Annotated in this window: 56 protein-coding genes (1 of these 56 cut by a window edge); 27 read left to right on the top strand and 29 right to left on the bottom strand. The window is 43.8% G+C overall.

The annotated features are described in order from the left end of the window. The 4 genes from ACP14V_RS00720 to ACP14V_RS00705 all read left to right on the top strand — a co-directional run. Positions 1-721, top strand: partial view of an enoyl-CoA hydratase/isomerase family protein gene (locus ACP14V_RS00720; RefSeq protein ID WP_272609173.1) — the 3' portion only. The gene continues 47 nt to the left of window position 1, outside the view; 721 of the gene's 768 nt are visible here — the last part of the coding sequence; the start codon falls outside the window, past its left edge; it ends in the stop codon at positions 719-721. Positions 722-880: 159 nt separating this feature from the next. Then, positions 881-1,144: a hypothetical protein gene (locus tag ACP14V_RS00715; RefSeq protein WP_272609172.1), complete on the top strand. Its 264-nt coding sequence runs from the start codon at positions 881-883 to the stop codon at positions 1,142-1,144. Continuing rightward, complete coding sequence (locus tag ACP14V_RS00710; protein WP_272609171.1) at positions 1,141-1,407, top strand: type II toxin-antitoxin system RelE family toxin; 267 nt, start codon at positions 1,141-1,143, stop codon at positions 1,405-1,407. The genes ACP14V_RS00715 and ACP14V_RS00710 overlap by 4 nt, the downstream gene beginning before the upstream one ends. 14 nt (positions 1,408-1,421) lie before the next feature. Next, on the top strand, positions 1,422-2,180 hold the full coding sequence (locus tag ACP14V_RS00705; protein ID WP_409557926.1) for a UDP-2,3-diacylglucosamine diphosphatase: 759 nt from the start codon (positions 1,422-1,424) through the stop codon (positions 2,178-2,180). Here the strand turns inward: ACP14V_RS00705 and ACP14V_RS00700 are convergent. The 4 genes from ACP14V_RS00700 to ACP14V_RS00685 all read right to left on the bottom strand — a co-directional run bounded on the left by ACP14V_RS00700 (position 2,177) and on the right by ACP14V_RS00685 (position 5,968). Then, on the bottom strand, positions 2,177-3,433 hold the full coding sequence (locus ACP14V_RS00700; RefSeq protein WP_116216559.1) for an MFS transporter: 1,257 nt from the start codon (positions 3,431-3,433) through the stop codon (positions 2,177-2,179). The genes ACP14V_RS00705 and ACP14V_RS00700 overlap by 4 nt on opposite strands. A gap of 6 nt (positions 3,434-3,439) precedes the next feature. After that, positions 3,440-5,128, bottom strand: a complete 1,689-nt coding sequence (gene recJ, locus ACP14V_RS00695) for a single-stranded-DNA-specific exonuclease RecJ (RefSeq protein WP_272609327.1) — start codon at positions 5,126-5,128, stop codon at positions 3,440-3,442. Between the two features lie 67 nt (positions 5,129-5,195). After that, positions 5,196-5,486, bottom strand: a complete 291-nt coding sequence (locus tag ACP14V_RS00690; protein WP_272609169.1) for a GIY-YIG nuclease family protein — start codon at positions 5,484-5,486, stop codon at positions 5,196-5,198. A 59-nt stretch (positions 5,487-5,545) separates the two neighbouring features. Beyond that, a complete protein-coding gene (locus tag ACP14V_RS00685; protein ID WP_116216562.1) occupies positions 5,546-5,968 on the bottom strand; it encodes an OsmC family protein in 423 nt (140 codons plus the stop codon). A 57-nt stretch (positions 5,969-6,025) separates the two neighbouring features. On the opposite strand from ACP14V_RS00685, the gene ACP14V_RS00680 reads away from it, so the two are divergent. From ACP14V_RS00680 to ACP14V_RS00665, 4 genes are all read left to right on the top strand, one after another. After that, positions 6,026-6,628 carry a carboxymuconolactone decarboxylase family protein gene (locus tag ACP14V_RS00680; RefSeq protein WP_272609168.1) on the top strand — a complete coding sequence of 201 codons (603 nt, stop codon included), beginning with the start codon at positions 6,026-6,028 and terminating at the stop codon, positions 6,626-6,628. A 163-nt stretch (positions 6,629-6,791) separates the two neighbouring features. Continuing rightward, a complete protein-coding gene (locus ACP14V_RS00675) occupies positions 6,792-6,986 on the top strand; it encodes a hypothetical protein (protein ID WP_272609167.1) in 195 nt (64 codons plus the stop codon). Positions 6,987-7,066: 80 nt separating this feature from the next. Further along, positions 7,067-7,660 (top strand): hypothetical protein, encoded by a 594-nt coding sequence (locus ACP14V_RS00670; protein WP_272609166.1) that lies wholly within the window; start codon positions 7,067-7,069, stop codon positions 7,658-7,660. Positions 7,661-7,720: 60 nt separating this feature from the next. Then, entirely contained in the window at positions 7,721-8,305 is a 585-nt protein-coding gene (locus ACP14V_RS00665; protein WP_272609165.1) for a Crp/Fnr family transcriptional regulator, read from the top strand. Here the strand turns inward: ACP14V_RS00665 and ACP14V_RS00660 are convergent. The 9 genes from ACP14V_RS00660 to ACP14V_RS00620 form a co-directional block, all read right to left on the bottom strand. Next, the gene (locus ACP14V_RS00660) at positions 8,299-8,877 is read right to left on the bottom strand and encodes a uracil-DNA glycosylase family protein (RefSeq protein ID WP_272609326.1); all 579 of its coding nucleotides are present in this window, start codon (positions 8,875-8,877) and stop codon (positions 8,299-8,301) included. The two genes, ACP14V_RS00665 and ACP14V_RS00660, sit on opposite strands and share 7 nt — an antisense overlap. 92 nt (positions 8,878-8,969) lie before the next feature. Continuing rightward, a complete protein-coding gene (locus ACP14V_RS00655; RefSeq protein WP_272609164.1) occupies positions 8,970-9,443 on the bottom strand; it encodes a YHS domain-containing (seleno)protein in 474 nt (157 codons plus the stop codon). Positions 9,444-9,469: 26 nt separating this feature from the next. Beyond that, positions 9,470-9,820 (bottom strand): SPW repeat domain-containing protein, encoded by a 351-nt coding sequence (locus ACP14V_RS00650; RefSeq protein WP_272609163.1) that lies wholly within the window; start codon positions 9,818-9,820, stop codon positions 9,470-9,472. Positions 9,821-9,829: 9 nt separating this feature from the next. After that, positions 9,830-10,180 carry a SnoaL-like domain-containing protein gene (locus tag ACP14V_RS00645; protein WP_136565142.1) on the bottom strand — a complete coding sequence of 117 codons (351 nt, stop codon included), beginning with the start codon at positions 10,178-10,180 and terminating at the stop codon, positions 9,830-9,832. A gap of 75 nt (positions 10,181-10,255) precedes the next feature. Next, complete coding sequence (locus ACP14V_RS00640) at positions 10,256-11,323, bottom strand: helix-turn-helix domain-containing protein (protein WP_272609162.1); 1,068 nt, start codon at positions 11,321-11,323, stop codon at positions 10,256-10,258. 52 nt (positions 11,324-11,375) lie between these two features. After that, positions 11,376-12,506, bottom strand: a complete 1,131-nt coding sequence (locus ACP14V_RS00635; protein WP_272609161.1) for a DUF819 family protein — start codon at positions 12,504-12,506, stop codon at positions 11,376-11,378. Further along, positions 12,503-13,549 (bottom strand): succinylglutamate desuccinylase/aspartoacylase family protein, encoded by a 1,047-nt coding sequence (locus ACP14V_RS00630; RefSeq protein WP_272609160.1) that lies wholly within the window; start codon positions 13,547-13,549, stop codon positions 12,503-12,505. The genes ACP14V_RS00635 and ACP14V_RS00630 overlap by 4 nt, the downstream gene beginning before the upstream one ends. 32 nt (positions 13,550-13,581) lie before the next feature. Next, entirely contained in the window at positions 13,582-14,253 is a 672-nt protein-coding gene (rsmI, locus tag ACP14V_RS00625; RefSeq protein WP_272609159.1) for a 16S rRNA (cytidine(1402)-2'-O)-methyltransferase, read from the bottom strand. A gap of 47 nt (positions 14,254-14,300) precedes the next feature. Beyond that, the gene (locus ACP14V_RS00620; protein ID WP_136565137.1) at positions 14,301-14,990 is read right to left on the bottom strand and encodes a hypothetical protein; all 690 of its coding nucleotides are present in this window, start codon (positions 14,988-14,990) and stop codon (positions 14,301-14,303) included. 159 nt (positions 14,991-15,149) lie between these two features. On the opposite strand from ACP14V_RS00620, the gene ACP14V_RS00615 reads away from it, so the two are divergent. The 7 genes from ACP14V_RS00615 to arfB all read left to right on the top strand — a co-directional run bounded on the left by ACP14V_RS00615 (position 15,150) and on the right by arfB (position 22,481). Next, on the top strand, positions 15,150-15,794 hold the full coding sequence (locus ACP14V_RS00615; RefSeq protein WP_272609158.1) for a thymidine kinase: 645 nt from the start codon (positions 15,150-15,152) through the stop codon (positions 15,792-15,794). Continuing rightward, the gene (gene alr, locus ACP14V_RS00610; protein ID WP_272609325.1) at positions 15,787-16,896 is read left to right on the top strand and encodes an alanine racemase; all 1,110 of its coding nucleotides are present in this window, start codon (positions 15,787-15,789) and stop codon (positions 16,894-16,896) included. The genes ACP14V_RS00615 and alr overlap by 8 nt, the downstream gene beginning before the upstream one ends. A 77-nt stretch (positions 16,897-16,973) precedes the next feature. Continuing rightward, the gene (gene mscL, locus ACP14V_RS00605; protein ID WP_129653805.1) at positions 16,974-17,381 is read left to right on the top strand and encodes a large-conductance mechanosensitive channel protein MscL; all 408 of its coding nucleotides are present in this window, start codon (positions 16,974-16,976) and stop codon (positions 17,379-17,381) included. Between the two features lie 338 nt (positions 17,382-17,719). Then, the gene (locus tag ACP14V_RS00600) at positions 17,720-18,733 is read left to right on the top strand and encodes an aspartate-semialdehyde dehydrogenase (protein WP_272609157.1); all 1,014 of its coding nucleotides are present in this window, start codon (positions 17,720-17,722) and stop codon (positions 18,731-18,733) included. Between the two features lie 74 nt (positions 18,734-18,807). Then, positions 18,808-20,961, top strand: a complete 2,154-nt coding sequence (locus ACP14V_RS00595) for a prolyl oligopeptidase family serine peptidase (RefSeq protein ID WP_272609156.1) — start codon at positions 18,808-18,810, stop codon at positions 20,959-20,961. Between the two features lie 142 nt (positions 20,962-21,103). Further along, positions 21,104-22,099: an ABC transporter ATP-binding protein gene (locus ACP14V_RS00590; RefSeq protein WP_272609155.1), complete on the top strand. Its 996-nt coding sequence runs from the start codon at positions 21,104-21,106 to the stop codon at positions 22,097-22,099. Further along, the gene (gene arfB, locus ACP14V_RS00585) at positions 22,077-22,481 is read left to right on the top strand and encodes an alternative ribosome rescue aminoacyl-tRNA hydrolase ArfB (RefSeq protein WP_272609154.1); all 405 of its coding nucleotides are present in this window, start codon (positions 22,077-22,079) and stop codon (positions 22,479-22,481) included. Before ACP14V_RS00590 ends, arfB begins: the two co-directional genes overlap by 23 nt. Here arfB and ACP14V_RS00580 read toward each other — a convergent pair whose 3' ends face one another. The 6 genes from ACP14V_RS00580 to ACP14V_RS00555 all read right to left on the bottom strand — a co-directional run bounded on the left by ACP14V_RS00580 (position 22,482) and on the right by ACP14V_RS00555 (position 27,535). Continuing rightward, on the bottom strand, positions 22,482-22,811 hold the full coding sequence (locus ACP14V_RS00580; protein ID WP_272609153.1) for a hypothetical protein: 330 nt from the start codon (positions 22,809-22,811) through the stop codon (positions 22,482-22,484). It abuts the gene before it with no gap. A 353-nt stretch (positions 22,812-23,164) separates the two neighbouring features. Further along, positions 23,165-23,377 carry a hypothetical protein gene (locus tag ACP14V_RS00575; RefSeq protein WP_272609152.1) on the bottom strand — a complete coding sequence of 71 codons (213 nt, stop codon included), beginning with the start codon at positions 23,375-23,377 and terminating at the stop codon, positions 23,165-23,167. Further along, positions 23,377-24,252 (bottom strand): SDH family Clp fold serine proteinase, encoded by an 876-nt coding sequence (locus tag ACP14V_RS00570; protein ID WP_272609151.1) that lies wholly within the window; start codon positions 24,250-24,252, stop codon positions 23,377-23,379. The genes ACP14V_RS00575 and ACP14V_RS00570 overlap by 1 nt, the downstream gene beginning before the upstream one ends. 103 nt (positions 24,253-24,355) lie before the next feature. Beyond that, positions 24,356-24,805, bottom strand: a complete 450-nt coding sequence (locus ACP14V_RS00565; RefSeq protein WP_272609150.1) for a 3-oxoacyl-ACP synthase — start codon at positions 24,803-24,805, stop codon at positions 24,356-24,358. Between the two features lie 13 nt (positions 24,806-24,818). After that, positions 24,819-26,171 (bottom strand): sensor histidine kinase, encoded by a 1,353-nt coding sequence (locus ACP14V_RS00560; protein ID WP_272609149.1) that lies wholly within the window; start codon positions 26,169-26,171, stop codon positions 24,819-24,821. Next, positions 26,171-27,535, bottom strand: coding sequence for a sigma-54-dependent transcriptional regulator (locus ACP14V_RS00555; protein ID WP_152131923.1), 1,365 nt, complete (start codon positions 27,533-27,535; stop codon positions 26,171-26,173). The genes ACP14V_RS00560 and ACP14V_RS00555 overlap by 1 nt, the downstream gene beginning before the upstream one ends. A gap of 172 nt (positions 27,536-27,707) precedes the next feature. Here ACP14V_RS00555 and ACP14V_RS00550 point away from each other — a divergent pair, with 172 nt between their 5' ends. The 10 genes from ACP14V_RS00550 to ACP14V_RS00505 all read left to right on the top strand — a co-directional run bounded on the left by ACP14V_RS00550 (position 27,708) and on the right by ACP14V_RS00505 (position 46,330). Continuing rightward, positions 27,708-29,075 (top strand): TolC family protein, encoded by a 1,368-nt coding sequence (locus ACP14V_RS00550; RefSeq protein ID WP_272609148.1) that lies wholly within the window; start codon positions 27,708-27,710, stop codon positions 29,073-29,075. Between the two features lie 8 nt (positions 29,076-29,083). Next, positions 29,084-30,334, top strand: a complete 1,251-nt coding sequence (locus tag ACP14V_RS00545) for an efflux RND transporter periplasmic adaptor subunit (protein WP_136565125.1) — start codon at positions 29,084-29,086, stop codon at positions 30,332-30,334. A gap of 66 nt (positions 30,335-30,400) precedes the next feature. Beyond that, positions 30,401-31,096, top strand: coding sequence for an ABC transporter ATP-binding protein (locus ACP14V_RS00540; protein ID WP_272609147.1), 696 nt, complete (start codon positions 30,401-30,403; stop codon positions 31,094-31,096). Positions 31,097-31,132: 36 nt separating this feature from the next. Further along, on the top strand, positions 31,133-33,511 hold the full coding sequence (locus tag ACP14V_RS00535; RefSeq protein ID WP_272609146.1) for an ABC transporter permease: 2,379 nt from the start codon (positions 31,133-31,135) through the stop codon (positions 33,509-33,511). Positions 33,512-33,534: 23 nt separating this feature from the next. Further along, complete coding sequence (locus ACP14V_RS00530; RefSeq protein WP_272609145.1) at positions 33,535-35,970, top strand: ABC transporter permease; 2,436 nt, start codon at positions 33,535-33,537, stop codon at positions 35,968-35,970. 22 nt (positions 35,971-35,992) lie between these two features. Beyond that, the gene (locus ACP14V_RS00525; protein ID WP_272609144.1) at positions 35,993-38,365 is read left to right on the top strand and encodes an FtsX-like permease family protein; all 2,373 of its coding nucleotides are present in this window, start codon (positions 35,993-35,995) and stop codon (positions 38,363-38,365) included. 22 nt (positions 38,366-38,387) lie between these two features. Next, entirely contained in the window at positions 38,388-40,802 is a 2,415-nt protein-coding gene (locus ACP14V_RS00520) for an ABC transporter permease (protein WP_272609143.1), read from the top strand. Positions 40,803-40,826: 24 nt separating this feature from the next. After that, a complete protein-coding gene (locus ACP14V_RS00515; RefSeq protein WP_272609142.1) occupies positions 40,827-43,226 on the top strand; it encodes an ABC transporter permease in 2,400 nt (799 codons plus the stop codon). Positions 43,227-43,249: 23 nt separating this feature from the next. Then, complete coding sequence (locus ACP14V_RS00510) at positions 43,250-45,658, top strand: ABC transporter permease (protein ID WP_272609141.1); 2,409 nt, start codon at positions 43,250-43,252, stop codon at positions 45,656-45,658. 9 nt (positions 45,659-45,667) lie between these two features. Then, positions 45,668-46,330 (top strand): ABC transporter ATP-binding protein, encoded by a 663-nt coding sequence (locus ACP14V_RS00505; protein WP_136565118.1) that lies wholly within the window; start codon positions 45,668-45,670, stop codon positions 46,328-46,330. 85 nt (positions 46,331-46,415) lie between these two features. Here the strand turns inward: ACP14V_RS00505 and ACP14V_RS00500 are convergent, their stop codons facing one another. The 7 genes from ACP14V_RS00500 to pdxA all read right to left on the bottom strand — a co-directional run bounded on the left by ACP14V_RS00500 (position 46,416) and on the right by pdxA (position 52,597). Continuing rightward, positions 46,416-47,531 (bottom strand): NAD(P)/FAD-dependent oxidoreductase, encoded by a 1,116-nt coding sequence (locus ACP14V_RS00500; protein ID WP_272609140.1) that lies wholly within the window; start codon positions 47,529-47,531, stop codon positions 46,416-46,418. Positions 47,532-47,565: 34 nt separating this feature from the next. Continuing rightward, complete coding sequence (gene accC / locus ACP14V_RS00495) at positions 47,566-48,918, bottom strand: acetyl-CoA carboxylase biotin carboxylase subunit (protein WP_272609139.1); 1,353 nt, start codon at positions 48,916-48,918, stop codon at positions 47,566-47,568. A gap of 87 nt (positions 48,919-49,005) precedes the next feature. After that, complete coding sequence (accB, locus tag ACP14V_RS00490) at positions 49,006-49,497, bottom strand: acetyl-CoA carboxylase biotin carboxyl carrier protein (RefSeq protein WP_272609138.1); 492 nt, start codon at positions 49,495-49,497, stop codon at positions 49,006-49,008. A gap of 27 nt (positions 49,498-49,524) precedes the next feature. Beyond that, positions 49,525-50,520, bottom strand: coding sequence for a beta-ketoacyl-ACP synthase III (locus tag ACP14V_RS00485; protein WP_272609137.1), 996 nt, complete (start codon positions 50,518-50,520; stop codon positions 49,525-49,527). A gap of 172 nt (positions 50,521-50,692) precedes the next feature. Continuing rightward, positions 50,693-50,893, bottom strand: coding sequence for a 50S ribosomal protein L32 (gene rpmF, locus ACP14V_RS00480; protein WP_072876398.1), 201 nt, complete (start codon positions 50,891-50,893; stop codon positions 50,693-50,695). 7 nt (positions 50,894-50,900) lie between these two features. Continuing rightward, positions 50,901-51,431, bottom strand: coding sequence for a YceD family protein (locus ACP14V_RS00475; protein ID WP_136565114.1), 531 nt, complete (start codon positions 51,429-51,431; stop codon positions 50,901-50,903). 113 nt (positions 51,432-51,544) lie between these two features. Next, the gene (pdxA, locus tag ACP14V_RS00470) at positions 51,545-52,597 is read right to left on the bottom strand and encodes a 4-hydroxythreonine-4-phosphate dehydrogenase PdxA (RefSeq protein ID WP_272609136.1); all 1,053 of its coding nucleotides are present in this window, start codon (positions 52,595-52,597) and stop codon (positions 51,545-51,547) included. Positions 52,598-52,655: 58 nt separating this feature from the next. Between pdxA and ACP14V_RS00465 the strand changes: the two genes are divergently transcribed. After that, positions 52,656-53,246: a riboflavin synthase gene (locus ACP14V_RS00465; protein WP_272609135.1), complete on the top strand. Its 591-nt coding sequence runs from the start codon at positions 52,656-52,658 to the stop codon at positions 53,244-53,246. Positions 53,247-53,264: 18 nt separating this feature from the next. Here ACP14V_RS00465 and ACP14V_RS00460 read toward each other — a convergent pair whose 3' ends face one another. Beyond that, on the bottom strand, positions 53,265-54,353 hold the full coding sequence (locus ACP14V_RS00460) for an acyltransferase family protein (protein ID WP_272609134.1): 1,089 nt from the start codon (positions 54,351-54,353) through the stop codon (positions 53,265-53,267). 10 nt (positions 54,354-54,363) lie between these two features. Continuing rightward, positions 54,364-56,175 carry a sodium:solute symporter family protein gene (locus ACP14V_RS00455; protein ID WP_272609133.1) on the bottom strand — a complete coding sequence of 604 codons (1,812 nt, stop codon included), beginning with the start codon at positions 56,173-56,175 and terminating at the stop codon, positions 54,364-54,366. A 69-nt stretch (positions 56,176-56,244) separates the two neighbouring features. Here ACP14V_RS00455 and ACP14V_RS00450 point away from each other — a divergent pair, with 69 nt between their 5' ends. Next, positions 56,245-57,000 (top strand): sulfite exporter TauE/SafE family protein, encoded by a 756-nt coding sequence (locus ACP14V_RS00450; RefSeq protein WP_116217604.1) that lies wholly within the window; start codon positions 56,245-56,247, stop codon positions 56,998-57,000. 66 nt (positions 57,001-57,066) lie between these two features. On the opposite strand, the gene ACP14V_RS00445 is transcribed toward ACP14V_RS00450, so the two are convergent. After that, on the bottom strand, positions 57,067-57,606 hold the full coding sequence (locus tag ACP14V_RS00445) for a DUF2911 domain-containing protein (RefSeq protein WP_272609132.1): 540 nt from the start codon (positions 57,604-57,606) through the stop codon (positions 57,067-57,069). Positions 57,607-57,671 lie beyond the last annotated feature (65 nt).

The raw sequence follows: 57,671 nt of genomic DNA, 5'->3' as shown, positions 1-57,671 counted from the left end.
CGGCGTTGCAACGGTAGAATTTGGCCATCCTGCCAGTAATTCCTTTGTTTCTGAACTTTTGGAACGACTGGCCAAGGAGTTTGACAAGCTTTCCGGGAATGATTCGGTTTCGTTGATTGTCCTTAAATCGGAAGGGGACCGTGCTTTTTGTGCCGGGGCCTCTTTTGATGAACTGGTGGCCATTTCCAATTTGGAAGAGGGGAAGGCTTTTTTCAGTGGCTTTGCCAACGTGATCAATGCCATGCGCAAATGTCCCAAACCCATAATTGGGAGGGTACAAGGAAAAACGGTTGGCGGAGGGGTAGGGTTGGCCGCTGCGTGCGACTATGTATATGCCACGGTGGATGCCGCCATTAAATTATCGGAGATTTCCATCGGGATCGGGCCCTTTGTGATTGCCCCAGCCGTGGAACGAAAAATGGGAAAGGCGTCCTTGGCCGAACTCAGTTTTAATCCCACCGAGTGGAAAAACGCCTATTGGGCCATGGAAAAAGGATTGTTTACCAAGGTCTTCGACTCCATTTCGGAAATGGACAAAGAGTTGGACTTCCATGTACAAAAATTGGCCTCCTATAATCCCAGCGCCTTGGCCGAAATGAAACGCATCCTTTGGGAAGGAACCGAACATTGGGAAGACTTATTGGCTGAACGTGCCGAAATTTCTGGAAAATTGGCCCTTTCCCCAGATACCAAAACAGCTTTGGAAAAATTTAAAAAATAAAATGATATGAATGATTTGGTTTTCCCCCTACTTGCCCTTTTTGTGATTGTGGTATATGTATTCAACAGAATACGAAGCAATAGACGCCATAAAAGATAGTTTATATATAATATATATTTTATATATTTGTAAGCATCTGAACCTTAGATACTACGCCTTATGGGAAACCATGTAAAAAAGCTTATTGAAGTCGACAAGTCACTTGTAGTAAAACTAAAGGTGCTTTCTGCTTTCGAAAACTTGAGTGTGAAGGCCTTGATGGAAAAAGCTGTAATTGAGTATGTAAAAAATAAAGAATTGGAACGTTTTGAGAAGCTTACAGAAGATGAGAAAGAAGATCTTGGGCTTCTCCTTTTAATGCAACAAGCAGATAATAAAGAACTTGCAAACGAGGATGATATTTTTAAAATCCTTGATGAATGAAAATCAAATATCATAAATCACTTGAAAAAGATTTAAGAAAGATTAATGATAAAAAGATAAAGCAAAAGTTAAAGCTTACTATTCTCGAAATGAAAGAAGCGAAAGTTTTGGATGAACTTAAGGAGGTGAAGAAATTAGCTGGACATCCCAACGCTTTTAGAATGCGAATAGGTTCTTATCGTCTCGGTTTTTATTACGAAAACAATACCTTAATATTGTCACGTTTTGTAAAACGAAATGATATTTATAAACTTTTTCCATAAACCCATTGGATAATATTTTACTTCCTAAAGGCAAAAAAGTCTATTTCGCCAGCGACAACCATCTTGGGGCACCCACCCGAAAGGACAGCCTGCCCCGGGAAAAAAAGTTCGTGGCTTGGTTGGATTCCATTAAGCACGATGCCCATGCCATTTTTTTGATGGGCGATCTTTTTGACTTTTGGTTTGAGTATAAAACCGTTGTGCCCAAAGGGTTTACCCGAACGCTTGGAAAACTGGCCGAACTCTCCGACATGGGCATCCAAATCACCTATTTTGTGGGTAACCATGATCTTTGGATGAATGGTTATTTTGAGGAAGAACTCAATATTCCCGTCTATCACAAACCCCAACAATACCTCATTAACGATACATCATTCTTTATTGGCCATGGGGATGGCCTGGGTCCTCATGACAAAGGGTTCAAACGGATGAAGAAAGTGTTTACCAATCCCGTTGCCAAGTGGTTCTTTAAATGGTTGCATCCTGATTTGGGGGTTCGTTTGGGGCAGCACCTTTCCGTGAACAACAAGGTGATTTCCGGTGATGCCGACGCCACTTTTCTGGGTGAGGACAAGGAATGGCTCATTCTGTATGCCAAACGGAAGTTGGAACAGCAACACTATGACCATTTCATTTTTGGACATAGGCACCTTCCCATGGAAATCAAACTCAACGAAAAATCGACCTACACCAATCTAGGGGATTGGATTTCGTATTTTACCTATGCTGTTTTTGATGGAGAAAAACTCACCTTGGAAAAGTTGGAAGGCTAGTCCTTTTCATGCTCATCAATGTCTTTTTGAAGGTCCAGTCTCCTAAACGTAGGGGAAACTATGGCCGTGGTTCCTGCAGTCAATAAGGTCATGCAACCTCCAAAAACTACCGCGGTGACAGTGCCCAGAAGTTTGGCGGCCAAGCCACTTTCAAAAGCGCCCAGCTCATTGGACGACCCCACAAAAATGGAATTCACAGAAGCCACCCTGCCCCGCATATTGTCCGGAGTCTTCAATTGTAGAATGGTCTGGCGTATGATCATGGAAACCCCGTCCACTGCACCACTCAAGAACAGCGCTACCACGGACAACCAGAAGAGTTCCGAGACCCCAAACACAATAATACAGACCCCAAAAGCAAAAACGGCCCACAAGAGTTTTTTTCCTGCCTGCCTATGCAGCGGGAAACGTGTCGAACCCAACATGGTCAAGGACGCGCCTACTGCCGGAGCGGCCCGCAAGATTCCAAAACCTTCGGAACCTACGTGCAAGATATCTTGGGCATAAATGGGCAATAAGGCCACGGCCCCACCAAATAATACTGCAATCATATCCAAGGTCAAGGCGCCAAAAATGGCCTTGTTTCCAAAGACAAATTTGAGTCCGTCCTTTAAACTTTGCATTACAGGTTCCCCAATTTTTGGGTTGAGGATGGGTTTCTTTGGGATTTGAAACAGGAACAAAAGTGCTATCAGGGAAAACATAAAAATGACACACATGGACCAATGCACCCCTATCCAACTGATGGAAAATCCGGCTAAGGCTGGACCTAAAACAGAGGCCAACTGCCAAGTGGAACTACTCCACGTAGCGGCATTGGGATAGATTTTCTTGGGAACAATCAACGCAATCAGTGAAAAAATGGTGGGGCCCAAAAAAGACCGTACCAATCCGCCCATGAACACCAAAGCGTAAATGGAATACAAAATCTGCTTGGACGACCAAGAATCCTCAAGGCCAGGCCAACTCAATAAAAACAGGCCCAGACTGATCACGGAAAAACCGATGATGCAGGTCACCAGAAGGTTTCGTTTTTCCCGTTGATCTACCACATGCCCAGCAAACAGGGCCATACCCACGGCAGGTATTACCTCCATCAATCCAATGATTCCCAAAGAAAGCGGGTCTTTGGTCAAGGAATATACTTGCCATTCAATAACGATGAACTGCATGGACCAAGCAAAGACCATAGCAAATCTGACCAGCAAAAATATGTTGAACTCCTTATAACGAAGCGCAGCGTAGGGATCCATAAATGTCTAGCGAATGTCTCTTAATTTCAATTGAAGGCTTACTGTTCCGTTCCATTCATTTTCATCCAGCGAAAATACGGCATCAAAAGGTTTTTTATCCTTGATTTGATTCAATTTATTTCCAAGGTTGAAGCCTATGGCTCCAATGGGAGGTGAGTCGTTTTGGGTCAAAGAAGCTTTCAAATGTTTTTCCCCTTCGCCTACGCCCCTGGCATAGCCTGTGTCTTGCACCCCTTCGGCCATAAAAACAGGGGTCATGTTCCCTGGACCAAAAGGAGCAAATTGTTTTAGGATGCGCATCAGTTTTGGTGTGATTTGATGTATTGAAATTTTGGCATCTATAGAAATTTCTGGCTGCAATAGCTTAGGGTCGATGGTTTCTGAAACTATTTTCTCGAACTGTTTTTTGAAGGTGTCGTATTGCTCTTCCGAAAGGGTAAGTCCAGCTGCGTACATATGTCCCCCAAATTGCTCCAAACAATCGGAACAACCTTCTAAGGCGTTGTAAATGTCAAACCCTTTCACCGATCGGGCCGATGCCGCCAATTTCTCCCCACTTTTGGTGAAGACCAAGGTGGGTCGGTAATAGGTTTCGGTGAGTCTGGAAGCCACAATGCCTATAACACCCTTATGCCAATTTTCATTGTATACCACCGAGGTGTATCGATTCTCTTCCGCGTTTTCTTGAATCTGCAGCAAAGCTTCCTCGGTAATCTCTTGGTCCAAACTCCTTCGTTCCGTATTAAAGGATTCTATCTCTCCAGCAAATTTTTGGGCTATGTTGAAATCCGTCTCGGTCAACAGTTCCACAGCATGTTGCCCATGTTTCATCCTTCCAGCAGCATTGATCCGCGGTGCAATAATGAACACCACATCGGTAATGGTCAAAGTTGTTTTCCTGACCTGATCAATGATGGCCTTGATGCCCGCCCTTGGGTTGGAGTTGATCACTTGAAGCCCGAAATACGCCAACACTCTGTTTTCCCCCGTGATCTGAACTATATCTGCCGCTATGGCCGTTGCCGCCAAATCCAGATACGGGATAAGGTCTTTCACAGTTTTCCCTTGCCGGGAACCCAAAGCCTGGATGAGTTTAAAGCCCACACCACATCCGCAGAGTTCTTTGTAAGGATAGTCGCAATCCTCCCGTTTTGGGTCGAGAATGGCTATGGCATCGGGGAGTGAATTTCCGGGTCTGTGGTGATCACAGATGATAAAATCGATGCCTTTTTCCTTGGCGTACTGCACCTGTTCAAGGGCTTTCACGCCACAATCCAAGGCTATTATCAATGAAATGTCGTTGTCTTCGGCAAAATCGATTCCCTTCAAGGACACGCCATAGCCTTCCAAATACCGATCAGGGATATAGGTGGCCACATTAGGGTAACTTTCCAATAGGAAAGAGCTCATCAATGCCACGGCCGTTGTGCCGTCCACATCATAATCGCCATACACCAATATATTCTCTTGGTTCGCCATGGCCAATTCAATACGGGCCACTGCCTTGTCCATGTCCTTCATCAAAAAAGGGTCGTGCAGATGGGACAATTTCGGACGAAAAAAGTGTTTGGCCTCTTCGTAATTGGTAATTCCCCTTTGAATCAGCAAATGGGAAATCAGAGGGTCAACATTCAGCTCTTGGGAAAGCTGTTGTATGGTTTGCTCGGTAGGTTTTGGTTTTATGGTCCAACGCATCATCTTGGTTTTTAGGTGTCGTCAGTTCGAGTGTTTCGAGCTTGGCTCGAAATGTATCGAGAACCGATTATTGAAACTTCTTTTTGGCAAGATTGGGCAACGCATCATACTGACCGTTTATGAGGGCTTCCTTTTTGGCTTTTGACCACTTTTTTATCTGTTTTTCCTTTTGAATGGCCAATTCAATTTGTGTAAACTTAGCACAAAAAACCAATTCTACGGGTCTTCTTGAAAAAGTATAACTTGTTGAACGCTTCCCGACAATGTGTTCTTCGATTCTTTTCTTAAGATCCGAGGTTACGCCTGTATAATATGTTCCATCGGAACATTTTAGAATATAGACATACGATAATTTCATGTGATTGACACTTCTCGATACAATTCCGGCTTTGCCAGAACCACTCGAAGTGACGCTGCTTACTTCTTATGAAAAATCGTCTTAATCTCCAATTGCGCAAACCGTCTGAACATTTCCATGACCCCGCAGTATTTCTCCACAGAAAGGTCCACCGCTCTTTGGAGTTTGTCCTCTTTTAAGTTGGACCCATAAAAATGGTATTCAATGACTACTGAATCATAGTATTTGGGATGCTCATCGGTGAGGTTGGCAATGGTTTCAATGGTAAAATCGTCCACCTCAAGTTTCATTTTTTTGATCAATGAAGCCACATCCAATCCAGAACAACCGGCCAAACCCGACAACATAAGTGCCTTGGGACGCAAGCCTGAGCCTTCCCCACCATCATCCGGTCCTGCATCTATTCTTAAATTGTGCCCTGAAGGGTTGTTGCTCTCAAAGGCCATTCCGCCCAACCATTTGGTAGTGATGTGATTTGTCATGGAGTCAAAAAATTTTGTTTCTTGTAGATGTCAAAAATACAATTTAAAATCGCATCCATGGCCTTAGTGAACCCTCTAGACCCCAATCACGACCAAGAAACCAAACAGCTTGCCGAGTTCTTTAATGAAACTCTGGGATTTTGTCCTAATTCGGTATTGACCATGCAGCACCGACCTGCCATTTCCAAGGCGTTTATCAACCTCAACAAAGCAGTGATGGCCAATGAAGGGAGCGTCACTTCAGCCTTGAAACGCATGATTGCTTGGGTAAGCAGCAATGCCACTGGGTGTAGATATTGCCAAGCCCACGCCATACGTGCTGCGGAACGCTATGGGGCCGAACAGGAACAGTTGGACAATATTTGGGAATATCGAACCCATCCTGCTTTTTCCGAAGCGGAACGGGCCGCTTTGGATTTTTCCTTGGCCGCTTCGCAGGTACCCAACGCTGTTAATGCCGAAATCAAGGGACGCTTGTACCAACATTGGAACGAAGGGGAAATTGTGGAAATGCTGGGAGTGATTTCCTTATTTGGGTATCTCAACCGATGGAACGATTCCATGGGCACCTCCATTGAGGATGGAGCCGTGGAAAGTGCCGACCAATATTTGGGCAAACATGGTTGGGAAAAGGGGAAGCATGATGGATCAAGATACTAGATGCTAGAAGTTAGACCGCTTCGCTGTTAGATTACTCTTCTTAATCCCTTTTTAAATATTTAAAGCTTGATAGGTTTGTTCTATCATATAGAAATAGATAATAAATATTATTTATTATATTTGTATAGACAAAATCTATTATATGCCGTTTTTATAATTTGATATGGAAGAATTTCTTTTTGTTGGTCTTTTAATTTATGCCTTAGGGTTAAATAAAATACTCTTAATAATTACTCTAAAAGTACTTTATCCCAATGCTGATATTAAGCAAGCCGAAAGTTTTATTAAGAATACAGGGGCAACATATTTCAAAGAAGCTCTTTTATCATTCATCAAATTTTTGAAATCACAAGCATAACAGCATGGATTTCTTGACCTGCATCAATATTTATGTTTCCATGATGTTTAACCTTTGCAGAAATCAAAAAACGAACTATTATGGTCCAATTGCTCCTTACCCCTGAAAACCACATCCAGCGATTAAACGCCATCCTCAATAAGGTTGACCAACTTCAAAATCTGGGGTTACCTTCGTTGACAAGTCATCCGAATAGTAAATCATGGAACATTTTAGAAGTCTTGGTGCATCTCAATATAGCGTATGGCCATTATCAACAAAAATTCAATCAATACATTCCCAAATTACCAGACAATAAATCTGAAAATGAGGGTTTTAGAATTAGAAGATGGCAAAAATTGGTGGTTGATAGCCAAAGGCCAAAAGAAGGTGTTCGCAAATGGAAAATGAAGACCTTAAAAAAGTTTGAACCTCCTTTGGACCGCAACCAATTAAATCACGAAAAATCGAAAGAAATCTTCAAAACTTTTTTTGAGTTGCACAACCATCTCAAAGAAGCCGTCTTGCTCTGCAGGAAAAAAGAGGTGTCCCAGCTAAAAATTCCTTCGGCCATTGGACCTATAGTCCTTTTTTATCTTCCGGAAGCCTTTGAGTTTCTAATTTGTCACCTAGAACGGCATATGGTACAGATAGATGAAATCCTTCAGCAACAAGAAGCCTTGGTTTCTACCTAACAACCTTCGCTCTAGCTGCAACATAATCCTTATTTTTAAGGCAATTAAGTCATTCCTGTTATGGACGATGAAGCATCCCGTATCCTAAAAGGATTCTTTCCAAATATCGATTTTACCAAAGAAGAGGAGCGGTATTTTAAGTCGCTATGGTCCATTAAAACATTTGATCAATATGATCTGATCACCGAAGCGGGCAAGATTGAACGCTATTTTTACATCGTGCTTGATGGTGTTCAGGCCATTTATCTTTTAAATGAGAAAGGAGAAAAAGTAGTGCTGGGGTTTTCCTATTCGGGGAGTCCGTCCGGCGCGTTCGATTCCTTTATCCAAAAAACACCCTCAAAAACATTTTTGGAAGCCTTGAAACCTTCAAAGCTTTTGGCCATATCAAAGAGTGACTATGATTCCATGTTCAAAAAACATTCTCGTTTTTATACTTGGGGCCATCATTTTTTTCAGGATGTCTTGTTTGGTCGCCTCTCCCGTGAGGTGGAACTATTGACCCTTACTGCCGAACAGCGGTATGTTGCTTTTATGCAGCGATGCCCAGATGAGTTAAAAGTAATCCCCCAGAAATATTTGGCCTCCTACCTCAACATGAAACCTGAAACTTTCAGCCGATTACGTGCCTCGGTTTCCTATTGATTTTTTAGGATACTGGAAACTGCTTTTTGAAGTTGAGGGATTACTTCCTCTTCAAACCAAGGATTTTTGCTCAACCAAAAACGGTTCCTCGGTGATGGATGGGGCAGCACAAAAAAATCTGGCCAATAGGCTCGATGGTTCCTTACCGTTTCTGTCAGGGTATTTTTTCTGGCATTCCCTAAATAATGGGCTTGCGCATATTGACCAATGAGTATCGTTAGTTTTAGCTCTTGCATTTGATCCAACAATGGTTGATGCCATAGGGGCGCACATTCGGTTCTTGGTGGCAAGTCGCCCGATTTTCCTTTGCCGGGATAGCAGAAACCCATGGGGATGAGTGCGAGCAAACGCTCATCATAAAACTGTTCATCTGTAACGTTCAACCATTTTCTGAGCTGCTTTCCACTAGGATCATCCCAAGGCACTCCCGTTTGATGCACTTTGGTGCCAGGCGCCTGTCCAATGATAGCGATTTTAGACTTTAAATGGGCAGAGACTATTGGTCTAGGACCAAGGGGGAGGTGCTCTTTGCAAACGGAACAATTCTTAATTTCGGAAAGTAATTGATTCATTTCTACATCCATAACGGGAATTTACATAAAAGAGAAAACACCCCAACATAAGAATGCTGAGGTATTTTCAACACACAACCACCTGAAAAAAACTAGTTATAGGTGTTCTTTAGATTACTCCAATTCTCATTGGCCTTGCTTACCAATTTGGAATGGTTGTTTTCGGCCAACCACAATTGCTGTGCATCAAGCTCCAAATTGTACAGGTACAAAAAGTACTTTCCGTCCTTTACAATAAACTTGTTGGGGTCTGGCCTAAATTTGGCTCCCGCATAAACTCCAAAAGCACAGTATCCGCCATATTGAGGCAAGTATTTAGATGGGTTTTTCTCGAACTTCTTCTTTTGCTCCGCATCGGTAAAGTAGTAGACCACTTTGTCGTGCTCAGACTTGTGTTCCTTTATCCCTTTTTGGGCAATTCCCAAATCCAAGTAGGAAACAGGACTGTACCCCTGCAATGCAATATTGCTATTGTCTATGTTGTGGGACTTCTTGTCTTGGGCAAAAGCCGTGTTCATGAAAACTGCGGTTAGCAGTAAAATTGAAATGTTCTTAATTGTCTTCATTGTTCTTGTTTTTTTAAAATGAATAATTATTTGCTCGCGCTTAGCGAGACTACTAAAAAGACCACCGTTGCATTGAACCAATAGTAGATGGCATCTATTCCTGTTAGTGCAAACACAAACGGTACGATCATAAAGGTTACGGCCACCAAAAGATCTATGGCCAAATGTCCTTGAAACGGGATAACACGTGCCAAACTATATTTGTAATCGGTTAGCAAGCTGGCCACAAACACTGCCAATCCCGTAACTACCGAAAACCAAACTGCTATATGCGAGGACTGGCCAAGACCTAATAAAAATGGCGCAATGATCAATCCAAGACCAGCGGTATAGTCTGCAACCCCATGGAGGGTCGGTGTAATAAATCTAAGGTTCATGATGTTGGATTAAGCGTTAAAGTATTCCTCATGAATTACTTTGCCCTCACTGTTCCAAAGGCGTCTAATAATTTCATGCCAGTACACTCTGCTGTTGTCCTTCATCAAAAAATCGAAGGTAAATTCCGATGCAGATGCATTACCATCCACCAAGGTTCTGTGCAGTTCTATCCCATTTACTTTTGCTATGGCATCTGCAAAACCTCTCATTTTTTCCACCATTTGTGCTTTTCCGGAGGTGGTTACTTGGTTGTAGTCCGAAGTGTTTGCATCCTCAGCAAAAAACTTCTCCACAGCTTCAACAATTGCACCTTGTGCAACAATGCTGTCCATTTCTTTAGCTAACGTTTTAATATCCATTTGCTATGTTTTTACGGTTAAACAATCTTTGTTGTAATTACATGGCAAATTTGCGGCGGTAACGTTGCTTAAAGGCTACAAAAAAGGAGCATTTCCTTGTACTTTTTCCAGTTTAAATTTTGATGGGTTGCTCCCCGTATACTGTTTAAAGAAAGAAGAAAAATGATTAGGTTCCTCAAACCCCAGTGCAATGGATATTTCCTTTACGGAGGCATCTGAGTCGAGTAATTTTTTAGAAGTATTGATGAGTTCATTCCTGATAAGCCGGCCCAAAGAATCGTTCATCTTATCCCTAGTCTTTTTGGCTAGGGCCTTTACGGAAAGGTTCATTTTATCGGCATAAAAGGCCAAGGACCGTTCTTGCATGTGATGCTCTCGTAGCAGAAAAACCAAATCTTCCACAAAAGGGTCCTTTCTTTCAAAATCAAAGTTTTCACGGAAATGGGTGGGACTGTAGCCTGTACGTTTTTTAAACACCCTATTGAAATAGGCAGGGTCCTTGAACCCCATATCATAAGAAACTTCTTGAATGCTCTTATCGGTGAAGGCCACATCTTTTTTACTTTCCACTAAACGTTTCTCGTTGAACATGGATTTTACCGTAACACCCAATTTTTCCTTTACCAAGGCATGGGCCTGATATCCGTTTTCTCGAAATAGGGCTTCCAATTCTTTGTTGGACAGGTGATTTGGGTATTCTTTGTCGATTACATCCTTGATATCAAAAATGATTTGATACTCACTCTTACTGGCATTGAAGGGGTTCTGCCAAAACCATTGTTTTAAAGAAACATCCATAATCTGACGGGTATTCCCTTCGAATAAGCTCTGTGAAAGGTATTTTTCGCAATCCACACACTCTTTAAAATTGATGTAGCCCAAAGAGATGAGATGTTTAAACAGCACCCGAACCTCCTTATTATCAAAAACATCCTTATTGGGAAATTCAATGGTTCTTACCTCAAAATCTTCCGAAAGAAATTTTATGTATTGCCCTTTTTCCAAATAAATGGCCTTATCCATCCAATCGGTGTAATTTTTAAAATCGACCTGAATACTTCCCGAACCCGAAAGGATATGGAAAAGGGTGTATTGGTTAATGAAGTAAACCTTATTGATCTCTGGGCTGAATTTTCGGACCATTTTACCCGGTTTGTTTTTCTTAGGTCGAAAACTCTTGGGTTTGCTAACACTTTTAACCCATGAATTGTTGTAGCAGATAAATGGTGATCATGCCCCAAAATGTGCCTGTGGCCATACTTAAAATCGCCAAGATAATGGCATGGGGCATCCATTCTTTTTTATAGGCAGCGGTTACCGCAGGGGCCGTGGCAATACCCCCAACATTTGCCATACTGGCTATGGGCACCCAGGCCATGTTCACATTGAGGAGTTTCGCAATGAGGACCATAAACAGAAAGTGTCCCAAAAGCCAAACCAAAAGGAACCAGAAAAAGTACATATCAAACCCAAATAGATCAAAACGAAGCTTCAACCCCAATATGGACATGACAGTAAGAATCAGGATTCCTCCCAATTTCAGGGAAAACTTAAAATTCCATCCACGTAAAAAATTGCCCATAACCAATCCCAGTATCGAAAGCGTAACCACTTTCCCAACAAAAGACTCCATTATCACATTCAAAAGAAGGACCACCATTATCAAAATGAGAAGTGTGATCCACCCCGACAATCGTTTTGATCCTTCTTCCCTTATTCCTTCGGGAAGTATTTTGTCCTTAATTCCTAAAAATGAATTTAGTCCTTTGCTCTTTTTGATGGTCTGGAACATCAGAATGGTCCAAATGTTGACCAAAATATTGTCCATGACCAAGACTGAGAGAAAAATTCCCTCGGGACACTCCACCAATTCCTTGAGCACTAATTGACTGGTACTTCCTCCGATCCAACTTCCCACAATGGGAGGCACCCCTTTCCAAAAACCCTTGTTGGAAAAGGTTTCGGTCACCAAATCGGTATGCGGAAATCCCGTTACAAACGCGACAGGAAACAACGCAATAAAAAAAGAGCCCGACACAAAAAGAAGAATGGGTTTATATCCGATGGCTTTCAACTGTCCCAAGGAAAGACTTGCCATTACAGCCACAATGGTCAATGGAATAAAAAAGGTCTTACTGAGGTCATGTATACTATCTTGGGAAAAATCCAACCCGAATGCATAGGATATCAATGCAGGGATAATGTAAGACAAAAGAATGGCAGGGACCCAATCAAAAATCGACTTTACCGTTTTATGTTCCCAGCGATCCAAAAAATAGACCGCAATTACGGTAAACAGCGTTATTCCCCACGGAACCCAGCTCATGGCAAGTTCTCTAAAATCCCTAAATGGAGAATCCTTCCCCCCGAAATACTTACAGGGTTAGTACTCTTCCCGATGACAATGCCCGGTTCCGGGGAAAAATATTTCTCAATCACTTCGCCAAATGGGTTACGGAGTGTTCCAATATGCTCCCCTTTTTCAACTTTTTGGTTCAACGTCACATGTACCTCTAAATAGCCTCCTTTTTTGGTAAAAATCCAATAGGATTTTGAACAAACATTCTTGGCCGGTGGCATTTTTGTTTCGCCTTTGGTAAAATCCAACCACTTCAAAACATTTACAATTCCTATGACCCCCCGGTCTATCATTTCTTTCTGGAACACCTGCGGATTTCCGTATTCCATGGTAATGCTCTTAATCCCCTTCTTCATGGCAAAAGCCCTTAAAGTAAGTCCGCTGGCCTCGCCAAAACTGGCTTCGCCCTTGTTTGAAACAATAATGTCCGGCTCTAAGATTCGAAGCATGCCAGATAATGTATCATCTTGCATATCACCACGTCCATAGAGGGTGTTTTCGCGTCCGAAACTGGCTGTGTGCAGATCAATATGATAATCGAAGAACGGAATGATTTTTTCTCCTATTTGAAAAGCCATTTGTTGTGAACGGTTGCCTTTTTCCTTGCCCGGAAACAACCGGTTCAAATCCTGTTGGTCCACAAATTCGCGTTGTTGATTGGCAATAGCCAAGGGGTTCAAGCCCGGAATGGCAATAATTGTGCCTTTCATCTGGGTTACATCCAAGGAAGAAAAAACCCTATGGATAATTGCAATCCCATTAAGCTCATTTCCATGGATGGCAGCAGTTAATCCAAGTACTTTGCCGGTATCATTTCCCTTCGCTATCAAAACGGGAACTTGTATGGGCTGACCAAAGCCATCATTTCCTAATGCAAGCCATACTTTATGAATTTTTCCCTCCTCAAAACTTGATAACACCAAACTATCCAATGTAGGGATCGATTCAAACTGACCCCTGCCAAAAATTGGAGCCATAAGAAGGATTCCCAATAAAAACTTGATTTTCATTGCCTTTGGAATTTGAGAAATAAATATAGTCTTTATTTCTTACCGCCAACCACAACAACAAATTCTCCTTTTGGTGGTTTATCCGTAAAATGAGAAAGTACTTCATTTAGGGTTCCCCGAACAGTTTCCTCATAGAGTTTGGTGAGTTCCCTGGACACAGAAACAGGCCTATCCTCTCCAAAATACTCCACAAACTGTGTCAAGGTCTTTATTAATTTATGGGGAGATTCATAAAAAACCATTGTGCGAGATTCTTCGGCCAATTGCTGCATTCGGGTCTGGCGCCCCTTTTTGATGGGCAAAAATCCTTCAAACACAAAACGGTCGTTGGGAAGACCGCTGTTTACCAAGGCTGGCACAAAAGCTGTTGCCCCAGGCAGACATTCCACTTCAATATGGTTTTCCACGCAAGCACGGGTGAGCAAAAACCCAGGATCCGAAATAGCTGGGGTCCCCGCATCAGAAATCAGTGCCAAAGTGGCTCCGCCCTTTAACTTTTGCACCAATGCATCAACCTGTTTGTGTTCATTGTGCATATGATGACTCTGAAGCTGCGTGTGGATTTCAAAATGCTTGAGCAGTTTTCCGCTGGTACGGGTATCCTCAGCCAATATTATATCTACCTCTTTAAGCACCTTGATAGCCCTAAGGGTGATGTCTTCAAGATTCCCTATTGGGGTCGGAACCAAATACAATTTTCCCATATCCAAAGTTACGGTCTTGTTTGGAAAAGTAAGCGAAAAGATCTGTACTAGGCAAACCTACGTTCGATAAGGGCCATCAAACGGGTTTCATATTCTTCCTTGCCTTGCCAATTGTTGTATTCGGGTTTTACCATGTTGTTGATAAAAGCAATGGAACGTTCTTCACTGTCAATGGTGTTCAATTGGGAGAGCACCCTTGTGTAGTCTTCCATGCTATTGTTGAACAGGTGTTTTACAAAGGCCAATCTGTCATTGAGCCCCACCTGCATATCCTTGCCCAATGTATCGTTTAAAGATTTGGATTTGGTCTCTTGATCAGCTTTTATCTTTTTATCAGTTGGAGTTACATTCTCCTGATCATTTTTTATGAACTCCGGGGTGGCAACAAACTCAGCAAAAACTTGTTCCAGAGCTGTTTCAGTAGGCATTTCGGATACCATGTCCTTTATGGTTTCCATCCCGGGGGTCATAATGTCCTCTTCATGTGGATTGCTCTCGGGCACTGCAATATTTCCGCTGAGCACCGCATTGGCTACTTTTTCAAATCGTGAAGCAACCACATTTTTGGACACATCAACTTCAACATCGCTCAATTTTTCGTCAATAAACTTGAGCACCGCCAATCTTTCATAGATACTCCTTGCCTTTTCATACAAAACCACCAAATCCTGATCTTCCCTCGTAGTGATGATCTCGGTGGACAATTTTATCAGTTCTTCCCTTAGTTTCCGTATCATAGCCATATTCTTTACTATAAAAATATAATCATTTTATCTTTTCCGTTACGAACAAAAGGTTAAATTTTAACCTGGGGCCTGCGGCACATTTTTTTAGTAGCTTTGTGCTTCGTCCCAATACAACGGAAAAAGGACACAATTTCGTTCAAAAATACGCTAATGTTTCTTGAAAACACGGTAAACCCAAAAGAACAGTTCGGATGGATAGAGGTCATCTGCGGTTCCATGTTTTCTGGAAAGACAGAAGAACTCATCCGCCGATTGAAACGGGCCCAATTTGCCAAGCAAAAAGTAGAAATCTTTAAGCCTATTGTGGACACCCGCTACCATGAGGATATGGTGGTATCCCATGATGCCAACGAAATCCGTTCCACTCCTGTTCCAGCTGCGGCCAATATCCGTATTCTTGCAGATGGTTGTGATGTAGTGGGGATTGATGAAGCTCAATTCTTCGATGATGAGATTGTAACGGTATGCAACGATTTGGCCAACCGGGGAGTACGTGTGGTGGTGGCCGGGTTGGATATGGACTTCAAGGGCAATCCTTTTGGCCCGATGCCTGCCTTGATGGCCACAGCGGAGTATGTGACCAAAGTACATGCCGTTTGTACACGCACAGGAAATTTGGCCAATTATAGTTTTCGGAAATCCAGCAATGATAAATTGGTGCTTTTGGGCGAGACCGAAGAATATGAGCCCCTTAGCCGAGCCGCTTTTTATAAGGCCATGCTCAAGGAAAAAATAAGCCAAATGGACGTGGAGGCAGAGGAGGTGGATGCAAAAAAGAAAAATGGCAATGCGTAAAGTCGGGGAAACCACTCTGGAAATAAACCTGTCTGCCCTAGCGCACAACTACAGGTTTCTCCGTTCAAAAATAGCATCGGGCACCAAATTTCTGGCGGTGGTCAAGGCTTTTGCCTATGGCAGTGACATGGTTGCCATTGCACAAAAAATGGAGGCCTTGGGTGCAGATTACTTTGCCGTGGCCTATGCCCGTGAAGGCATCTTGTTGAGGGAAGCCGGGATTACCAAGCCTATTTTGGTCCTTCACCCACTTCCCGTAAATTTTGAGGAGATCATTGAACATCGCTTGGAACCCAATATCTACTCCCCAAAAATCCTCAAAGCGTTTATAGGGGTGGCCAAAAGAATAGGACAGGTGCAATATCCCATTCACCTAAAGTTCAATACGGGGCTCAACCGCTTGGGTTTTGGAGAAAATGATGTTGATTTTATTTCGGAACAGGTCAAGGATGCGCCAGAGGTAAAGGTAGTCTCCCTGTTTTCTCATTTGGCCGCTTCGGAAGATCCAAATGAAAGAGATTTTAGTGAGAACCAAATCAACACCTTCAAAAAAATTGCCGAAACGCTCAGCCTAAAATTGGGCTATAGCCCCATGCGGCATATGCTCAACACTTCGGGTATCCTAAATTATCCCGAGGCCCAATTTGAAATGGTCCGGAGCGGAATCGGCCTGTATGGCTATGGAAACCACAAGGACGTTGATGCCCAATTAAGGCCGGTAGGCACCCTAAAAACCATTATTTCACAAATACATCAATTGGAACCTAATGAAACCGTAGGCTACAATCGGGCCTTCAAATCCGATGGCCCACGAAAAACCGCTACGCTTCCCTTGGGCCATGCGGACGGCATCGGTCGCCCCTATGGCAATGGAAAGGCCCATGTACTCATCCATGGGAAAAAAGCCCCGATCATTGGCAATGTGTGTATGGATATGATCATGGTGGATGTTACCGATATCGATTGCAAGGAAGGCGATGAGGTTCTGGTTTTTGGACCCCAAAAATCGGCCGAGGAATTCGCTTCCGGGGCAAAGACCATCTCCTACGAAATCCTTACGGCCCTATCCCAACGGATAAAACGTGTAATCGTGGAAGACTGATTTTTCCCAAATGTTTGTGGAATCAATGCCTTTTTTTGATTATTTTGTTTCTTGATTAACCAATACTTAACTATAACATGGGATTTTTAAAAGAGTTTAAGGACTTCGCCATGAAAGGAAACCTAGTGGATATTGCCGTAGGTTTCGTAATGGGCGCAGCGTTCAACAAAGTGGTATCCTCCTTCACCGGAGGCATAGTTTCACCCTTGGTCGGTCTATTGTTCAATTCGGATTTCAACGATTTGAAATACGTAATTACGGAAGGAACCGTGAACGATGCGGGGGAAACCGTAGGGGAAATTGCGGTCCTGTATGGGGCCTTCCTCACCAATGTGATCGATTTCACCATTGTGGCCTTCGTAATGTTCATGATCGTTAAAGGCGTAAACAGGATGAAAAAGAAAGAAGAGCCCGCACCAGAGGCCCCAAAAGGCCCGACCCAAGAAGAGTTGCTGGCCGAAATCCGGGATTTGTTGAAGAAATAATTGAATCTCCGTAATCAATCGTAAGGCAATGTCACTTCGAGCGCAGTCGAGAAGTTAACGGGTACAGTGTCTTATGACAAGGTCTCGACTGCGCTCGACCTGACAATTTTTTATTTATAGCATTGATTACGGACAATCAGAAAACAAATATCGTTGGTGCTGAATTTTCAGCATCCCCGCTACATCACAATTAACCCTTTAAAAACCATCAATTTGCCCCGCAAGCAGATTGATGGTTGTTTTATTTATAACTTTTTGTTATTTTTTGATTATTCTGTTGCTAAATGCTTGTTTAGATCGCTATCTGGCGTACCTTTGCGGTTCAAATTTAAGTAAGCATGAAAGTAGCAGTTGTAGGTGCCACAGGAATGGTTGGCGAAGTGATGTTGCAAGTTTTGGCGGAACGCGATTTCCCCATTTCAGAATTGTTATTGGTGGCCTCGGAGCGCTCCGTAGGCAAAACGTTGGAGTATAAGGGAGAGGAGCATACCGTTATTGGGCTTGCCGATGCCGTTGCGGCCCAACCCGATATCGCCATCTTCTCCGCAGGTGGGGACACTTCTTTGGAATGGGCTCCCAAATTTGCCGAAGTTGGTACCACCGTCATCGATAATTCTTCCGCTTGGCGAATGGACCCTACCAAAAAATTGGTGGTGCCTGAAATCAATGCCGATACCTTAACCGCAGAAGATAAAATCATAGCCAATCCTAACTGTTCCACCATTCAATTGGTGATGGTGTTGGACCCGCTACATAAAAAATATGGGATGAAACGTGTGGTGGTCTCTACCTACCAATCCGTTTCCGGGACCGGGTTAAAAGCCGTTCAGCAAATGGAGAACGAAGCTGCCGGCATAGAGGGGGACATGGCATATCCCTACCCAATCAACCGAAATGCATTGCCCCATTGCGATGTGTTCTTGGAAAACGGCTACACCAAAGAAGAAATGAAATTGGCCCGTGAGCCCCAAAAAATATTGGACGACCGTACCTTTTCGGTTACGGCCACCGCAGTGCGTATCCCAACCGCTGGTGGGCATTCAGAATCGGTGAATATTGAGTTCCTAAACGATTTTGAGCTTGCTGAAGTGCGACAACTATTGAGCGAGACTCCCGGTGTTGTGGTACAGGACAACACGGACACCAACACCTACCCCATGCCCATGTTTGCCCATGGCAAGGACGATGTGTTCGTGGGACGTATCCGTAGGGACGAGACCCAACCCAACACCTTGAACATGTGGATCGTGGCGGACAACCTTCGTAAAGGAGCGGCCACCAATGCCGTTCAGATTGCCGAATATTTGGTGGAGAACCATCTGGTTTCCAACGCCTCCGAGGCAATTTCATAAAATACGTTAAAGCTATAGCAGCAGCTAGGGATTGTCGGTTTTTATGGTATTTTTATCAGCATCAATCTGAAAAAATGCGAAACCAAAATCTCCTAGCTGTTGTGGTTTTATGCGCTGCCTGCCAGACCACTCCCAAAAAAGAACCCATCATTGTGAACTACCCCGCAACTCAAAAAGTCGATACCGTAGACACCTATTTCGGAACCGAGGTCAAAGACCCTTACCGCTGGTTGGAAGACGACCGAAGCTCAGAAACCGAGGCTTGGGTAAAACAACAAAATGCCTCCACTTTTGGGTATTTGGACAAGATTCCGTTCCGGGAAGACCTTAAAAACCGTCTGGAAAAACTCTGGAACTATGAAAAAGTAGGCTCCCCTTTCAAAGAAGGGGCCTATACCTATTTCTATAAAAACAATGGACTACAGAACCAATATGTGGTCTACAGAAAAAAGGGTGATGGACCAGAGGAAGTGTTCCTGGACCCCAATACCTTTTCGGAAGATGGCACCACCTCTTTGATGGGGCTGAGCTTTACCAAGGATGGCTCCAAAGCTGCCTATCTTATTTCCGAAGGGGGCAGCGATTGGCGCAAGGGCATTGTAATCGATGCCGAATCGCGCGAAGTCGTGGAAGACACCTTGGTCGATATCAAGTTCAGTGGCCTTTCATGGAAGGGCAACGAAGGTTTCTTCTATTCTAGTTACGACAAGCCGGATGGTAGCGAGCTTTCGGCAAAGACCGATCAGCACAAACTGTACTACCATGCTTTGGGCACCCCCCAATCCGAAGACAAAATCATCTTTGGTGGCACTGCTGAGGAAAAACATCGCTATGTGGGCGGGTACGTTTCCGAAGATGAAAAGTATCTGTTTATCTCAGCAGCCGTTTCCACATCGGGGAACAAATTGTTCCTTTTGGACCTCACCGACCCCAATGCAAAATTGGTCACCATTCTGGACGATACCGATTCCGATACCTCTGTGATCGACAACGAAGGTTCCAAACTGTTTTTGGTCACCAACCGAAACGCACCCAATAAAAAAGTGGTGGTGGCCGATGCCTCCAACCCCACTCCGGAACATTGGACGGATTTGATCCCGGAAACGAAAAACGTACTCACGGTAGGCACCGGAGGCGGTTACTTTTTTGCCGAATATATGGTGGATGCCATTTCCAAAGTATTCCAGTACGATTACGATGGAAACCTGGTTCGGGAGGTGAATCTTCCCGGTGTGGGAAGCGCCAGTGGTTTTGGGGGTAAAAAGGAGGAAAAGGAATTCTATTTTTCGTTCACCAACTACAACACGCCCGGCTCATCCTATAAGTTCAATGTGGAAACCGGAGAATACGAGCAGTATTGGAAACCACAAATCGATTTCAACCCCGAAGACTACGAATCCGAGCAAGTGTTCTATACGTCCAAGGACGGGACCAAGGTTCCCATGATCATCACTTATAAAAAAGGATTGGAACGCAACGGTAAAAACCCCACCATCCTGTATGGGTATGGAGGGTTCAACATTAGCCTGACACCCGCCTTCAGCATTGTAAATGCCGTTTGGATGGAGCAAGGCGGCATCTACGCCGTACCCAACCTTAGAGGGGGTGGCGAATATGGCAAGGAATGGCACATTGCGGGCACCAAGCTCCAAAAGCAGAATGTGTTTGACGATTTTATCGCCGCAGCGGAATACCTCATCGACAACCAATATACCTCCAAGGCATATTTGGCGGTTCGTGGGGGGTCCAATGGCGGACTTTTGGTAGGGGCCACCATGACCCAAAGACCCGATTTGATGCAAGTGGCGCTTCCGGCCGTTGGGGTTTTGGACATGCTCCGCTACCACACCTTTACCGCTGGCGCGGGCTGGGCCTACGATTATGGCACTGCGGAGGACAATGAAGAAATGTTCAACTACCTAAAAGGGTATTCGCCTGTGCATAACGTAAAGGAAGGCACCGAATATCCGGCCACCCTGATCACCACGGGAGACCATGACGATCGTGTGGTACCTGCCCATAGTTTCAAGTTTGCGGCAGAACTGCAGGAAAAACAGACCGGGACCAACCCCACGCTCATTCGGATAGAGACCAATGCAGGACACGGGGCCGGAACACCGGTAAGCAAGACCATAGAACAATATGCGGACATCTTTGGGTTCACCTTTTACAACATGGGATACGACCAGCTTCCCAACCAAGTGGTGCTCAAGGAGTTTAAAGATTAATTAATTATAGCTGTTCAGAAAATTAGATAATGCGTCATTCTGAATTTATTTCAGAATCCCATGTGCTTTATTGAAGGGTTTTATGAGAACCTGAAACAAGTTCAGGTTGACGTATTTCTTTCTAAACTGCTTTTATCCATTTATGCTTAAAGTACAGATTGATTCCTTTGGATACCACGACAAGTCGATTCTCAAGGATATTTCGTTTGAAGTTGCCCCCGGCGAACACGTGGCCCTGATGGGTGAAAGCGGTTCGGGAAAAAGCACCCTCCTAAAAATCATTTATGGGTTTTTGCATGTGGAGGACGGTTCCATTTTTTGGGGCGAACAACAGGCCTTGGGACCCAATTTCAATCTGGTGCCCGGCGAGCCGTACATGAAATACCTCTCCCAAGATTTCGACCTGATGCCTTTCACCACGGTGGAAGAGAACATTGGGCAATATCTTTCGGTCTTTGAGCGGGAAACCCACCAAGAACGAATCGCGGAACTGTTGGCCTTGATAGAACTGGAGGCCTATGCCAAGACCAAGGTGAAAAACCTGAGTGGCGGACAACAACAGCGGGTGGCCCTGGCCCGGGTACTGGCCCAAGAGCCCGAAATCCTCTTGTTGGACGAACCTTTTGGACACATCGACAACTTTAAACGGAACTCCCTTCGCAGGAACCTTTTTGCCCATCTCAAGAAAAAGGGAATAACCGTCCTTACCGCCAGCCACGACCCCAGTGATGTCCTTCCGTTTGCAGAGCGGACCTTGATTTTGGAAAAAGGGCGCATCATTGCCAACCAGAAGACCAAAAAACTGTACCGGAACCCGCCCAACTACTATACGGCCAGCCTCTTTGGCGAGGTGAACGAACTGCCCATAAAATTGCTGAAATCGTACTCGCAAATCGATAAATCGGTGTTGGTATACCCTGATGAGTTCAAGGTGTCCACCACTTCGGGATTGAAGGTAGGGGTGACCCATTCCTTTTTTAAAGGAAGCCATTACCTCAACGAGGGGCAGGTGGAAGATGGGCCCATGCTCTATTTCAACACGCCCAAAAAACTGAAGGTGGGCGATACCGTTTTCCTTAATGTATCTTTGGGGACCATAAACAGGCGTCTCCAAGGTGGACAAAAAACAAATCCATAGCGAACTACAGTTTAAGGCCGTCCGAAGCAGCGGCGCGGGCGGGCAGCATGTGAACAAGGTTTCCACTAAAGTGGAACTGGCCTTTGATGTGGCCGCATCCCAAGGATTGTCCACGGTGGAAAAGGAACGCCTGCTCCTGAAACTGAAATCCAGGCTTACCAAGGATGGGGTCTTGCAATTGCACTGCGACGAATCCCGAAGCCAGCACAAGAACCGTGACCTTGTGGTGAAGCGCTTTTTTGACCTGCTGAAAAATGCCTTGATCGTTCCCAAAAAACGGAAACCCACCAAACCCACCCGATCTTCCGTGGAAAAACGGTTGAAATCCAAAAAACAGGCCGCAGAAAAGAAGTCCCAACGCAAAAAACCGGGGTTGGAGTAGCTAGTCTTCCTTTTCCAAGGTAGAAATGAGTTCCCGCATCTGGTCCAAAAACCCGGCTTCCTCAAACGGGATGAGCTGGGCGGTGAGTTCCAAAACTTTCTGGATGTGCACCTGCGGTTCCCTGATCTGCGTATGTTCCCCCACATGGGGATTGTCCAGCGCCAAGATACAGACATTGATCAAAGACTCCAGATGGAACAACAGGTCCTGATAGCCTTTAATATACAAGTGCTCCACCTCAAAACCCGATTTGTAGGGCCGCAACGACCTAAAATGCTCCTCGGCCAAAATTTTAACGCCCTTTAAAAAGGCGGTCTGGTTGTTTTCCATGGTTAAAGATTTGAGTTGCTATCAAATGTAACCAAAACTATTCTTTTTGCGGACTATCGTCCGCATTTTTTTATAAAAGAACCTATTCCTTTGTTTTGAGATGGAAATAAATCAGGCCATTTGTAATTATATTACCAAGGAATGGATTGCCAAGGCAAAATCAAAAAGAGCTTTTGCATTGGACCATGATATTGATGAAAAAATTGTTCGGAAAATTTCGCAAAAGCAAGGATATAACATCCCACTAAAGACACTTCATAGAATTTGCGAGGCGAGGGGAGTAAAGCTATCTCAACTTTTCAAGTCAATTGACATATAAAAAAAGCCCCCTATTTTAGGAGGCTATAATATTTTTAGTGATTGCCAGAAGAATTTACCGTAATCGAAAAACGATAGGTTTTGTCAGGAGGCAATAAATTATTACCTCGTTTAGTCGCTAGTCCAGAAGAAACAAGAGATTCGTATAACTTGGACGCTTCGAGATATTTTTTAACCTCAGAAATATCGTCTCCTTTAATCTCTTTTTCGTTTAAAACACTCTTTAAATCTTCAGTTATAGATGACATTAAATAAAACATTTGGTTTGTACAAAAATAGCAGGATTAATTTGATTGGCATAATCCGACATCAAATCATAGTACTCTCTTATAAGTCCTTGTAGGTCTTTATCTTTACTATAATCTTTTATTTTAAGTCGTAAATCATTCTCTAAAGTTTCAATATTTATTGGTCTCCCATGAGACTTCCATTGATTATTGTCGCTAAGTAAATCAGCAATTTCTTCTGCTCTTGCCTTTTTTTCATCTTCAGTTACTGGCTGTCCCAAAAGCTCTTGATTGGTCTGATGCTTCTCCCAGTTTTTGAATTTGTACTTAACCAACCATTTTTTCAAAAGAGATATTGTAAGCTCTTTGGCTTGCTCATAACCCTTCAACTCTGCAAGATCAAAATCTTTTAAAATAATAAATTCTGCTTGGGTCAATGTATTGGTTTTCGCTTTCTCAATTAACTCATTGATTTTATCCAGATAACCCAAGGCAGCAACCCATTTACCTTCCTTGTTTTTTATCTGTGGGTCTATTGGTCCCAAAACTGAATAATAATCCATATAAATGTCATCACCACTCATACAAAAAATTGTTCCAGCCGAAAATGCATAGTCAGGGACAATGAAATTCACTTCATCATAATGATGTCTGAAGATATTCACATATCGTTCAACTGCCGTAGCACTTCCCCCTCCAGTTGTAAGGATAACAAACAACTTATCCTTTTTTTCTGGTGCCTCCACCATGTCCTCTGTCAATTTCAGTATTGTTTTCTCATAGCCATCATGTATCTGACCATAATAATTGAATATATCTCCATCCAATAGCTCAGATATTTCGGAAAATTTCTTTTTTAAAACATCTTTAATCGAATCATCTAAAGGTACTTTCATAATTAAATTTTATTCTTGGTAAGGGGACTCTTACGAAAATAGCAATTTAATTGTTATCAATCTACAATGGAAAAAAAAGAGAAACCCCAGATGTTAGCCCAAGTTATTCCACCTCCAAAATGGTATGGGTGTTTCCATTAAAATCAAAGGTCTGGCCCGCCTCTTTTCCCATGAGCAATTGCGCTATGGGCGATCCCGCCGATATGCAGTAGACCGTTTGGCCTTCCCATGGGGCGGCCCCGCAGGAAATGGACAAAAAATACTGGGCCGTGCCCGTCTTTACCCAACTTCCCAAACGTATTTTGCCCTGTGCGGTTTCAACATTGATCTTTCGTAATACTTCCTTGAGTCGGTCAAGTTCCACCAATTGCTGGGCCAGTTTTTCCTGCTCCAATTGCACCATGGCCCGCCCGGTCTCGTGCTTGTCCCCGGCGCTGCTCTTGGTTTCGGAATCCAAGGATTCCTGTAGTGCCGCGGCACTTTTTTTCAGGCGCTCCGTTCGGGTGTCCACATAGTCCCAACAGAACTTTAATAGCTGTTCTTTCTTCTGCATTTTCAATTGTGGTTTAGGCAAACGTCAATCTAAAAACGGTCTCTTGGTCGGGTACGGAGTGTACCTGAATGCCACCGCCGTGCAGTTGCATCACCCGTTTGCTCAGGCTCAGGCCAATCCCCGTTCCCTCGCTCTTGGTGGTGAAGAAGGGTACAAAAATCTCTTCCAACACTTCGGGTTGAATGCCCGGGCCGTTGTCCCTTACCTCGATATATTTTTTCCCGTTGCGGTCCATCCCGGCCACCATCTGCACCTTTCCATTTTTGGTATCCCCCACGGACTGGAGCGCGTTCTTGCCCAGATTGATCAATACCTGAACAATCTGCTTTTCATCTATGAACAGCTCCAAATCCTCCGGGTCGCACAGCACCTGAAAATCGGTTTCGCCCTCATGCAGCCGCGCGGACATGAGCACATCGATCTTGCCCAAAAGGGCCTTTCCCTGCACAATGGTCCTGTTGGGTTCGGGTACGTGCAAAAGGCTTCGGTAAGATTGTACAAAGTCCATGAGGTTGCCCCCCTGTTCCTTGATCACCTCCAACCCTTTCAGGGTGTTCTTGATCTGATGCTCTTCCAACTCCTCCATGGGAGTGATCTTTCCGTTGTTCCGATAGTATTTGATGATGGAATCGGAAATGGAGGCGATGGGGGTAATGGTGTTCATGATCTCATGCGTCAACACCCGGATGAGGCGCACCCATGATTCGGTCTCCTTTTCGTCCAGTTCCTTGTGGATGTCCTGTATCACCACCAACAAGAGCGATTTTCCGTCCAAGGTAAAAGGTGTGGACTTGATGGCCAGATGGATCTGTTCCCGCTCATTGGTTAGTTGAAACTGTTTGCGCTCAAAAGGCTCAAAGGTTTCAAAGATCTTGAACAGGTTTTCATCCACTTGGGCCAATTGTTTGATGTGGTTCAACGGGGAATAGTCCAACAACTTTTCCATGGTAGGGTTGGAAAACAAGATGTGGCCCTTTTCGTTATAGGTCATGATGCCAATACTGGCCTGTTTCAGGATCTCTTGATAGTATTGTTCCCTGATCTGCAGTTGCAGATGCACTTCCTGGATCAACCCATTGACCCGGTTCAGGCTTTGATTGAGCTCCTTGAAGGATTTAATGGCCACCCGTTCGGGAAAGCGCAGGGTAAAATCCTCATTGCGGATGGCATCGAAAAAATAGGCAATCTTGCGGTTGGTCCTGTTGATGAATATGATCAAGGCATACACTTGGGACACTAAAAAAATCACCGAAAATGCCAAGGTGAAATACCACATTTTAGAGATTGCAAAAGCGAGGGCCAAGGCCGTGAGCGTGATCAATATCACCCGAACAATCAACTGGATATAAAAATGTCGACTGGCCATTATTCGTGCTTTTTCTTCAATTTATTGTAGAGGGTCTGTCTGGAAATGCCCAATTGTTCCGCCGCCGCGCTGTAATTGCCATCGTGCTGGTCCAAGGCCCGTAAGATCATCTGCTGTTCCATCTCGTTCAGCGTCAATGGCTGATGGTCCAACGATTGCATGGGTTTGGCGTGCAACAGAAAATCGGTGGGCTTGAGCACATTTCCGTCCGAAAGGATCACGGCCCGCTCCATAGTGTGCTGCAGCTCCCTAACATTGCCCGGCCATTGGTATTCCATTAATTTTTCTTGGGCCACATTGTTGATCCGAAGTCCGGGTTTATCGTATTTATGGGCAAATTTTTTCAGGAAAAAGTCGGCCAGCACCAAAACATCCCCTTCGCGCTCACGCAAGGGTGGCACTTCAATATGGATGGTGTTGATGCGGTAGAGCAAATCCTCCCGAAACAGTCCATCCGCTACCATTTGCTCCAGATTGCAATTGGTGGCACAGACCAACCGAATATCCACCTGACTGGAGGTGTTGGACCCCACCCGGACCACTGCCCTGTTTTGAATGGAAGAGAGCAACTTGGCCTGCATCTGTAGGGAAAGGTTCCCAATTTCGTCCAGAAACAGGGTGCCTTGGTGGGCAGCCTCAAATTTTCCCGCCCGATCTTCCTTGGCATCGGTGAAGGAGCCTTTTACATGCCCAAAGAGTTCACTTTCAAAAAGGTTCTCGGCAATGGACCCCATGTCCACCCCAATAAACACCTCATTTTTTCTTGCGGATAATCGGTGCAATTCCCGGGCGATGAGTTCTTTCCCCGTTCCATTTTCGCCGGTGATGAGCACATTGACATCGGTCTTGGCCACCTTGGCGACCAAGTTCAAAACCGAGGAGAGCGCCTTGGATTGGCCAATGATAAAGTTCTTGTCCTCATTGATGACCTGTTTTAGGTTGCTTTCTTTTTTTTTCAGGTTATGGATCTCTTGTTTGGATTTCCGCAACTCGTAGGCCGATTGCACCGTGGTCATGAGCCGTTCGTTGTTCCAAGGTTTCAGGACAAAATCCGATGCGCCCTGCTTCAAGGCCTTTACCGCCAAGTCCACCGCACCGTAGGCCGTCATCATGATCACAGAGGTGTTGGGGGATTTCTTTTTGATCTCGTTGAGCCAAAACAGTCCTTCGTTCCCTGTGTTCACCCCAGCGGAAAAGTTCATGTCCAACAGCACAATGTCCATTTCCTCCATATTGGGAAAGGAAGAAATCTGGTTGGGGTTGAACAAGGTCTGAACGCTTTTGTATTCAAACTGGAGTAAAATCTCCAAAGCGCTCAATACGCTCTTGTTGTCATCTACCACTAAAATCTTGGCATCGGTCATAACTCCTATAATTCCTTTTCAATTCTAAAACTACGAATTGGCACAATGCAAGCCATCGATGTGTAAAATAATTTGACATTTTTTGTATAAATATTTTACACCTATGCTTAACTTTCCTTTAAAAATTATTTTAATGCTTTGATTATTAGTTGATTATGTTTTTGGCATAAGAATGGACATAGTTTTGGCACAGGAATACATTATGAACCTTAGAACATACATTACCGGCCTTTTATTTTTCGTTGCAATCTCCGGGTTTTCGCAAGAGACCTGGACCTTGGATGAATGTGTGGCCTACGCCATTGAGCACAACCTTCAAGTAAAGAACACCAACTATAATCGCGACTCGAGCAAAGAGACCTATCGCCAGTCCATCCGTGATTTGTTGCCCTCCGTGGGCGGTTATACCGATTATAGGATTCGCTACGGTAGATCGGCCGACCCGAACACCAACGATTATGTGAACACGGAGTTCTTTAGCAACAACTACTCTCTAAGTGCCAACATGGGGCTATTTCAAGGGTTTCAAAAATTGAACTCGATAAAAGCCTCAAAATTTATTTTGAAAGCGACACAGGAAGATGTGTTGCAAGAGAAATTCCTCTTGGCCTTCAGGGTGATGAGCGCTTTTTACGATATTAAATTCTATGAAGGACTTGTCGCCAATTCCTTGGAGCAACAGGAAATCTCCCAAGCCAATTACGACCTTGTTGCAAAACAGGTGGAGTTGGGTATCATGGCAGGGGCCGACCTCTACGAGGCCGAATCCAATCTATTGGGCGATAAATTATTGGTGACCCAGAACAGAAACCTGCTCACCAATGCCAAGTTGGTTTTGCTACAAGAAATGAACCTCAACGAAGTAACGGATATTACCCTACAAGAAACTTTGGAACCCCTTCCCAATGAAATTGAAAGCGCTCCTTTGGACTCCTTATATGAAACTGCCCGAGGATTTGTGCCCTTGGTGAAATCACAGGAATACCGGGTAAGTGCTGCCAAAAAACAACTTCAGGCCTCCAGGGGGGCACTTTATCCTTCCCTTTCCTTGGTCGCCGGCTACGGGACCAGTTATTTTGAGACCAATGTGGATGAAAATGGAAACATCATTCCCTTTAAGACCCAGTTCAATGACAACACCTCCAAGTTTGTTGGGGCCGAACTGAGTATCCCCATCAGTAATGGATGGTCCAACCATTCCCGGGTGAAGCAGCAAAAAATTGCCTATTTGCAGGCACAGAACAATCTTAAGATCCAAGAGCAGGAACTTTTTCAGTTGTTGCAACAGCTCGTACAGACCAATCAGGCATTGATCGCCGAATACGAACAGAGCAACCAAAAGGTAGAGGCCCAACAATTGGCGTTCACCATTGCCCAAAAACGCTACGAAAAAGGACTCATCAATGCCTTGGACCTTTTTCAGGCCAAGAATTTGTACGGTGTGGCACAAAACGAAAACTTACAGGTAGGTCTCCGGTTGAGGGTGAACAAGAGCACCATAGATTTTTATAGTGGCCTACCCATTTTTAATATCAACTAATCAGAACCATGGATATACAATTAGAGAAAAAGAAAGGACTTAAACCCAAACATTACGGCTATATAGCCTTGGGCGTACTTTTATTGTTCGTGGGATGGAAGCTGCTTTTTGCCAGTTCCGTTTCCACCTTCAGGACCGAAAAGGAACGCCTTTCCATAGCACAGGTCACCGCCGGCAAGTTTGATGACTACATTACCATCAACGGTACTGTGGCCCCGATAGCCACCATCTATATGGATGCCTATGAAGGTGGGCGGGTCTCGGAAAAATTGATTGAAGAAGGATCCATGGTAAAAAAGGGTGACATTATTCTCAAACTCGAAAATATGGGTCTTTACGAACAGATTTTGGCGAGCGAGAGTAACTTGGCCCTCAAACAGAACGACCTACGGTCTACCAAACTTACCTTCGATTCAAGACAGGTGGAGGGAAGACGAAACTTGGCCACGGCCGAATATGACCTTCAACGCCTAAAGCGAAACTACGAGCAGAATGAAGAGTTGTTCAAGGACGAACTGATTTCCAAAGAAACCTACCTTCTTTCCAAGGAGAATTACGAGCTCGCCAAAAAACAACATGACATTGTAAAACTGCAAACCGAGCAGGATGATGAATTGAGAGAAACTTCCTTGACCGGCTTGGATGCCGATTTGGCCCGGATGCACAAGACCCTATCCATGGTCTATGAGCGTTTGGACCACCTCAATGTCCGCGCCCCTGCAGATGGCCAGCTTGGCTTTTTGGATGCCGAGATTGGACAGAACATTGCCCAAGGGGAACGTATCGGTCAAATCAACGTACTCACCGATTTTAAGATTGAGGCCGAAATTGACGAGCACTACATTGATCGGGTAAAACGGGACCTGTCCGCAACCTTGGAGCGCAATGAAAAGGAATACGGTCTACGACTGCGCAAGGTGTACCCCGAAGTACGGAACGGTCGCTTTAAGGTAGATTTGGTATTTACCGATGAAAAGCCCGAGACCATTCGTGCAGGGCAGAGCTACAACATTCGCCTACAGTTGGGTGAATCCAACGAAGCACTTTTATTGCCCAAAGGCGGGTTCTTCCAGAGTACCGGGGGTCAGTGGGTCTTTGTGGTAAACCCTGATGGGGGCGAAGCCTTAAAACGCAATGTACGTCTGGGCAAACAGAATTCAAGATACTACGAGGTCCTTGAAGGCCTACAACCTGGAGAAGAAGTGATTACCAGTAACTATGACAGTTTTGGAACCGCAGAACGGATTGTGTTAAAATAACCGTGCAACCTGTAACACCTATTGATTTAAAGAAGTCTATATACTAACAGCGAAACAACCATAAAAATGATACAGATACAGAATCTTAAAAAAAGCTTCAGAACCGAAGAAGTGGAAACCTTGGCCCTGAACGGGGTAAACCTAAAGGTTGCCGAGGGAGAATTTGTGGCCATCATGGGGCCGTCCGGATGCGGGAAATCCACCCTCCTGAATATTATTGGCATGTTGGATAACCCTACCGAGGGAGGCTATGAGTTTGCCGGTCACCAAGTGGGAGGGCTCAAGGAAAGTCAACGCACCCAACTGCGAAAAGGAAACCTAGGCTTTGTCTTCCAAAGCTTTAACCTTATTGATGAGCTTACGGTTTTCGAAAACGTGGAGCTGCCGCTCATCTATCTAAAAATGAACAAATCTGAACGTCGTGAAAAGGTAAAGGCTGTCTTGGAACGCATGAAAATTGCGCATCGGGAAAAGCACTTTCCACAACAATTGTCCGGTGGTCAGCAGCAAAGGGTGGCCATTGCCCGTGCCGTGGTTACCAACCCAAAACTGATTTTGGCGGATGAGCCTACAGGAAATCTGGATTCCAAAAATGGTATCGAGGTCATGAACCTGTTGACCGAGCTGAACCAAGAAGGCACCACCATTGTTATGGTGACCCACTCCGACCGTGATTCGCATTATGCGCACAGGGTCATCAACCTGTTCGATGGGCAAATTGTCACTGAAAGTCAAAATAAACCCATGGGAGCAATGGTATAAGAGTTTATTCATCAATCATCATCAAAAACAACCATCATGTTCAAAAACTATATCCGAATCGCTTGGAGGAACCTTATCAAAAGAAAGGTGTTCACCACTATAAACATCCTAGGCTTGGCCATAGGCTTTGGCAGCAGTATTTTGATATATCTGTTTTTGACCCACCATTTGTCCTTTGATAAGTTTCATGAGAATTCGGACAGAATCTATAGAATGGTCACCGAAAGTCATCAAGATCAGATAGGTTACAATGCCTCCGTGCCCCCTGCCTTTGCAAAAGTGTTCCGTGAAGAATACCATTACGCCGAAAAAGTCGCCAAAATGGTCAATTGGGATGAGGTGCTCGTTAAGGTGGAAGCCCAAGGACAAAACCAACCCTATAAACTAGGCGTTGCCTTTGTTGAGCCGGATTTTTTTGACATCATGACCTTTCCTCTAATGGACGCTGCCGGCAATAGGTCTTTGGAAGAACCCAATACGGCATATATCACCGAAAAAATGGCCGAGAAATTATTCGGAACAGTCAATGCTCTTGGGAAAACCTTTCTTTATGACAACAAAGAAACCATTGAAGTTATTGGAATTCTTCAAAATGTTCCCAAAACTTCTTTTGTAACTGAAGGGCTGTTCATCTCGTTCAAGACCTTGGAAAAATTCAATGAATTTGTTTCAGAGGAAACGTGGGGCGGCATTTCGTCAGATTTACAATGCTTTGCCCTATTGCACCCCAACCAGAACATAGCCGACATAGAAAATATGCTATTGGAACTTCCTAAAAAGCATCGCCCCAAAAGCAAAAACAAACACGTTTACAAGCTACAACCACTGTCTGATATTCATTTTAATTCGAAATATGGTGGTGTAGATCCTGCTTTAATGTGGGTTTTTGGTGTCATTGGACTTTTTTTGATACTCATTGCCTGTATCAATTTCATCAACATTTCAACAGCTCAGGCCTTCTACCGGTCCAAAGAAATTGGGGTCAGAAAAGTATTAGGGAGCTTTAGGCACCATCTGTTCTGGCAATTTTTGTCCGAAACTTTTGTAATTAGCCTTTTTGCCATTGGATTGGGCATTCTTTTAGCTGTTTTGTTTCTCCCTTCGTTCAACAATTTGTTTGAACTGGAGCTCTCTATGAACAATCTGTGGAATGTGCAGTTTTTTGCTTTTTTAAGTGCTGTGCTGGTCTTGGTATCGTTCCTATCTGGTAGCTACCCTGGCATTTTAATGTCCCGCATTGTTCCTGTGCTTGCCCTAAAGGGCAAATTGAACCATAACGACACGGGAGGCTCTACAACCCGGAAAGTTTTGGTCGTGGCCCAATTTGCCATATCGATTGTCCTAATAGCAGCAACACTGATTATTTCCAGACAGATAGATTATGCCGTAAACACCAATTTAGGTTTTGATAGGGAATCCATTGTCATGGTGGACATTCCTACGGACATTGAACCCGTAAAGCTAAAATCGCTTAAAGATCAATTGTCCCAAATTGGGGGAGTCAATGAGGTTTCCGCATGCCTGGACAGTCCTGGAGCTTCGCACAGTAATTGGGGAACCAGCATAAAGTTCCACAATAGGCCAGAAGATGAGGAATTCAGCATTCAAGCCAAACTTGCCGATAAAGACTATCTAAAAACTTTTGACATTCCATTAGTGGCTGGGAGAAATTTTTTTGAGCACGACTCTATCACTGAAGTCCTTGTCAATGAAAAATTGGGAGAAAAATTGGGGTTGGCCTCATCCAATGACCTGTTGGGCAAGAAAATCGAAGTAAATAGTGAAAGAACAACCATTGTTGGAGTTATTGCCAATTTTCACGACAGCGATTTTACGGAAGACATTAGTCCAGTTTTTATAGCATACAAACCTCACTGGTTCAGTCAAATAGCAATAAAAATAAGCGCCCAAAACACTAGGTCCATTTTAGATCAAATCGGGGAAAAATGGTCCAATACATTTGAAGGCTATATCTTTGAGCCCCATTTTATGGATGAACGTGTTGCAGAGCAATACGAAGCGGAACAACGGTATTTATCCCTTTCCAAAGTTTTCTCAGGCTTGGCCATATTGATTGGCTGCCTTGGCCTCTACGGTCTTATTCTCTTTTTTGTGGGCCAAAGAACCAAGGAAATTGGCATTAGAAAAGTGTTGGGCAGCAATGTCACCAAAATCTTGACGCTTTTTTCCATGGATTTCTTTAAGCTCATCCTCATAGCCGGCGTTTTGGCTACCCCCATTGCTTGGTATCTCATGGAACAGTGGCTTCAAGGTTACGCCTATAGAACCCAAATACACTGGTGGGTTTTTGCCCTGGCCATTGTATCCATCATGGTCATCACATTGATTACCATAAGCTATCAGACCCTAAAAGTGGCCTTGGCCAGCCCTGTTAAAAGCCTGCGAACCGAATAAACTAATTTTCAAAACGACACGTCATGTTTAAGAACAACATAAAAATTGCATGGAGGAATCTCAAAAAGCAACCCTTTTTCACGTTTCTCAACACTTTTGGCCTTGCCATTGGAATGGCTGGTGCATTGCTTATCTGCCTCTTCATCTATGACGAATTAAGTTATGACAAGATGTTTGTTGATGCCGAACGCATCTATCGGGTTGACAGCGATATTAAATTTGGCGGGGCCGAAATAAAAGCCTCTGAAGCTGCAGCTCCAATGGCTGAGGCTTTGCAAAGAGATTTTCCGCAGGTAGAATCTGCTATTCGCTTCCGGGACAGGGGAAGTCTATTATTGCGTAAAAGTGGCACTGAAACCAACACAAAAGAACTCCAGGTCACTTTTGTCGATTCCACCTTCTTCGATTTCTTTGGAATAAATCTATTGGTAGGTGATTCCAAAACGGCCCTGACCCAACCCAACACTTTGGTCTTGACCAAAACCGCTGCCGAAAAGCATTTTGGTGTTAAGGACGCCTTGGGACAACGTTTATTACTGAACAATACGGACACTTATACGGTTACAGGGGTCATAGATGACCTCCCAAGAAATTCGTTTTTGAGGGACCATTCTGTTTTTATGGCCATGAGCGGTTTTGCCGATTCGCAATCCCCCGATTGGGGCAGTCACAATTATTTTACGTTCATAAAACTGATTCCCTCGGCCAATATCGCAGATTTTCAGGCTCCTTTGAACACCCTCTTCGACACCTATTTGTTGCCCTGGGCACAAAATTTTTTCCCTGGGATAACCAAGGAATCCTTTCTCGCTTCAGGCAATTATGTCAACTATCATACAATGCCTTTGACCGATATCCATCTTCATTCGAGCCGGCAATCTGAAATGAGCGCCAACAGTACCATGCAAAATGTGTACATTCTTTCGTTTATAAGCTTATTTCTGATTGTTCTCGCCTGTGTGAACTTCATGAACCTCTCTACGGCGTATTCCCTGAAAAGGGCCAAAGAGGTAGGTATTAGAAGAACATTGGGGTCCAACAAAATAGATTTGGTACGGCAGTTCTTGATCGAATCGGGGCTTATCTCCTTCATTTCACTTTTGGTAGCGTTGATTATTGCCATAATAGTACTGCCCTTTTTCAATGACCTTGCAGGAAAGGCAATTGCCATTCCCTTTTCAAATCCTATTTTTTGGGGAATAGTCCTATTCGCCACTGTTATCCTAGGGATTTTCTCAGGAAGCTACCCGGCCTTCTTCATGTCGCGGTTTATGCCCGTGAAAACACTCAAAGGTGGAGGGCAGAGTGATGTGGGCGGTGGTAATGTCCGAAACGCGTTGGTTGTGTTCCAGTTTGCCATTTCGGTCTTCTTGATCGTTAGCACCATTGTTGTTTTTCAACAGCTAAGGTTCATACAAAGCAAAGATTTGGGTTTTACCAAAGATCAAGTGGTTCTGATCGATGATGTTTTCTCCGCCGGGTCTCAAGTTGGGGCCTTGAAAGAAGAAGTCCTCAAATTGAGTCAGACCAAAAATGCCACCTTGAGTTTTTATTTTCCAACACCATCTTCCCGCTCCAACGGCTCCTTTTTTAAAGAAGGATCAGTGGACCAAGAAAATGCCATCCAAATGCAAACTTGGACTGTTGATCACGATTATATAGGTACGATGGACATGGAGCTCATTGCCGGGCGTAATTTCAGTAAGGAATTCAGCACCGACTCCACCGCTGTAATCATCAATGAAGCCACTCTAAAAATCCTTGGTGTTGGCCCAGAAGAGGCGTTGGGTCTAAAAATGACGGACGACCTCGGAGTAGAAGAACTCCAATTTAGCACAATCATCGGCGTAGTTAAAAATTTCCATTACGAATCGTTGCGGGAAAATATTGGGGCCTTGGGTCTCTTCTTGGACAGACAACCTTCTGGGATACTGGCGGTACGATTGAATGCGGGAGACTTTTCCTCTACCATTGCCAAAATCGAGGGAATCTGGAACAGGTTTGCGCCCGGGCAGCCTTTTAGCTATCGCTTTATGGACGATTCTTTCAATACCACCTACGATGCAGAGCAACGTTTGGGCAAAATATTCATGGTCTTTACGGTCCTTTCCATTTTGATTGCCTGCTTAGGCTTGTTCGGACTTGCTGCTTTCAATGCCCAAAAGCGTACCAAAGAAATTGGAATCCGCAAGGTTTTGGGGGCCAGCGTCCAGCAGATTACCTATCGATTGACCACCGACTTCCTAAAAATGGTCGGAATCTCCATCCTTATCTCCCTGCCTATTGGTTGGTTTGCCATGAACAAATGGCTTGAAGATTTTTCATATCGCATAGAAATAGGATGGTGGGTATTTGCCCTAGCGGCACTTTTGGCCATAGGGGTGGCCGTACTCACCGTAGGCTATCAGAGTATAAAGGCTGCCGTAGTGAATCCCATAAAAAGCCTTAGAACAGAATAACCATTATCAAAAACAAAAAGCCATGTTCAAGAACTATATAAAAATCGCTTGGCGGACCCTAATCAAAAACCGGGTCTATTTTACCATAAATACCGTTGGCCTATCCATTGCTATTGCGGTTTCTTCTTTAATGTTGCTTTGGGTTTTTGATGAATATGGCACAGACAAGTTTCACGAAAAAGATGATCAGCTTTTTTTGGTCAAGAGAACCATCCCCTTGGAAAAAGGGGTTTTTGACGTTTACGAAGGTGTTTCCTATCCTCTTCTGAAAACTGCCAAGGAACAGTTTCCCGAAGTCGAGGAATTCATTACCCTTGGCCGTACCTTTGAAGATAACCTTCGTGTTGGGAATACCGATTTAAGAGCAGAGGGAACCTTTGCCAACGCGGCTTTTTTCAAATCCTTTTCTTTTCCGGTCCTGGTTGGTAATATTGATGATCTGGATGAGAAACCGGAAGCTTTGGCCATCTCCGAGAGCTTTGCCAAAAGACTTTATGGTAAGGAATGGCCCGAAAAAGCCATTGGGAGCCCAGTTCATATCTACGACAGCGGTGACTATGCCATAGCCGCAGTATATGAAGATTTTCCATCACAATCCTCCATTCAAAATGATTTTTATTATGGCTTTGAACAGCATCTTAGCAAAAATGATTGGATGCAGGAATGGGAAAACAATGGAATGCAAGGAGCTTTGTTGCTAAAAAAAGGAGTGGATGCCTCTCTAGTGGCCCAAAAAGTTCATGCATTGCATCAAGATAATATTGAGGGTGAATTCAAGGAAGGTGTCATTCTTCAAAAATTCTCGGAAAACTATTTGCACAATCAATTCAATGAAAAGGCCCAAGTGTCCGGTGGGCGAATTGAATACGTTCGCATATTCACCATTGCAGCCATTTTCCTTTTGATCATCTCCTGCATCAACTTTATAAATCTCTCCACGGCTTATGCCACCAATAGATCCAGCGAAATAGGGGTGAGAAAAGTGGTCGGGGCCAAAAGGAAAACGCTTATTGGCCAGTTCTTCACAGAAACTGCAATTGTTACTTCATTATCTTTTCTGATAGGGTTGGCCGTCGCATTCCTATTGCTGCCCTATGTGAATACTCTTACCGGAAAAGTTCTCGAAATTGACTTTACCCAACCTTATCTTTTGTTCACCATTGTAGGGGTGTTTCTTTTTACCACTATTCTTTCAGGGGCCTATCCTTCGCTTGTGGTTTCATCATTTCGGCCTATTTCGGCCTTAAAGGGGGTGGTCCAAGAGGGCAAGCAAACCATTTCATTGAGAAAAGGATTAGTAGTGCTTCAATTTTCATTGGCCATTTTATTGATCATCTCTGCTTTGGTCATCCAACAACAAATAAACTACGTGAACCAAAAAGATTTAGGTATTGCCAAAGATCATATTGTTGCCATTCACCAAGATCAAGCCTTAACGGAAAAATATGGAGTGCTTTATGATCAGTTGATGAAATCTGAGGGAATAGAGGACGTTACCTTGGCAGGGCCATCGCCTTTGGCAACGCCAGCTTCAACCAGTGGAGTAAGTTGGCCCGGGAAAACCCAGGAACAGGAGAATTTAGAATTTGCCTTACTCTGGACTGCACATAATTTTCCAAGCACGTTCAACGTGCCGTTACAGGCAGGTGAGTATTATAGGGAGGGAACAAAAGATACCCTAAATCTTGTTGTCAATGAAACTGCTGCCCAAATCATGGGGTTGGGGAATGAGCCTGTTGGAAAAACGGTCCAGTTTTGGGGAGCACAACGACAGATCATTGGTGTCCTAAAAGATTTTCATAATCGTTCTCTATATCAACCCATACAGCCCACAGTATTTCTACTGGACCCCAACGATGCAGGTTCCCTGTTTGTAAAATTGGATGGCGGGAAAACCGAAGCAGCCTTGGCTTCCATTCAAACGGTATTTAAAAATGTCCTTCCGGATTTTCCATTGCACTACGATTTTCTGGATGAGGAATACGCTTCAAATTATCGTACCGAGACCTTGACAGGGACCTTGGCCCATTATTTTGCCCTAATTTCCATTTTGTTATCCTGCCTGGGACTGTTCGGCCTTGCTACTTTTATGGCCAAACAGCGAAAAAAGGAAATCGGTATCCGAAAAGTACTTGGGGCCAGCATCAATAATATCATTTTATTGATTTCCAAAGATTTCTTGAAACTCATTGCCATTGCCGCCCTCATCGCATCACCTGTGGCCTATTATTTCATGGCTGAGTGGCTAAGCGATTTTGCCTATCATATTGCCATTCCTTTATGGGCATTTGCCTTGGCTGGTATATTGGCTATGTTGGTGACCTTGCTCACCATAGGATTCCAGGCTTTAAAATCTGCCATGACAAATCCAGTGAAAAGCCTTAGAACAGAATAATCATCATCAAAAACAAGAAGCCATGTTCAAAAACTATATAAAGATTGCCTGGCGCAACATTAAAAAAGATAAATTATTCACTGGCATCAAGGTCGGCGGATTTGCCATGGGCATTGCTGCTTGTCTTTTGATAGCCCTTTTCATAAAAAATGAACTAGGCTATGATACCCATTACAAGAACAAAGATCGGATCTACCGCGTGGTCATGCAAGGTATGATGGATGGGGAGCAACTCAAAAGCGTTCATTTTCAACTTCCTTTTGCAGAAACACTGGCCTCCACTTTTCCAGAAATCCAAAAAGCAGGCAAAATAAATACAAGTGAACTTTTTGGTGCCGGAAAAAGGGCGTTACGTCCTGAAGGAACAACCCAAAACAACTTTGAAGAGGGCTTCGTATATGCAGACCAGTCCGTTTTTGACCTATTGGAATTGGAGTTGGAACAGGGCAATCCTGAAAATCTGCTTGTAAATCCAGGTAGTGTTGTAATGACGGCCTCAAAGGCGGCCAAATATTTCCCCGATGGCAATGCTGTGGGAAAAACGGTTTTTCTTGACGATAATTCCAGCAGGCCTTATACCGTGACAGGAATCATCAAGGAGAATCTTTCCAAAAAGTCACATATGGATTTTGACTTCCTTTTGGCGATTGAGGACACCAATATGAGTTGGTCCAACAATAATTATTTCACCTATGTATTGCTCGATGACAATGTTGATGTTGCCTCTTTGGAGAAAAAGATGGGCTCAATTCTAGAAAATTTTGTCATTCCTGCCTACCGCGAAAGGATGAGGGGAGAGAAGTTCATGGAGGTTTTAAAAACATTGGAGTATAAATTGCAGCCTATTGGCGACATCCACTTAAAATCAGATTTAAAGATGGGTGATGGGTTAAACCATGGCGATATTCGATTTGTCTGGCTGTTCGCTGCCATTGCCGGGTTTGTTTTGTTGTTGGCGGTAATAAACTTCATCAACTTGTCCACAGCAAAATCTGCCAATAGGGCCAAAGAGGTTGGATTAAAAAAGACGGTTGGAGCTTTTCGGGGCGATTTGGTAAGCCAATTTTTAACCGAGTCCATCCTTTTTAGCATAATTTCCTTTGTTATTGGGGTCTTATTGGCCTGGGGACTGCTCCCTACTTTCAATTCCATTGCGGCTAAAAACATAGGTATGCCTTGGGAAACATGGTGGTTCCTTCCCATAATAGGAATAGCGGCCTTAATCATAGGGATTATTGCAGGCCTATACCCTGCGTTTTATCTATCCGCTTTTAAACCAGTGAACGTGCTTAAGGGGTCCCTGAGTACGGGAAGCAAAAGTGGAAAACTCCGCAGTGGACTCGTTGTTTTTCAGTTTACCACTTCGGTGGTTTTGATTATTGGCACTTTGATTATCTATAAGCAAATGAATTTTATTTTGGACAAGAAACTGGGGTTCAACAAGGAGCAAGTATTGGTCATCAAGGGAACCAATTTACTAAGAAACAACACGGAGTCCTTTAAAGAACGGCTTCTTGGGCTATCCAATGTAAAAACAGCTACCATAAGTGATTACCTTCCCATTGAAGGCACAAAGCGGAATGGAAACACATTTGGTCTACTACGTGATGGAAGACAAGAAATCTCGGTCCCTGCACAAATTTGGCGAGTAGATTATGATTATATACAAACCCTTGGGCTTCAGCTTAAAAACGGAAGGGCATTTTCCAAGGAATTTGCCAGTGATTCATCAGCCATAGTCATCAATTCGTCCATGGCTAAGGAACTAGGATTTAATGATCCCATAGGCAAACGTATCAATAATGGGGAAGATTGGACCATAATTGGTGTTCTTGAGGATTTTCACTATAAGAATCTCAAAGAAGAAATTGCCCCGGTCTCATTGGTCATTGGTAATAGCCCAAGCATGGTATCGGTAAAACTGAATAAAGGGGAAACCACAAGGGCAATCCATGCCATAGAAGCCATTTGGCAAGACTATGTGCCTCAACAAGCATTTGAATATACTTTTTTGGATCAAGAGTTTGCCCAAATGCATGATGATGTCCAGCGTATGGGAAAAATATTCAACAGCTTTGCCCTATTTGCCATCCTTGTCGCTTGTTTAGGTCTCTTTGCCCTTTCCGCATTTTTGGTGGAACAGCGTAAAAAGGAAATTAGCATCCGTATGGTTCTTGGGGCTCCTTTCAAAAGCATATATCAATTACTCACTTTTGATTTTGTAAAGCTGATATTAATATCAATACTCATTGCAACCCCTATTGGCTGGTACTTAATGAACCGGTGGTTGGAAGATTTCGCCTATAGGATCAATATTTCTTGGTGGGTCTTTGTCCTATCTGGTCTTTTGGCATTGGCAGTAGCATTTTTAACGGTCAGCTACCAAGCCATTAAAGCAGGTTTGGTCAACCCGGCAAAAAGTTTGCGAGCCGAATAAATCACATCAAAAAACAAAACCATCATGTTAAAGAACTATTTAAAAATTGCCTGGAGAAACCTAACCAAGCACAAGGCGTATACCATCATAAATGTGGGTGGATTGGCCTTGGGTATGGCGGTTGCACTTATCATTGGCCTTTGGATGCAGGATGAACTCACCCACAACGATTACTTCTCAAATAAAGATACTATCGCCCAGATATTCCAATCGCAGACCTTTAATGGGGAAACCGGCACAGGCCCTGCCATTCCCCGTCCCTTGGAAAAAGTATTCCGAGATGGGTATATGGACAACTTCGAGCACTTAGTAATGGCCTCATGGAACAATTCCCAATATCTGAAGTACAAGGAGACCAGTATTTCAAGGACCGGAAACTTTATGCAACGGGAAGCTCCTGAAATGCTCGACCTAACCATTATAAAAGGTGAAAAAGATGGTCTTAGGGAAATCAATTCCATTATGCTCTCCGCTTCCACGTCCAATGCCCTTTTTGGCAATGAGGAGCCCATTGGAAAAGTCATCAAGGTCAATAGTCAGTATGATATGATGGTCACTGCAATCTATGAAGACATCCCTTTTAATGCCTCTTTTAATGACATGCACTATCTCATGCCTTGGGATAAATATCTGACCACGGCTGAATGGCTCAAAAATGCCGAGGACCAATGGGGGAACAATTCCTTCCAGATGTTTGTTCAAATAGCCGATAATACTACTATGGAAAGGGTTACATCGGTCATTAAAGATGTAAAAAAAGATTTAAACGAAGATACCGCACAGTTTAACCCGCAACTGATGTTGCTGCCTATGGACGACTGGCATCTCCGTAATTTTTTTGAAAATGGGAAGCAAGTGGGCGGACGTATCAAATACGTTTGGTTGTTTGGCATCATTGGTGTCTTTGTGTTGCTTTTGGCCTGTATCAACTTTATGAACCTCAGCACGGCCCGTTCCGAAAAAAGGGCCAAAGAGGTCGGGATACGAAAATCCATTGGATCCCAACGTGGGCAATTGATCAACCAGTTCTTGGGAGAATCCTTTTTAGTGGTCCTGTTTGCCTTTCTCATTGCCGTTCTTATTGTAGTGATATCCTTGGGCGGATTTAATGAACTGGCCAGAAAGGAAATAGATTTCCCTTGGACACTTCCAAGCTTCTGGGCAATCTCCATCCTTTTTATTATAGCTACTGCCTTGCTCGCGGGAAGCTATCCAGCCCTATACCTTTCCTCCTTCAGACCTGTTGATGTGCTCAAGGGCACCTTCAAGGCAGGAAAGCATTCCGGTTTGCCTAGAAAAATTTTGGTCGTGCTCCAATTTACCGTTTCAGTTGCTTTCATCATCGGAACTGTTATCGTAATGCAACAAATCAACCACGCTAAAAACCGACCTATTGGGTACGATCGCGAAGGCTTGGTACAAATTCCGGTCATGAGCCAAGACTTTACTGGGAAGTACGAATTAATGCGCAATGAATTCATTGCTTCCGGGGCGGTTGTTGAAATGTCATCCTCCAGTAGCCCAACCACCAACATTTGGTCCAACCGAAGTGGATGGACTTGGGAAGGTAAGCCAGAAGGATTTCAGGAAGATTTGGCCTATACGGAAGTTTCCCCCGAATATGCCAAATCGCTCAACCTTAAGATCGTGGCTGGAAGGGATTTTTCAAGGGAATTTCCTTCGGATTCCAATGCTGTTCTGCTCAACGAAACTGCTGTAAAATATATGGGACTTAAAGACCCTGTTGGTAAACTTTTAAAGGATGAGGACACTGAAAATCCGAGTGAACCTCTAAAAATTATTGGTGTGGTTCAGGATATGATTGCCCAATCCCCATATGAACCTGTAAAACAAGGTATGTACACCTTTGACAAATATGGCAACGCTTCCTTCTACAACCTACGGTTGAACCCCAAACAAAGTGCCGGACAAAATCTGGCTGTTATTGAGCGGGTCTTCAAGGAGCATTTTCCCAATATTCCGTTCCAGTACGACTTTGTAGATGAGGAATATGGTGAAAAGTTTGCTGCTGAGGAGCGAATAGGTCGTTTATCAGGAATTTTTACTGCCTTGGCCATCCTTATCAGCTGTTTGGGCCTCTTTGGATTGACTTCCTTTGTTGCAGAACAGCGTACCAAGGAAATTGGGGTCCGCAAAGTGTTGGGAGCCACGGTTTTCAATGTCTGGAACATGTTGTCCAAAGACTTTTTAAAACTGGTCATCATTTCCTGTTTTATAGCTGTGCCCATAGCCTATTACGTTATGAACGGATGGTTGCAGGAATATCCATATCGCGTAATCCTTAAGTGGTGGATCTTTGCCTTGGCCATGCTTGGGGCCCTGTTCGTGACCGTGGTCACCGTAAGCTTCCAAGCCATTAGGGCTGCAAAGGCAAATCCCGTAAAAAGTCTACGGACAGAGTAATTCATCAGTAATCCAGTAAAGCCATGTTCAAGAACTATCTTAAAATAGCATGGAGAAACCTTCTCAAAAACAAAGTCTTCACAACTGCCAATTTAATTGGATTGTCCACTGCTTTTGCAATTGCTATTCTTTTGGGTATGACAGCCATGTTTGATTTGTCTTTTGACCAATTCCACAAAAAAAAGGATACGGTTTATCAACTGTATCTGTCCAATCAAACTCCAAAGGGAACAACTATCAGTGTTGTAAATCCTATTCCATTGGCCCCAGCTTTAAAAGAGGAGGTTCCCGGAATAAAACATATCGCCCGATCTCTTAGCCAAGATGCTTTGATCACATACCAAAACAAAGACTTTGACTTGGATGCCGAATATGTAGACAACGATTTTTTCACTCTTTTCAGTTATCCTGTGATCATTGGCAATACCCAAGAACCTATTCCGAACAAAAATTCCATTGCACTGAGTGAAAGTACTGCCAAAAAGATATTTGGAGATGGGAATGCCATTGGAGAAACCGTCTTTCTACAACAAGGAAGGGAACAAGTTCCATTCACTGTTGCCTCAATACTGAAAGACACTCCAGTGAACACTAGTGTGGATTTTGATATTGTAATTCCGTTCGAGAGCCACAGGGAGTATCTTCCCAACATCGACATATGGGATTCTTACAACCACTTGGTTTACCTAGAGTTGGAAGAGGGTGTTTCCCTATCCCAGTTTGAAAAAAATACCCGCTCTTTCACCAACCAACACTATGAAAATCAGATTGAAAGTATGGTCCGAGATGGAGCATTGCCTGATACCAACGGGCAATACAAACAATTTCATCTTCTACCTTATTCCGATGTTGCCTTTGTCTCCTACGCAACCGGTATCGCTATAGTCAACCGTACCTTTCCCTATTTAATTTTAGGGATTGCCTTGCTCATCATTTTCATTGCTTGTGCCAATTTTATCAATATGAACATTGCTTTGGGAGAAAAACGGCTTAAGGAAATAGGCATGCGAAAAACCCTTGGAGCGGTCAAACGGCAACTTTTCGGACAATTTTGGTTGGAGAGTATCTTAATTTTTGTGGTTTCCATTGTGTTGGGATTGGTAGCAGCTCATTTGCTATTGGACCCTTTCAAAACACTTTTTAACACACAGGCAACCCTTTCCAACCTATCCAAGCCAGTCATATTGGTAGGTTTTTTTCTTTCCCTATTGTTGATCACACTCATTGCTGGTGGATATCCGGCCCTCATATTGAGTAAACTCAATGCCATTAGGGCTCTTAAAGGAAAGTGGGAAATGGGCAAGAACCGATTGCGAAACGGTCTTATAGTGCTTCAATTTGTCATTGCCATTGTTCTCATAAGCGGAACCATAGTTCTTCATGGACAAATCCAGTATATGAGAAATAAGGACTTGGGCTATAACAAGGAACAAGTGGTTTCCATTCCACTCAATGGCAAAATGGATAGTTACCGGGTGGTACAACTCCTACGGGAAGAACTTAAAAATAACCCAAACATCCTTAGTGTGAGCGGTGCCGATAATAATTTGGGTCGGGGAAGGGACGGCAGTTTATCCACGAGCAAATGGCGGTTTGATTATAAAGAACGTAGTATAGGCACCAATGTACTTACTGTTGACCATGATTATTCAAAAACCTTGGACATTCCCTTGGTTTCGGGTAGGTCTTTCAGCAAAGAATACGGTTCAGACAGTCTTAGTATAGTAATCAATGAGACCATGGCAAAGGAATTGAATGAGAAAGACCCCCTATCCGTCAAAATCCAGGAAGACGAAGGAACTTATACCGTCATTGGAGTATTGAAAGATTATCATTTTCAGAATATAAACAGGGAAATTGAACCGCTGACCCTTTTCATGAATACAGATTGGGACCTCTACTATGCTTACGTAAAAGTGAGTCCCGCGGCCATAGCCAAATCTTATGATGCCATCAAGGCTGCTTGGGGAAAAGTAGAGCCCCAAGCCGAATTTTTGGGTTCTTTTTTGGATGAAAATGTTGACCGTACGTTTAGACAGGAAAAAACAATGGCCACCATTATCACAAGTGGCAGCGTCTTAGGGATTCTCTTGAGCTGTATTGGATTGTTTGCCATGTCCATGCTAGTAGTGACCCAACGTACTAAGGAAATTGGCGTTAGAAAGGTAATTGGGGCAAGCGTATCTTCCATTACCCTATTATTAACCAAGGATTTCCTAAAATTGGTAGGCTTCGCTTTTCTAATAGCCGCACCCTTGGCTTGGTATTTTTTGAACAATTGGCTGGAGTCTTACCCCTTTCGAATCACCTTGAGCCCTTTGTATTTTGCCATGGCCGGTTTTTTGGCTATGCTGATCGCATTCTTGACTGTAGGGGCAAGAACCATAAGGGCTGCATCGGCCAATCCTGTAAAAAGTTTACGAACGGAATAAATCAACACTATGCTTTTACAATTACACAACATTTTTAAATGGGTCAACTCTGGAGGCCAGCGTATTTTTTTATTAAAGGACATCAATTTTGAAGTACGGGAAGGTGAGTTTATTTCCATTATGGGGCCTTCGGGTTCCGGAAAATCCACCCTGCTGAACGTTATCGGGATGTTAGATGGGTTTGATGAAGGGGAATACCAATTTTTGGATGAACCTGTGCACTCCATCAAAGAAAAACACCGGGCCAATCTTTATAAAGAATACATTGGTTTTGTATTCCAATCCTATCATTTGCTGGACGAACTCACGGTAAAGGAAAACTTAGAAATGCCCCTGCTCTATAAAAAATATAAAGGCGCTGAACGCAAGGCTATGGTGGCCGATATGTTAGATCGATTCAATATTGTGGGCAAAAAAGACCTTTTCCCGGCCCAACTCAGCGGTGGGCAACAGCAATTGGTGGGCATCGCCAGAGCCTTAATCTCAAATCCAAAACTGATTTTGGCCGATGAGCCCACGGGAAACCTCAACTCCAAGCAAGGGGAGGAAATCATGCAACTTTTTAAGCAGTTGAATGACGAAGGGGTTACCATTATCCAAGTGACACATTCCGAGAAAAACGCAGCCTATGGTTCAAGAATCATCAACCTTTTGGATGGACGAATGATTTGATTAAGTCCAAGCATCAAGTGCAAAAAAGTATTCAAGAAACCAATATGATAGCGGTCATTGGTATTTGAGCTTGTACTTGAACTTTCTAAATCAAATCCGCAAGCTCCGTTCCCACCAAACTGCCCAAGGCAACGCCCATTCCGCCAAGTCGCACACCGCAGTAAACGGAATTGGAAATTTGTTTTACGATGGGGTTTTTTTGGGTACCCACACCCATAATCCCGCTCCATCTTTGGTCAATTTCAAAGTCTTGGTCGGGAAGGATTACGTTCTTGAGTAATTTTTCCAAGGCATTCTGAATGGTCAGGGTCTCCCCAAATTCCATGGTCTCTTCGGTTTGAAAATCAAGATTGCGGCCACCTCCAAGCAGGATTCGGTTATCTATGTTCCGAAAATAGTAGTAGCCCTCATCCAGATGGAACGTTCCCTTTATTTTTAGGTTTTTGATGGGCTTTGTGATCAGTACCTGTGCCCTAGCAGGCTTTACCATTTCGGACTGTAACAGTTTTGAGGCAAAACCGTTGGTCGCCACAAACACCTTTTTGGAATCAAATCCAAAACCTTCTACATGGATGGTCACTTTGCTACCAGCGTCTTGGATGCGTTGGACTTCTACTCCATTTAAAATGGGAATTTGGTTCTCATGGCATTTTTGAAGCAGGGCCTGCATCATTTTTCCGGTATCCAATTGACCTTCAAATTGATGGGTAATATAGGTTTCACGAATCCCGGAAAACCCAAATTCATTTTTGGTTTTCACAAAAGGTGGGGCTCCAAAAACAGGAAGTAACAATTGGTTCAAGTGCTCCATACTGTCCGAACAAGACACAAACAGTTCGGAATTATCCCCCAAAAAAAGCTCATGGCCTCCATGCTGTTCAAACCCGATGGCCTTATCCCCCAAAAGCGTGCGCAATACCTGAATGCCATTATATCGTTTTTGGACCAACTGCACCACTTCTTCCTCGGTATGTGCCTTTGCATCAGCCAAAATTTCTGAAACGCTCCCAAAACAGGCAAAGCCGGCATTCTTGGTGCTAGCCCCTTGAGGAAGACTGCCCCTTTCCAAAACCAAAATCCTGCTGCTGGGATATTTTTCCCTTAATCGGAGTGCGCAGTTAAGCCCTACAATACCACTGCCAATGATGGTAAATTCCACGTGGGACAACCAGGTCTTATATTCCCAATAGCTTAGCTCCATAAAACAAAAACCCCGATAAAAATCGGGGCTATATTTAATCTTGATATTTGGAATCCATCTTGAAACCTTCCATGAATTTGGTGGTATAATTTCCGGCCAAATAATCTGGGTGGTCCATCAATTGTCTGTGGAACGGAATCGTGGTTTTCACGCCTTCAATCACAAACTCATCCAACGCCCTACGCATTTTGTTGATGGCCTCTTCCCGGGTCTGGGCCGTGGTAATCAACTTGGCGATCATGGAGTCGTAGTTTGGCGGAATCATGTACCCGCTGTACACATGGGTGTCCAATCGAACCCCATGCCCTCCGGGCGTATGAAGGGTTGTAATTTTTCCTGGGGAAGGTCTAAAATCATTGTACGGATCTTCCGCATTGATTCGGCATTCAATGGAATGCAACTTTGGGTAATAGTTCTTCCCTGAAATGGGCACGCCTCCGGCAACCAAAATCTGCTCCCGGATCAAATCATAATCCACCACCTGTTCTGTGATGGGGTGCTCCACCTGGATACGGGTGTTCATCTCCATGAAGTAGAAGTTACGGTGCTTGTCCACCAAAAATTCCACGGTTCCCGCTCCTTCGTATTTTATATATTCAGCGGCTTTTACAGCGGCTTTACCCATATCTTCCCTTAGGGAATCCGTCATAAAAGGTGACGGCGTCTCCTCGGTCAATTTTTGGTGTCTTCGCTGCACGGAGCAATCCCTCTCGGAAAGGTGGCATGCCTTTCCATACTGGTCGCCAACCACTTGAATTTCGATATGGCGTGGCTCTTCGATGAGCTTTTCCATGTACATTCCACCATTGCCAAAAGCAGCAGTAGCCTCTTTCACGGCGCTTTCAAAATTCCTTTCCATTTCGTCCTCGGACCAAATGGCGCGCATTCCCTTTCCACCACCACCGGCAGTAGCCTTGATCATAACGGGATATCCCATTTTTTTGGCCTCTTTTCTGGCATGGTCCACATCCTTGAGTAGCCCATCTGATCCCGGAACTGTGGGAACCCCAGCTTTTTTCATGGTTTCCTTGGCCGTAGCCTTGTCCCCCATTTTTTCAATCTGTTCCCCGGAAGCACCAATGAACTTAATATCGTGCTCAGCACAGATTTTCGAGAACTTGGCGTTTTCGGAAAGAAACCCATATCCTGGGTGAATGGCATCGGCATTGGTAATCTCCGCAGCAGCAATGATGTTCGGAATCTTTAAATAGGATTCGTGGCTGGGGGCCGGACCAATACAAACGGCTTCATCTGCAAAACGCACATGGAGACTTTCCTCGTCCGCCTTGGAGTATACGGCAACGGTCTTTATCCCCATTTCCTTGCAGGTACGAATAATTCGCAGTGCAATTTCTCCCCTATTTGCAATCAATATTTTTTTAAACATAGAACACAATCTTAAATTCTGAATTCTAAATCTTAAATGGTTTTAAACAACAGGAATCGCTGCTTAAAATTTATCATTTAAAATTCACTACGATGGATCTACCAAGAACAATGGCTGATCAAATTCCACTGGAGAGGAGTCATCAACCAATACCTTGACGATTTTTCCGGAAACTTCGGATTCTATATCGTTGAACAATTTCATGGCTTCGATCACACAAAGCACATCTCCTTGGCTAATGGTGCTGCCCACCTCAACAAAGGCAGGTTTGTCCGGGGAAGGCTTTCTATAGAAAGTTCCTATAATGGGCGATTTAATGGTGATGTATTTGGAGTCGTCGGATTTTGAAGCAGATTCCGTTGCAGGCGCCGCGGCTTCTTGAGCGGCTGGAGCCGCAGCCACTGGAGCGGCAGGTGCTTGGGCCATGGGAATTTGCTGTACAATGGTTGTCTCTGGGGTACTTGAGCTTGTGCTACCGGTACGGATGGTGATCTTAATGTCCTCCATCTCCAACTTCACCTCGCTGGCACCTGATTTGGCCACAAACTTGATTAAACTTTGAATTTCCTTAATGTCCATGGAATATGATTTTGTTAGTTGTGCTATTTAAGAATTATAGGCCCATTTTAAATAAATGGAACCCCATGTGAAGCCTCCTCCAAAGGCGGCAAAAATTAAATTGTCTCCTTTTTTCAGTTGTTTTTCATAATCGAACAACAACAATGGCAAGGTGGCAGATGTTGTGTTTCCGTAGCGGTGGATATTGATCATCACCTTTTCGGAATCCACTCCCATTCTATTGGCCGTGGCATCTATGATACGTTTATTGGCCTGATGGGGTACCAACCACTGTACATCCTCATGGGAAAGATTGTTCCGCTCCATGATCAGTGCGGACACCTCGGCCATGTTGGAAACCGCAAATTTAAAAACGGATTTCCCATCTTGGTATACATAATGTTGTTTGTTCTTCACCGTTTCTTCGGACGCAGGTAAGATAGAGCCTCCTGCATCAATTTTCAAGAACTGGCGTCCAATTCCATCCGATCTCAAATACTCGTCCTGTACCCCAAGCCCTTCTTCATTGGGTTCAAAGAGTACGGCCCCGGCACCATCACCAAAGATAATGCAAGTAGTACGATCCGTATAATCAATGATCGATGACATCTTATCGGCCCCGATTACCAAAACTTTCTTGTATTTTCCTGATTCAATATAACTGGCAGCGGTAGACATTCCGTACAAAAAACTGGAGCATGCAGCCTGTAAGTCATACGCAAAGGCATTTACGGCCCCTATTTCTGAAGCCACATATGCCGCAGTCGACGCAACGGGAAGATCTGGAGTGGCCGTGGCCACCAATACAAAATCAATTTCCGAAGGGTCTACATTTCCTTTTTTAATAAGATCTTGGGCCGCCCTTATGGCCATATACGAAGTTCCGGCGTTCTCTTCCTTTAATATTCTCCGCTCTTTGATTCCGGTCCTCGAGGTTATCCATTCATCATTGGTATCTACCATGGTTTCCAACACTTTGTTGGATAGTACGAAATCGGGAACATATCCTCCCACAGCTGTTATCGCTGCTGTTGTTTTATTCATTTTAGCGTCTCTTTTTGTCAAAAACATTGAAATTTGACCCAGAAGAGGTGAAAATTAGTCATTTTATATGACTTTTTTATCAAAACGGGGCCGTTTTTGAAATTAACTTCAGTCCATAAAAAAACTCCCGCTAGTTTGGAACGGGAGTTGGTTTATTTTGAGGGATTTGCCATTAGGCAGCAGTTTCTTCCTCTGTTTTGTCAATCAATACTTGACCTCTGTAGTACAATTTACCTTCATGCCAGTGTGCTCTGTGGTACAAGTGCATTTCTCCTGTTACGGAATCCTTGGCAATTGTAGGGGCTACCGCTTTGTAGTGGGTTCTTCTTTTGTCCCTTCTGGTCTTTGATGTCTTTCTTTTAGGATGTGCCATTATAAACCTATTTGTCCGTTAGTAACTTTTTTAAATCATCCCATCTGGGATCTGTTTTTTCTGATGGTTTCTTTTCTTCTTTTGGCTGCAATTCTTCCAGCTTGTCCAAGATTTCCGATTTCAACGTTCCGTCCAATACACCGGGGTGTACTCTTTTTTGAGGGACGGCCAGCACCAACATCTCATAGATGTACTGTGCAATGTTGATTTGGTACTCGCCATGGGGAATGATCAAAATTTCATCATCTTCATCATTGTACTCTTCCCCAAACTTGATGACCAAGTGCAAATCTGAATGGATGGGTTGGTCAAAAGGTTCGCCGGTCATGTCGCAATCCACATTCACCGTTCCCTCGGCCTCGATTTCCAATTCCATCATATTGCTCATCTTTTCCAATATGGCGGTCACCTTTACGGAAGCTCCGTTAAATTCTTGGTATTCAAAAGATTCAAAGAACGCATTGTCAATCTCGTACACAAATTCGTGTTTTCCCAACTTCAAGCCTGAAAATGGGATAAAAAACTCCTTCAGCTTCATTGTTTCTACACTTAAGGTTTGTGTACCAGCCTCTAAAGGCGGGTGCAAAGATACTACTTATTTATAAAACTGCAATTCCAACACCAACAAATATCCATCTTTGTGGAACTTTTTTAGCTCGCACGCTTGGTCTTTTGTTTTTTCAGTGGGTTTTTGCTCAATTCCATATACTCTGCACGGTTCTTGAACACTTCAATGGCCATAAAAACCGCTTCTTTAAAAGAGCTGTTGTCCGCTTGCCCTTTTCCGGCAATTTCATAGGCCGTGCCATGGTCCGGTGATGTCCTAACCTTGTCAAGTCCAGCGGTATAGTTCACCCCTTTTCCAAAGGAAAGGGTTTTAAAGGGAATAAGTCCTTGATCATGATAGGCCGCTAAAATGGCATCAAAATTCTTGTGGTTATCCGAGCCAAAAAAACTGTCTGCCGAATATGGCCCGTACACCAACGTTCCCTTATGGAACAATTCTGTGATTATCGGCTTCAAAATTTTATCATCTTCTTCCCCAATGGTACCGTTATCACCACTATGCGGATTTATGCCCAATAATGCTATTCTGGGTCTGCGGATGCCAAAATCCATTTTCAAGGATTTTTCCATGGTGGCTATCTTATGCCTCACCAAACTGGGGGTTATGGCCTGGGCCACATCCTTAACGGCAATGTGGTCCGTGAGCAACCCCACCCGAAGGGTGTCTGCCACCATGAACATAAGGCTTTCCCCGTTCAATTCTTGGGCTAGATAATCGGTATGACCCGGAAATTTAAAATCGTCGGACTGTATATTGTTTTTGTTGATGGGTGCTGTTACCAGAACGTCAATACTTCCATCCTTTAAAGCGGAAACCGCGGCCCGAAGCGACTTAATGGCAAAAGACCCTCCTTCTTGTGTGGCCTGCCCATATTCAATCTTTGGGACTTCTTTCCAAACATTTACAATATTGATCTTTCCTTCAACAGCTTGGGACGCATCCCTTACCCCATTGAACGTCATATCGATTCCCAAATCCGACTTTTGGTGGGAAACCGTTTTGTTTGATGCAAAAATAATTGGGGTGCAGAAATCCAACATCCGTGGATCTTCAAACGTTTTTAGGGCAACTTCACACCCAATTCCATTTAGGTCCCCAATGGAAATCCCCAGTTTTATTTTTTGATTTTCCTTCATATAATCACTGCCGATATGGCTACTTTTGCATTACAAAACTAGTCAATTAATAAGACACATGTTCACAGGTATCATAGAGACTTTAGGGAAAGTTGAAAAGCTTGAAAAAGAAGGGGGCAATTTACACATTACCCTGTCCTCCAATATTACATCGGAACTAAAAATAGACCAAAGTGTTTCCCACAATGGGGTATGCCTTACCGTGGTGGCCATAAAAGATGATTTATACACCGTGACCGCCATTGAAGAGACCTTGCTCAAAAGCAATATAGGTGACTTAAAGACTGGCGATGTGGTAAATTTGGAACGTGCCATGGTCTTAGGGGCTCGATTGGATGGCCATATTGTACAGGGACATGTGGACCAAACTGCCCAATGCACTTCCATGGAACAAAAAGATGGTAGCTGGGTCTTTGGGTTTCAGTACGATTCCGGCTTGAGCAATGTAACCATTGAAAAAGGGTCCATTACTGTGGACGGTGTGAGTTTGACCGTAGTTGATTCCAAAAAAGACAGCTTTAGCGTAGCCATCATTCCATATACTTTTGAACATACCCGATTCAATACCTATATAATAGGTACATCGGTCAACCTAGAGTTCGATGTGGTTGGAAAATATGTGGCCCGCTTGATGGAACTTCGACAATAATGTCGAAAAATCTTCGCCTTATACTTTGATGAAAATCTTCCGCTTGTACAATACGTAGGCCAACAAGCAGTAAAATGACACTACCGTTAAACCATACAGCAGTGATGATAGTTTCATGGACATAAAATCGTGCACATAAATGGTCTGGAACAACCATCCGTGCAGAGAGTTTTCGCCATCTACCTTGATCAACCCGAACAGCTTACTGATAAAACTGGACAAGAAATACACCACTATGGCATTGGCCCCGGCGTATTTAAAAATACTTCCGAATTTTATTCCTTTGACATCGGTGAGGTGATAAATAATCGCCAATACCATATTGGCCCATCCCGCTGTTACCAAAACGAAGCTACTGGTCCATAATGCCTTGTTGACAGGAAATACCACATCCCAAACGTGGCCCAAAATCAAAAACGCGCCTCCCAAGCCGAACAAAATTGTGGTCTTCTTCTCTTGTTTTGACGTCAGTATCAATCCAGTGAAAATGCCCAGCAATGAACTTACTATGGCCGGAATGGTGCTTAAAAGTCCTTCGGGATCATAATCAGGTCTATAATTATGTGTGCCAAACACCTTTACGTCAAGATAGTTTGCCAAATTATTAGGTGCTCTTTCCAAAGTGGAAGCCACTCCTTCAACGGGCACAAATACCATAAGCAACCAATACCCAATCAATAAAATACCTGAAATGGCAATAAGCTTTTTCCAGTCCAAATTGATAAACAGGATGGAGGCAAAGAAAAACACAACCCCAATCCGTTGCAAAACTCCAGGAAACCTAATGTTTTCAAAATCCTTGAAGAAAGGAAAGCTTAGGGTGAAGGCCCCCAAGAATATACCCAGCCCGATCAATTTTAAGCTTCGAATCGTGATTTTCTTGTAAGTGCTAGAATCTGTCTTTTTATTTTGATAGGCCAGCGCAATGGAGGTTCCCACAATAAAAAGGAAAAAAGGGAACACCAAATCTGTTGGTGTGTACCCATGCCATTGCGCATGCAATAATGGGGCATACACATGCCCCCATGTTCCCGGGGTATTCACCAGTATCATCAATACGATGGTCATTCCCCTAAAAATATCTACGGATAAAACCCTGTTTTTCATAGTACTGTTGTTATAAGATGTTATCCTTGATCCTACCCCAAGCCTTGATCAGGAAAAATCCTGAAACAAGGGCAACACCGGTCAAAATGAGAGCCAATTGGGTTTCTTGATAGATCCAATAGCCCGTTGCAAACATGATGGAGTAAATCAATACCACACCCAACAACATGGCCGTGATGCCCGCAGGAACACTCCATTTTTCGTTGCTCTTTACGATTTTTACGTTATCAGCGTCAGCTTCATCCACAATCTTTTTCCAGCCTGGACCACCCGGCTGTATTTTGAGATAAAAGCTTCGCAAAACTTCTTTGCTTTCCGGTTGTGTCACAAACGTGGCCGTTAACCAAATGATTGATGTGACCACCATGATAAATGGTAAGTCTGCCCATTCTGGGAACACCCCGGTTTCAGGAGCAAAAAGGATTTCCCTCAACGAAGTGGTCTCCAAAAGAACGGCTAAAATCCCAGAGGAAAACATCGCCGTGATTTCACTCCAAGCATTGATACGCCACCAAAACCAACGTAGAATAAAGATAAGTCCCGTTCCTGCTCCGAATGAAAGTAACAGGTTGAACACGCCCATGGCATCCTGTAGTGCCAAGGCCAAAAATGCACTCAAGACCATCAATACTACGGTGGACAGTCTTCCCACATTCACCATCTGTTTTTCAGTGGCATTTGGATTTATCTGTTGTTTGTAAAAGTCATATACAATATAGGAAGAGCCCCAGTTCAACTGTGTGGAAATGGTACTCATATAGGCCGCCACCAAAGACGCCAGTACAATCCCCAAAAGACCCGTGGGCAATTTGGTCATCATTGCTGAATAGGCCAAATCATGACCCAGTTTATCTTCTGTTACATTAGGAAAAGCTTCATGGATACTGGCAATGTCCGGGTATACCACCAAAGAGGCCAGTGCCACCAAAATCCAAGGCCAAGGACGCAAGGCATAGTGCATGATATTGAAGAAGAATGTGGCTCCAATGGCATGGTTCTCATCTTTTGCTGCCAACATCCGTTGTGCAATGTAACCACCACCACCGGGTTCCCCTCCAGGATACCACGAACTCCACCATTGTACAGCCAATGGAATGATCAAGGCCGTGATCAAAGCTTTCTTATCGCTAAAATCGGGAAGGATACTCAGCTTACCTTGCACATTTTCATTTTCCAAAATGGACTGAATTCCACCAACCTCGGGAAGATTAACCAGATACACGGCAGCCCCTATGGCACCTCCCATGGCTACAAAAAAGAGAAGAAAATCACTGTAAACCACTCCTTTAAATCCTCCAAGGGCACTAAAAATAACTGTTATTAAGCCTGCGCTGATCACGGTTACCCAAGGATCCAGCCCCAACATAACACCACCAATCTTAATGGCCGCTAAGGTAACGGAGGCCATGGTGATCACATTAAAAAACACCCCAAGGTAAATGGCGCGGAACTTCCTTAAAAAACTTGCCGCTTTTCCGCCATATCTAATTTCATAAAACTCCAAATCCGTATTTACGTTGGATTTCCGCCATAACTTGGCATATACAAAAACCGTGAGCATTCCCGTCAATAGGAAACACCACCATCCCCAGTTTCCGGAAACACCATTGGAACGAACCAAATCGGTCACCAAATTGGGCGTATCCGTGGAAAATGTCGTTGCCACCATGGAAAGTCCCAACAACCACCATGGCATGGTCCTTCCCGATAAAAAGTATTCTGATGAACTTTTTCCTGATTTCTTGGAAACATAAATTCCTATGAATAGGACAATAGCGAAAAATGTAAAGATTATGGCATAATCTAAGGTTTGTATATCCATTGGTTTGGTTTTGGTAAGAACCAAAGATAGTTTTTTTAGGTTACTTTTGTACTCCACCAAATGTTTTGGATGTTTCTCTCCCTTCCCTCTGAAATCTCTATAATGGCATGGGCCATGGCCGCCACGGCCGTTTTTTTAATGGGAGCCTCCAAAGCTGGCCTTAAGGGCATGTCCATATTGAATGTTACCCTCATGGCCTTGGCCTTTGGCTCCAAGGCATCTACAGGAATATTCATGCCTTTGTTGATCGTTGGTGATATCATTGCCGTCATCTATTATAACAGACATACACAATGGAAATACATTCTCAAGTTTATTCCGTGGATGGTGTTGGGTATCCTTATTGGTGTTCTTGTTGGAAAAGACTTGCCGGAAGTGGAGTTCAAATGGGGAATGGTCACCGTTATTTTTATCAGCTTGGGCCTACTGTATTGGTGGGACAGAAGAAAATCCACTCATGTTCCCACCCATTGGATGTTTGCTGGGTCCATGGGGATTATGGCCGGAATATGCACCATGATCGGAAACTTGGCAGGGGCGTTTACCAACATCTTCTTCCTTGCCATGCGACTGCCAAAAAACCAATTTGTGGGAACCGCGGCATGGCTCTTTTTCATCACCAATCTTTTTAAACTTCCGTTCCACATTTTTGTGTGGAAGACCGTTACACTAGAGACTTTATGGGTGGATATAAAACTGATACCAGCTATTTTAGCAGGGATTTATGTGGGTATCCGACTGGTAAAAATTATTCGCGAGGGGTTTTTCAGGAAAATGATTCTTGTGCTTACCGCCTTAGGTGCTCTTCTACTTCTGTTCCGGTAAATTCCAACAAAAAACCCATCTTCCAATTCAAGAAAATGGGTCTTCAATTTTAAAGTTTTACTATGCCTAGTCAATGGCAACGGGAAGTACCACATTGGCCCACTCCATTGTAAATCCATCATTGGTAACGGTATAGGTCAACTGCTCCTTGGCTTGGGAAGCTTTTTTTGGTGATGCTTTTACCCGAAGTACGTCGCTTGATTTGTTATCCTTATCATATTCGGTCAAAGTCAGTCCTTCAACAGAAGAACCGCTGCGTCCATGATTAGAATTAAAAATTACGGTCCAATCTCCTTTGCTGGGCACAAAGAACAAGGCATAGGTGCCTGCAGAAAGTTTCTCCCCGACAACAGTAATATCCTTGTCAGTGGTAAAGGTTGTGGCCATATTGGCTCCTGCTCTCCAAACCTTATCATAGGCAACTAGGCCTCCAAAAATTTCACGTCCCCGCATGGAAGGACTGTTATAGGTAATCTCGATAGATGCATTGGCTGCTTTTCCCTCAACGCTTTTGTATGGGCTTTTTTGTGCAAGGCTACACATACTAAATAGAACGGTCATTGTAAAAAGACTGGCCCAACGGACCGAAGATTTTAGTTTTCTCATGGGTTTTAGTGTATTAATTGAATTGAAACATTACAATTTCGTCTAAAGATACGGATACTGACAGC

It is taken from the genome of Flagellimonas alvinocaridis (genome assembly GCF_965248585.1).
Taxonomy (GTDB): Bacteria; Bacteroidota; Bacteroidia; order Flavobacteriales; family Flavobacteriaceae; genus Flagellimonas; species Flagellimonas alvinocaridis.
The sequence above is the reverse complement of the archived record's forward strand: the minus strand, read 5'-3'. Positions and strand labels throughout refer to the sequence as shown.

Excerpts from the sequence above, each read along its gene's own strand:
- ACP14V_RS00715 (WP_272609172.1), top strand. The coding sequence starts at position 881 with ATGGGAAACCATGTAAAAAAGCTTATTGAAGTCGACAAGTCACTTGTA.
- ACP14V_RS00710 (WP_272609171.1), top strand. The coding sequence starts at position 1,141 with ATGAAAATCAAATATCATAAATCACTTGAAAAAGATTTAAGAAAGATT.
- ACP14V_RS00700 (WP_116216559.1), bottom strand. The coding sequence starts at position 3,433 with ATGGATCCCTACGCTGCGCTTCGTTATAAGGAGTTCAACATATTTTTG.
- recJ (WP_272609327.1), bottom strand. The coding sequence starts at position 5,128 with ATGCGTTGGACCATAAAACCAAAACCTACCGAGCAAACCATACAACAG.
- ACP14V_RS00690 (WP_272609169.1), bottom strand. The coding sequence starts at position 5,486 with ATGAAATTATCGTATGTCTATATTCTAAAATGTTCCGATGGAACATAT.
- ACP14V_RS00685 (WP_116216562.1), bottom strand. The coding sequence starts at position 5,968 with ATGACAAATCACATCACTACCAAATGGTTGGGCGGAATGGCCTTTGAG.
- ACP14V_RS00680 (WP_272609168.1), top strand. The coding sequence starts at position 6,026 with ATGGCCTTAGTGAACCCTCTAGACCCCAATCACGACCAAGAAACCAAA.
- ACP14V_RS00675 (WP_272609167.1), top strand. The coding sequence starts at position 6,792 with ATGGAAGAATTTCTTTTTGTTGGTCTTTTAATTTATGCCTTAGGGTTA.
- ACP14V_RS00670 (WP_272609166.1), top strand. The coding sequence starts at position 7,067 with ATGGTCCAATTGCTCCTTACCCCTGAAAACCACATCCAGCGATTAAAC.
- ACP14V_RS00665 (WP_272609165.1), top strand. The coding sequence starts at position 7,721 with ATGGACGATGAAGCATCCCGTATCCTAAAAGGATTCTTTCCAAATATC.
- ACP14V_RS00660 (WP_272609326.1), bottom strand. The coding sequence starts at position 8,877 with ATGAATCAATTACTTTCCGAAATTAAGAATTGTTCCGTTTGCAAAGAG.
- ACP14V_RS00655 (WP_272609164.1), bottom strand. The coding sequence starts at position 9,443 with ATGAAGACAATTAAGAACATTTCAATTTTACTGCTAACCGCAGTTTTC.
- ACP14V_RS00650 (WP_272609163.1), bottom strand. The coding sequence starts at position 9,820 with ATGAACCTTAGATTTATTACACCGACCCTCCATGGGGTTGCAGACTAT.
- ACP14V_RS00645 (WP_136565142.1), bottom strand. The coding sequence starts at position 10,180 with ATGGATATTAAAACGTTAGCTAAAGAAATGGACAGCATTGTTGCACAA.
- ACP14V_RS00640 (WP_272609162.1), bottom strand. The coding sequence starts at position 11,323 with ATGGTCCGAAAATTCAGCCCAGAGATCAATAAGGTTTACTTCATTAAC.
- ACP14V_RS00635 (WP_272609161.1), bottom strand. The coding sequence starts at position 12,506 with ATGAGCTGGGTTCCGTGGGGAATAACGCTGTTTACCGTAATTGCGGTC.
- ACP14V_RS00630 (WP_272609160.1), bottom strand. The coding sequence starts at position 13,549 with ATGAAAATCAAGTTTTTATTGGGAATCCTTCTTATGGCTCCAATTTTT.
- rsmI (WP_272609159.1), bottom strand. The coding sequence starts at position 14,253 with ATGGGAAAATTGTATTTGGTTCCGACCCCAATAGGGAATCTTGAAGAC.
- ACP14V_RS00620 (WP_136565137.1), bottom strand. The coding sequence starts at position 14,990 with ATGATACGGAAACTAAGGGAAGAACTGATAAAATTGTCCACCGAGATC.
- ACP14V_RS00615 (WP_272609158.1), top strand. The coding sequence starts at position 15,150 with ATGTTTCTTGAAAACACGGTAAACCCAAAAGAACAGTTCGGATGGATA.
- alr (WP_272609325.1), top strand. The coding sequence starts at position 15,787 with ATGCGTAAAGTCGGGGAAACCACTCTGGAAATAAACCTGTCTGCCCTA.
- mscL (WP_129653805.1), top strand. The coding sequence starts at position 16,974 with ATGGGATTTTTAAAAGAGTTTAAGGACTTCGCCATGAAAGGAAACCTA.
- ACP14V_RS00600 (WP_272609157.1), top strand. The coding sequence starts at position 17,720 with ATGAAAGTAGCAGTTGTAGGTGCCACAGGAATGGTTGGCGAAGTGATG.
- ACP14V_RS00595 (WP_272609156.1), top strand. The coding sequence starts at position 18,808 with ATGCGAAACCAAAATCTCCTAGCTGTTGTGGTTTTATGCGCTGCCTGC.
- ACP14V_RS00590 (WP_272609155.1), top strand. The coding sequence starts at position 21,104 with ATGCTTAAAGTACAGATTGATTCCTTTGGATACCACGACAAGTCGATT.
- ACP14V_RS00580 (WP_272609153.1), bottom strand. The coding sequence starts at position 22,811 with ATGGAAAACAACCAGACCGCCTTTTTAAAGGGCGTTAAAATTTTGGCC.
- ACP14V_RS00575 (WP_272609152.1), bottom strand. The coding sequence starts at position 23,377 with ATGTCATCTATAACTGAAGATTTAAAGAGTGTTTTAAACGAAAAAGAG.
- ACP14V_RS00570 (WP_272609151.1), bottom strand. The coding sequence starts at position 24,252 with ATGAAAGTACCTTTAGATGATTCGATTAAAGATGTTTTAAAAAAGAAA.
- ACP14V_RS00565 (WP_272609150.1), bottom strand. The coding sequence starts at position 24,805 with ATGCAGAAGAAAGAACAGCTATTAAAGTTCTGTTGGGACTATGTGGAC.
- ACP14V_RS00560 (WP_272609149.1), bottom strand. The coding sequence starts at position 26,171 with ATGGCCAGTCGACATTTTTATATCCAGTTGATTGTTCGGGTGATATTG.
- ACP14V_RS00555 (WP_152131923.1), bottom strand. The coding sequence starts at position 27,535 with ATGACCGATGCCAAGATTTTAGTGGTAGATGACAACAAGAGCGTATTG.
- ACP14V_RS00550 (WP_272609148.1), top strand. The coding sequence starts at position 27,708 with ATGGACATAGTTTTGGCACAGGAATACATTATGAACCTTAGAACATAC.
- ACP14V_RS00545 (WP_136565125.1), top strand. The coding sequence starts at position 29,084 with ATGGATATACAATTAGAGAAAAAGAAAGGACTTAAACCCAAACATTAC.
- ACP14V_RS00540 (WP_272609147.1), top strand. The coding sequence starts at position 30,401 with ATGATACAGATACAGAATCTTAAAAAAAGCTTCAGAACCGAAGAAGTG.
- ACP14V_RS00535 (WP_272609146.1), top strand. The coding sequence starts at position 31,133 with ATGTTCAAAAACTATATCCGAATCGCTTGGAGGAACCTTATCAAAAGA.
- ACP14V_RS00530 (WP_272609145.1), top strand. The coding sequence starts at position 33,535 with ATGTTTAAGAACAACATAAAAATTGCATGGAGGAATCTCAAAAAGCAA.
- ACP14V_RS00525 (WP_272609144.1), top strand. The coding sequence starts at position 35,993 with ATGTTCAAGAACTATATAAAAATCGCTTGGCGGACCCTAATCAAAAAC.
- ACP14V_RS00520 (WP_272609143.1), top strand. The coding sequence starts at position 38,388 with ATGTTCAAAAACTATATAAAGATTGCCTGGCGCAACATTAAAAAAGAT.
- ACP14V_RS00515 (WP_272609142.1), top strand. The coding sequence starts at position 40,827 with ATGTTAAAGAACTATTTAAAAATTGCCTGGAGAAACCTAACCAAGCAC.
- ACP14V_RS00510 (WP_272609141.1), top strand. The coding sequence starts at position 43,250 with ATGTTCAAGAACTATCTTAAAATAGCATGGAGAAACCTTCTCAAAAAC.
- ACP14V_RS00505 (WP_136565118.1), top strand. The coding sequence starts at position 45,668 with ATGCTTTTACAATTACACAACATTTTTAAATGGGTCAACTCTGGAGGC.
- ACP14V_RS00500 (WP_272609140.1), bottom strand. The coding sequence starts at position 47,531 with ATGGAGCTAAGCTATTGGGAATATAAGACCTGGTTGTCCCACGTGGAA.
- accC (WP_272609139.1), bottom strand. The coding sequence starts at position 48,918 with ATGTTTAAAAAAATATTGATTGCAAATAGGGGAGAAATTGCACTGCGA.
- accB (WP_272609138.1), bottom strand. The coding sequence starts at position 49,497 with ATGGACATTAAGGAAATTCAAAGTTTAATCAAGTTTGTGGCCAAATCA.
- ACP14V_RS00485 (WP_272609137.1), bottom strand. The coding sequence starts at position 50,520 with ATGAATAAAACAACAGCAGCGATAACAGCTGTGGGAGGATATGTTCCC.
- rpmF (WP_072876398.1), bottom strand. The coding sequence starts at position 50,893 with ATGGCACATCCTAAAAGAAAGACATCAAAGACCAGAAGGGACAAAAGA.
- ACP14V_RS00475 (WP_136565114.1), bottom strand. The coding sequence starts at position 51,431 with ATGAAGCTGAAGGAGTTTTTTATCCCATTTTCAGGCTTGAAGTTGGGA.
- pdxA (WP_272609136.1), bottom strand. The coding sequence starts at position 52,597 with ATGAAGGAAAATCAAAAAATAAAACTGGGGATTTCCATTGGGGACCTA.
- ACP14V_RS00465 (WP_272609135.1), top strand. The coding sequence starts at position 52,656 with ATGTTCACAGGTATCATAGAGACTTTAGGGAAAGTTGAAAAGCTTGAA.
- ACP14V_RS00460 (WP_272609134.1), bottom strand. The coding sequence starts at position 54,353 with ATGAAAAACAGGGTTTTATCCGTAGATATTTTTAGGGGAATGACCATC.
- ACP14V_RS00455 (WP_272609133.1), bottom strand. The coding sequence starts at position 56,175 with ATGGATATACAAACCTTAGATTATGCCATAATCTTTACATTTTTCGCT.
- ACP14V_RS00450 (WP_116217604.1), top strand. The coding sequence starts at position 56,245 with ATGTTTCTCTCCCTTCCCTCTGAAATCTCTATAATGGCATGGGCCATG.
- ACP14V_RS00445 (WP_272609132.1), bottom strand. The coding sequence starts at position 57,606 with ATGAGAAAACTAAAATCTTCGGTCCGTTGGGCCAGTCTTTTTACAATG.